Raw genomic sequence first — 56,791 nt, forward strand, 5'->3', positions numbered from 1 at the left:
TACTCCATGAACAAGACTGAACTGATCAACGCGATCGCCGACAAGGCCGATCTGTCGAAGGCTGATGCCGGCCGTGCGGTCGATGCCCTCTTCGAAGTCGTCGGCAAGGCGCTCAAGAAGAAGGACAAGGTTTCGCTCGTCGGTTTCGGCACCTTCCTCGTTCGCGAGCGCGCTGCGCGTTCGGGCCGCAACCCGAAGACGGGCGCCACCATCAAGATCAAGGCGAGCAAGACGCCGTCGTTCAAGGCTGGTAAAGCGCTCAAGGACATGGTAAAGTAGCGGTCTTTCCACGGTTGATTGCTGATGTAGAGCAAACGCCGGTCAGGGTGCTTAGCTCAGTCGGTAGAGCGTCGCCCTTACAAGGCGAATGTCGGCGGTTCGAGCCCGTCAGCACCCACCATGGATTTCAAGTGGAGCGGTAGTTCAGTTGGTTAGAATACCGGCCTGTCACGCCGGGGGTCGCGGGTTCGAGCCCCGTCCGCTCCGCCACGAATCAAGCAGAAGGCGCCCTCCGGGCGCCTTTTGTTTTTGCGCGCGCTTTTCTTGCACGGCGCCACCGCGCGATTGAAGCGCGCACCTGCGCAGACGGCAGGCGCGCGACGTGATCAGGGCGCGATAGGCACCAATTCCTTCAGGGCGCGCCAGCCTCCGTCGATCGACCAGACCTGGCGATAGCCCATCTTCTGGATGTTGTCGGCGGCGAGCGCCGAGCGATAGCCGCCGCCGCAATAGAGGAACAGCGGCGTGTCCTTGTCCGGCACGCGTGCTTCGATGTCGCGTTCGATGATGCCCTTGCCGAGCCATTCGGCGCCGCGCACATGCCCGGCCGCGAACTCGCTTTCCTCGCGGACGTCGAGCAGGCGCGCCTGCGGGTGGCGCGCCATCGTTTGCAGCAGCTCGGCGGCAGGCACTTCGCGAATGCGCGGGCGCACGCTGTCGACGAGCGCGAGAAAGCCCGGAGAATGATCGGCCATGGTCGTGCCTCCTGCGTTGAGCGGTTGACGGCGAAGCCCTAGATTATGACGACGGTCGCGCTCCCGCACCGGAACTGGCACCTTCGCCACCGGGAGCTTGCCGGCTGCATCATTCAACGTTGCGCACGATCGCTGTCATCCAGCCGATGCTTCGCGCGCGCCGCACTTGGGGGAGAGCATGGGATATCCGGTCGTTCTGGTTCATGGCATGTGGTGTACCGGCGCGAGCTGGAAGCGCGTCGCCGACATCCTCACCGCGCGCGGCTACGACTGCCACGCGCCGTCGCTGCCGGCGCACGACGATTCGACGGATCAGCCGCTGCAGGTCCGTCGCAAGAGTCTGCGCGAGTACCTCGATTTCCTGGAGCGCTCGATCGAAGCGCAGCACTATGAACGTGCGCCGATCATCGTCGGCCATTCGATGGGCGGTCTGCTCGCGCAGCAGCTGGCGGCGCGCGTCGATCCGCTGGCACTGGTGCTGCTGACGCCGGCGGCGCCGGCCGGCATCAACGCGCTGACGCCCGCCGTCGTCGCGGCGTTCGCGCCGTGGCTGTGCAGCGGCCTGTTCTGGCGCAATGCCCACAAGCCCGGCTTCGCGCATGCGCAGCGTTATGCGTTCAACGGCGTGCCGGCCGACCGCCATCGCGCCCTTTATGAGAGCCTGGTCCACGAATCCGGCCGCGCTTCGTTCGAGCTAGGCATGTGGCCACTGGATCTTGCGCGCGCGTCGGCTGTCGAAGCGGTCAAGGTGCGCTGCCCGGTCTACGTCGTAAGCTGTGGAAAAGACCGGCTGACGCCGGCCAGCGTGGTTCGCAAGGTCGCCCGGCGCTATTCGCAGGTGACGATGCGCCACTACCCGGAGCGCGGGCACTGGGTGATCGACGACGAGGAGACCGACGAAATGATGCATGCCATTTGCGGCTGGCTGAGGCCTTTCGAACAGCGCAGCGCTCGCGCGGCGCGCTGACGTGCGCACATCGGCGATGGATCGCCTGAAGGCGGCCCGGCAGGCGCTGGCGCTGGTTGCATTGCTGGGCGGGGCGCTGCCGGCGGGCGCGCAGTCCGACAGCCTGGGCAAGGCGCTCGATGCGGCGCAGCAGACGCAGCGCGCCGCGGTCGCTTCGCAACAGCGCGTCGATCAGCTCGACGACCAGACGCGCGCCCTGCTCGAGCGCTATCGCGCGGCGACCTGGCAGTCCCAGCAGCTGAACGTCTACGCGCAGCAGCTCAACGAACTGCTCGCACAACAGGTGACCGAGATCCAGAGCCTGCGCACGCAGCTCGCCGATCTCGATCGCGCCGGCGAAGACCTGATGCCCTTGATGCTGCGCATGACCGACAGCCTTGCGCAGTTCGTGGCGCTGGACCTGCCGTTTCTCGGCGACGAGCGCCGCGAGCGCCTGGCGAATCTGAAGCAGGCGCTCGGCGATCCGCAGGTCAATGCCGGCGAGAAATTCCGTCGCATTCTCGAGGCCTATCAGGTCGAGATCGATTATGGCCGCGCACTCGGCGTCGAGCGTGTCGAGATCGGGCAGGAGACCGTCGACATGCTGCGCGTCGGGCGTGTCGCGTTGTACGCGCTGGCGCCGGACGGCAGTCGCCCGCGCATCTGGAACGCCGCCGCAAAGCAATGGGACGCCTTGCCGCGCGGCGAGGCGGCGGCGATCCGTGAAGGCTTGAAGATGGCGCGCGAGCTGACGGCGGCGAACCTGCTGCAACTGCCGGTGCCGGCGGCGCGGAGCGCGCCATGAAGCATCTCAAAGTGTTGATGGTCGCGGGCGCGCTGCTGGTCGGCGCCACGCCGGTCGCGGCGGCGGAGCCGGCGAACGGTCTCGATGCCTTGCTCAAGCAGGTGCAGGATGCCGCCGGCCAGAACGCGCGTCTGAATCAGGAGCGCGAGCAGCGCTTCCTGCGCGACAAGAACGACCAGGCCGCGCTGGTGCAAAAGGCCGAGGCCGAGCTGGCGGCGGCCAAGGCGCGCGCCGACGCGGTGCGCGCGCGCTTCGCCGCCAACCAGAAGGAAATCGCCGAGCTGAAGGCGCAGCTGCAGGCGCGTGCCGGCGACTACGTGCAGGTGCAGGGCGCCGTCAAGGAAGCGGCCGGGGCATTTCGCGCCGTCGTCGTCGAATCGCCGATCAGCGCGCAGGCGCCGGATCGTCTCGCCACGCTCGATGCTCTTGCCGACCGCGACGGCTATCCGCCGGTCGCCGAGCTTGAACGTTTCTGGTACGGCCTCCAGCAGGAGCTCGTCGAGGGCGGCCGCGTGGCCCGCTTCACGGCGCCGGTCGTCGATCCGGACGGCCAGCGCGCCGAGCGCGAAATCGTGCGCATCGGCAGCTTCAGCGCCTTCGCCGACGGTCACTACCTGGTCTTCGACGCGCAGGCGAATGTCCTTGCCGAGCTGACGCGTCAGCCGGCGCGGCACTGGCGCGCGCTGGCGCGCGACTTCGCCGCAACGGGCGACGGTCTTGCGGCGGCGATGATCGATCCGTCGCACGGCAGTCTGCTCGCTCAGGAAGCGCTGCGGCCGGGACTCGCCGAGCGTATCCATCAGGGCGGTTCGATCGCCTACGTCATCATCGCGATCGGCGTCGCTGGCGCGGTGCTCGCGCTCTACCAGCTCGTCTATCTGCTGCGGGTCGGCGCGCAGGTGCGCGCGCAGCTGCGCGACATCGGCCGGCCGCACACTGACAATCCGCTCGGCCGTGTGCTCGCCGCGTTCCGCGGCGATCCGGCCCAGGGCATCGGCGACGCCGAGGTCCTGGAGCTGCGCCTGTCCGAGGCGATCCTGCGCGAGATTCCCGCCCTCGAACGCTTTCAGCCGCTGCTGCGCCTGATCATCGCCGCCGGCCCGCTGCTGGGGCTCGTCGGCACGGTCACCGGCATGATCATCACCTTCCAGGTGATCCAGGAGCAGGGCGCCGGCGATCCGCGCCTGATGGCCGGCGGCATCTCGCAGGCGATGATCACGACCGTGCTCGGCCTCGGCGTCGCCGTGCCGATGCTGTTCGTCAACGCGATCCTCTCGGCGCGCTCGCGCGTGCTCGTGCAGATCCTCGACGAGCAGAGCGCCGGCCTGCTCGCGCGGCACATCGAGAGCGGAGCGGCCGATGCGACTTGAGTGGCTGCTCGCGCCGTTCGGCTCGGTTTCGGCGCTGATCGAGGCCGGCGGCTGGGTGCTGCCGTGGATCTTCGTCACCGCGCTGCTGATGTGGACGCTGATCGCCGAGCGCTGGTGGTACTTCCGGCGCATCTATCCGGCGCAACGCGAAGCGTTGCGCGCGCAATGGCTGGTGCGAGCCGAGCGACGCTCGTGGAGCGCGCGGCAGATTCGCGCGATGCTGCTGTCGCAGGCACAGCTGGCGATGAGCGCGCCGCTGCCGCTGCTGCGCGTGACGGTGCCGATCGCGCCGCTGCTCGGCCTGCTCGGCACGGTCACCGGCATGCTCGAAGTCTTCGACGGCATGATGATCAGCGGCTCGGCCGACGCGCGAACCATGGCCTACGGCGTCTCGCACGCAATGATCGCGACGCTGGCCGGTCTCGTCGTCAGCGTCAGCGGCATGTATTTCCTGAATCGCTTCCAGACCCGCGTGCAGCGCGAGGCGGAACGCTTCGGTGACGAGCTGGTGCTCTGAGCATGCGCACGCGCCGCCACACGCACCCGCCCGAGGAAACCGGCATCGATCTCGCGCCGATGCTGGACTTCGTGCTCAACCTGCTGATCTTCTTCATCATCACCAATACCTTCGTGTCGGAAGCCGGCATTCACATCGAGCGCCCGGTCGCCAGCACGGCGGTACGCCAGGAGCGCAGCAACGTGCTGGTCGCGATCGCGCCGAACGGCGAGGTCTGGAGCGACGGCCAGCGCGTCGACATCCGCGCGCTGCGCGCGCATCTGCAGAAGCGGCGCCAGGAGAATCCCAACGCGGCGGTGATCGTGCAGGCCGATCGCGACGCGCGCGCCGGCCTCGTCGTCGAAGCCATGGACCAGGCGCGGCTCGCCGGTTTCAAGAACGTGGCGATCGCCGCCACGCCGGCTGCGAAGTAAGGAGCAGCGGCCATGCCGGCCCGCGCCGCGATCGCCGAAGCCCGCTGGTCGCGCCTGATCGTGCCGCCGCTGCTCGGCCTCGTCGCGGCGCTGCTGCTGTTCTGGGCGATGTACCGGCTGATCCAGCCGCCGGCGCATGAGGGCGCGGCACTGCGCGCGAGCGGTCCGATCGAGGTCGTGGCGCCGCCGCCGACGCGCGACGAGCCGCCGGAGACCGCACTGGCCCAGGCGCCGGCGCCGCCACCGGATGCGCCGCCATCGCTCGCGCGTCCGGATCTGCCGTCGCTGCCGGCGGCGGCGATGGCCGCCGCGCCGCTCGACGTCGGGCCGATCTCGGTGCCGGTGACGCTCGGCGCCGGCGGCCTGTCGATCACCGGCACGACCGGCTTCGCGGGTTTCGCCGGCCGCGGCGGCGGTGGCGGCGGCAATGGCGCGGGCGGCGCCGGCTTCGGCAGCGGGCAGGGCTTCAAGGGCAAGCCGCTGGTGCCTTTGTCGACGGCGCGACCGCAGATGCCGGACTGGGCCTGCAAGCAGAAGATCCGCGGCTGGGTCGAGGTGGTGTTCACGGTGATGCCGAACGGCCGCGTCCGCGACGTGCGTCTGGTCGATGCCGATCCCAAGGGCGTGTTCGAGGCGGCGGCGATCGAGAGCATCTCGAACTGGATCTACGAATCGAGCGACCTCGCGCGCGAGGTCAAGCAGCGCGTCGACATGCTGCCCGAAGAATGCGCCTACAACTGGAAGCAGTGAGCATGCGGCGCTTCGTGTCCATCAGCCTCGCGCTGGGGCTGGGCGCGTCGGCGTCTGCCGCGCACGCCGACCAGTACCGCAGCGAGCAGCGCGTCGTCGCGACGCCGACGACGCCGCAGAAGACGGAGGATCCGCAGAAGCTGTTGCAGATCACCACCGATCCGTATGCGAAGGCGCTGCTGCTGCGTGATCTGGCGGCGCAGGCCGCGCAGGGGCGCGACTACGGCAAGGCGGCGAAGTACCTCGAACAGGCACTCGCGCAGAACGCGCTGTCCGGGCCGGCCGCCGTGCAGATGCGCAACGATCTCGCGCAGCTGTATCTGTCGAGCGGCGATATCCGCAAGGTGCTGCCGCAGCTCGAGGCGCAGGTTCGCGCCGGGCAGGCGACGCCGCAGGTGCTGGCCGCGCTCGGCGCCGCCTACGTCGGCGAGAAGCGCTACCAGGATGCCGTGCCGCTGCTGCAGAAGGCGGGTGCCGGCCAGGCCGGTGCCGACATCGGCTGGCGTCGCGCGCTCGCTGCGGCGTACATCGGCGTCGGTCGCGAGCGCGAGGCGCTGCCGATGCTCGAACAGCTGCTGCGCGAGGATCCCGGCCAGCGCGAGGATTGGCTGCGCCTGGCGGCGCTGCAGTTGAAGGCCGGCAACCGGGAGCGCGCCGCGGCGACGATGGATCTCGCCAGCCGGCTCGGCTTCCTGCAGAACGCCGAAGAGCGCCTGCGCCTGGCGACGCTGACCGCGCAGATCGGCGCGCCATTCGAGGCGGGTTCTCTGTTGCAGTCGCTGATCGAGCGAAAGCAGGTTCCCGACAATGACGACACGCGCCGGCTGCTCGCGCAGTTCTGGCTCGCGGCGCGCGAGAGCAGCCTGGCCCTGCCGGCGCTCGAAGCGCTGGTCCGGCGCGCGCCGGACGCGGCGCTGTACCAGCAGCTCGCGCAGCTGCACCTCGATCGCGACGAGTACGCGCAGGCCGCGCAGGCGCTCGAACAGGCGACCCGCCTCGGCAAGGCCGGCGGCAAGACCTGGCTGGCGCTCGGCTTCGCGCGCTACCAGCAGGCCGACGTCGACGCCGCGCTGGCGGCGTTTCGCGAAGCCGAGCGCCTGCCGGACGGACGGGCGGCGGCCGGCGAGTGGATCCGCTATCTCGAAAGCGGCAAGGCGCGCGAGCAGGCGCTGCAGGCCGCCGCCGAGCGCCGCGCGCGCGACGGCGAGCCGGTCGCGCTGAGCGGGCGCCTGAGCGGCGATGCGGTGGCGATCGGCCAGACGCCGGCGCCGGCAGGCGCGGCCTTGCAGAGCGGCCAGGAGACGCCGATCGGCGCCGACGCCGGCGGCAATGCCGACGGCACGATCCCGCCCTGGAGCGGCGGTCTGCAGCGTGCGCAATGGCCAGCCGCGTTCCGCAGCGGCCAGCGTCTGGCCGATCCGTATCCGGACGACAAGCCGCTGTTCACGATCACCGCGGCCAATCTGGCGCAATACCGCGGACGGCTCAGCGCCGGCCATCTGGCGCTGTTCGCGAAGTATCCGGACTACCGCATGCCGGTCTACGCGAGCCGCCGCAGCGTCGCCTATCCGCAGGCGATCGCCGACGCCAGTCGCGCCAATCTCGGCCGCGCCAGGCTGACGGGCTCGGACGAACTGGGCGGCGCGCGGCTCGGCGTGCCGTTTCCGCATCCGGCGTCCGGCGTCGAGATCATGTGGAACCACCGCACGCGCTACCGCGGCGACTCGCTGGTGATGCAGTCGACCCAGGCCGTCGTGCGGCCGGGTGGCGCGCCGACGCTGCTCAAGCAGACCGAGCGCGTGCTGTTCCGCTACGGCAATGTGCGCGCGCCGCTGGACCTCGCGAAGGACAACATCCTGCTCTACTACTTGACCTGGTTCGGCAAGACGCGCAATGACGTCGATTTCGTCGCGCTGGTGCACGAGTCGGCCAATGCGCTCAAGCAGCCGCGCGGCGTCTGGGTGATTCCGCCGGGCGTGCCGAAGATGTTCCGCGTGCCGCCGGTCGGCTACGACCAGCCGTTCCCCGGCTCGGACGGCATGATGTTCCTCGACATGGTCGACATGTACAACGGCGCCTTCGACCGCTACGTCTGGAAACTCGCCGGCAAGCGCGAGCTGTACGTGCCGTACAACAGCTACCGCCTGAGCGACGGCCGTTACCCGTATGCGCGCCTGCTGACGCCGAGGTTCCTGAACCCCGAAGGTGCGCGCTACGAGCTGCACCGCGTCTGGGTCATCGAGGCGACCGAGCGCGGCGGCAAGCGGCACAGCTTCGGTACGCGCGTCTTCTACGTCGACGAGGACAGCTGGAACGTGCTGCTGGTCGAGAACCAGGATCACGACGGCCGCCTGTGGCGCTTCCAGGAAGGGCATCTGCTGCCGGCCTACGACGTGCAGGCGGCGAACTGCGCGCCGGTCGTCACCTACGATCTCAAGGACGGGCGCTACTTCGTCAACCGTCTGCTCGGCGAAGATGCGCCGGCGCAGTTCAACGTGCCGATGCGCGATGCGGAGTTCGTGCCGGACCGCGTGCGCGCCCGCTACGGGCGCTTCTGAACTTTCCTGCGCCGCGCGTGCAACCTTTCCGCGTTTCGCGCGTCCAATCCTTCGAACACCGGTCGGGTGTTCACTCCCAGATTGCCGGGCCACCGCCAGGTCGCCCGGCGTTTTCTGCTTTCCTACAGATAGCCGCGGATCAGCCGGCCGAGCGCCGGCACGGCGATGTCGATCTCCGCTTCGGCGCTGCCGCGCAGCTTGTGGTACGCGCTGCGCAGGGCGCCGTTCTGGCTGGCGGCGATGCGCACGTCGGCGACCGCGAGCAGGGCTGCGCCGGCTTCGGCGGCGTGCTGTTGCAGGAAGGCGCTGAAGTCCGGCTCGCGGCTTTGCTGGAAGCGTTCATACAGCGGCTGCAGCGCGGCGATAAACTGCGGTGCATTGCGACGTAGCGCGCCGCCCAGCAAATCGGGCTTGGCGGCCTTGAGCAGCGCCAGCCCGGCCTTCAGGCCGAAGCCGCGCAGGCCGCCGCGGCTGGCGACGTGGGCTTCGACGAAGCGTTCCAGATCGGCGGCAAAGGCGTCTCGCTGGAACGGCGACCACAGGATATCGTTCAGGCTCTTCACGTCGGGTTTACGGATCGGTTCATGGCATCGCGCGACGACAGCGGCAAAGATAGCATCACGGCTCTGAAGACCGGCTCGATCGAGCGCGGCATCGCGCTGACGCGCCTCGGCGTCGGCGCCGGCGCCAAGCTCGTCGCGCACTCGCTCGCCAACATCTTCCGCGGCGAAATCTCGCGCGACAGCGCCAATCGCGACTTCTACGAACGCCAGGCGCAGATTCTCGCCGACGAACTCGGCAAGCTCAAAGGCAGCGTCATGAAGGCCGGACAGATGCTGTCGCTGTACGGCCAGTACTTCCTGCCCGAGGAAGCGGTGACGGTGCTCGCGCAGCTGCAGGACGATACGCCGCCGGTGGCCTGGAACGTCGTTGCGCCGGTGCTCGAGCGCAGCCTCGGCCGCGCGCGACTGCGTGAGCTGGACATCGACACGCGACCGATGGCGGCGGCCTCACTCGGCCAGGTGCATCGCGCGCGCCGCAAGAAGGATGGCCTCGAGCTGTGCGTGAAGATCCAGTATCCCGGCGTCGCCGATGCGATCGAGAGCGACATTCGCACGCTGTCGCGGCTGCTGCTGATGACCCGGCTGACGCCCAAGGGACTCGATCTGACGCCGGTCTTCAGCGAAGTGCGCGAGATGCTGTTCCGCGAAGTCGACTACGCGGCCGAGGCGCATTTCACGCGCAGCTTCGCGCATCGCCTGCAAGGCGATGCACGCTATGTCGTGCCGCAGGTGATCGATGAATACAGCACCGCCCAGGTGCTGACGACGAGCTTCGAGCCGAACAGCCATGTGCGCGATCCGCGCGTGCAGGCGCTGTCGCAGGCGCGCCGCAACCGGCTCGGCCTTGCGTTCCTCGATCTGTTCTTCAACGAGTTCTTTCGCTGGGGCATGGTGCAGTCGGATCCGCACTTCGGTAACTACCGTTTCCGCGTCGGCGAGACGGCGGAGGAGGACCGCATCGTGCTGCTCGATTTCGGTGCGACGCGGATCTTCGGACGCGGCTTCATCGAAAGTTACAGCGACATCGTCGAGGGCGCGCTGCGCCGCGATCGCGAGCAGACGCTGCGCGGCGCGACGGCGATCGGCCTGATGAACGCCAGCATGCCCAAGCCGGCGCTCGATGCGTTCGCGGCGATGTGCGAGGCGATCGTCGAACCGTTCGAGGCCGCCGACGATCCGCGCACCGACCGCAAGGCGCGCAATGCCGACGGCGCCTATCGCTGGGGCGACAGCGATCTGCCGATGCGTACCGGCAAGATCGCCGCCACCAACGCGCTGTCCGTGCACTTCCGCGTGCCGCCGCGCGAGATCGTGTTCCTGCATCGGCGTCTCGCCGGCGTGTTCATCATGCTGGCAACCTTGCGCTGCGAGCTCGACGCTCGCGAGCTGCTGCTTGCTGCACTGCACGATGCGCATGCGCTGGCAGCGGCAGACGCTTGAGCGTCGTACGTAGGCCGTACTGACACGAAGACGTGTCCGCCCGTTCAATTGTGGGCGGGTTCGCGATTGGATAGCATCGCCGTAGTCGTCTTTTGCAGAACGAAGACCGCCGAGAGCGGTTTCCATCCCCAGAGGAGAGCGATATGAAGAAGCAGTACGCACTCTTGACCGGAGCGCTGTGCCTGAGCCTGCTTGCCGGGCAGGCCGCCGCGAAGGTCAGTCAGCAGGAGGCCGATGCCCTCGGCAAGGACCTGACGCCGATCGGCGCCGAGAAGGCCGGCAACAAGGACGGCAGCATTCCGGCCTGGGAGCCGGAGCCGCAGCGCGGCGCGCTGTCGGGGGAATTCCCGAACAACCCGAAGGTCGAAGCGGAAAAGCCGCTGTTCACGATCACCAAGGCCAACATGGCCCAGTACGCCGACAAACTGTCGGAAGGCCACAAGAAGCTGCTGTCGACGTACGACACGTACAAGATGATCGTGTACCCGTCGCACCGTCTGGTCGACTGGCCGAAGGAGATCAAGGACGCCACCGTCAAGAACGCGACGACCTGCGAAATCCAGGGCACCGACGTTCTCAACAACTGCAAGATGGGCTTCCCGTTCCCGGTGCCGAAGACCGGCGCCGAGCCGATCTGGAACCACAAGCTGAAGTGGCGCGGCGAGGCGGTGACCCGCTACAACAACCAGATGATCGTGCAGAACAATGGCGATTATCAGCTGACCAAGATCATCGAGGACGTGCAGTTCCCGTACGCGTCGATCAAGAACCCGCAGCCGATCATCTCCGGCAACGGTGAATACCTCGAGTACCTGTCGCGCGTGGTCGCGCCGCCGCGCCTGGCCGGCACCTTCATCCTGGTGCACGACAAGACCGGCACCGGCGCCGACGGCCGCGCCGCGTGGCTGTACTCGCCGGGCCTGAAGCGCATCCGTCGCGCGCCGACGGTCTGCTGCGACAACCCGTACGAGGGCACCGACGGTCACCAGTTCTACGACCAGGTCGACATGTTCAACGGCGTGCTCGAACGCTACACGTGGAAGATCGTCGGCAAGAAGGAGTTCTACATCCCGTACGACTCCAACAAGATCGCCGGCAACAAGGTCAAGTACAAGGACCTCGCGCGTCCGAAGCACCTGAACCAGGATCTGCCGCGTTACGAGCTGCATCGCGTCTGGGTCGTCGAAGCGAACCTGCGCGCGGGCACCAGCCACACCTTCAAGACGCGTCGCTTCTACGTCGACGAGGACAGCTGGACCATCGCGATGGTCGACGATTACGACAACCGCGACCAGCTCTACCAGTTCCAGGAAGGCCACATCATCAGTGCGCCGAACCTGCAGGCCGCGACGACGGTGCCGGAAGTGATCTATCACTTCACCGCCGGCCGTTACTTCATCACGGCGGCCTGGAACGAGGACAAGCCGATCGACGCGACCGTCAACTTCAAGCCGGACTACTTCACCGCGGCGTCGGTGCAGAAGATGACGACGAAGTAAGACGTCGACACGACGTCGATGGGGCCGCCGGAGCGATCCGGCGGCCTTTTTCTTGGCAACCGCTGCGCAGGGACGCATGAAGCACGAACAGAAACAGACTTTCGACAAGCCGCCGGAAACGGTGATCCGCATGTTCGGCGACCGCCGCTATTTCGAGCGCAAGTACGAGCTGCTCGGCTTTCGCGACATCGAGGTGCTGGAGCACGAAGCCGCGGGCGAGCGCTTCCGGATCCGCGTCCGCTACACGGCCGGCGCCGACGTCCCGCTGCCGGACTTCGCCCGCAAGTTCGTGTCCGGCGACATCGCGATCGTGCAGGAGGACCGCTGGGATCTGGCCAAGAGGACGGGTCGTCTCGAAGTCGATCTGCGCGGCCTGCCGATCAAGGTCGGCGCCGACATGGTGCTGGCCGGCCACGGCAAGGGCGGGGCGGCCAACACCCTGAGCTGGGACGTCCGCTGCTCGATTCCGCTGCTCGGCGGCAAGCTCGAGAAGCTGCTGCTCGCCGACATCGAAGCCAAGGCCGACGCCGATCTCGCCGCTTCGCGCAGGATTCTCGCCGACTACTGAGCGATTGCCGGCGCGGCGTGCTGAGGGAGTTCCCGCTTGCTGGCGGCGGGGCGGCGGAGGCGATAATCGCGCTTCCGCCACGCTTGCCGGGAAGGTCCGATGAAAATGCATCATGCCGCCGCCGCGGCGCTGCTCCTCGCCTGCGGTCTGGCCCGCGCGGCGGTCCCGGCCTGGGTCGATGAGAGCAACCGCAACGCCGAGGTCCTGCTCAAGGTCATCGCCGAGTTCACGCCGGAGAATGCCGGCGAGATCGGTGTCGACGGTTTCGACGAGCAGATCGTCGATCTGCGACCGAAACTCTACGAGCGCAGCACGGCGGCCACCCGGAAGGCGATCGCCGAGCTTGAGGCGATCAAGGCGAAGACCCGCGACGCCGCGGTTCTGCAGGATCTCGACATCCTGATCGATTCGGCGCGCGATGGCATGGCGTCCGAGACGCTGCGCCACGATCTGATGCTGCCGTACTACAGCGTGTCGAGCATGAGCTTCAGCGGCATCAAGGCGCTGCTCGATCCGCGTGTGCCGAAGGAACGCCAGGCCGCCGCGCTGGTGCGCCTGCGCCGTTACGCCGGTTTCGACGGCGCGACGCCGCTGGTCGAGCTGGCCCGGGCGCGCAGCGAGGAGCGTTTCGCCAGCAAGGGCCTGATCGGCCCGTATCGCGGCGAGGTCGAGCAGGATCTCGCCGATGCGCCGCGCTACGTCGACGGCATCGGCGAGCTGTTCGCGCAGTCGGGCCTGCACGGTTACGAGGCGCCGCTGGCGGCGCTGCGCCAGCAGCTGTCGGATTACAACGAGTGGGTGCAGCAGCAGATCCTGCCGCGCGCCCGCGACGATCACCGCCTGCCGCCGGCGCTCTACGCCGACAATCTCAAGCAGGTCGGCGTCACCGATCTGGCGCCGGACGAACTGATCCGCCGCGCGCAGCTGGCTTTCGTCGAGATCCAGAACGAGATGCGCACGCTGGCGCCGCTGGTCGCCAGGGAAAAGGGTTTTGCGTCGAGCGATTACCGCGACGTCATCCGCGAGCTGAAGAAGGATCAGGTCAGCGGCGAGGCGATCCTGCCCCTGTATCGCGACACGCTCAAGGCGATCGAGGACAGCATCCGCCGCGAGCACGTCGTCAGCCTGCCGCAGCGCGAGGCCAAGATCCGCCTCGCCAGCGAGGCCGAATCGGCGCAGGTGCCGGCGCCGTTCATGAGCCCGCCGCGCCTGATCGGCAACACCGGCGAGTACGGCGAGTTCGTGCTGCCGCTGAACGTGCCGGGCCGGGCCGGCCGCGCCGATCTGAAGACCGACGACTTCACCTACAAGGCGGGCGCCTGGACGCTGACCGCGCACGAGGCGCGGCCGGGCCACGAGCTGCAGTTCGCGGCGATGATCGAGAAGGGCGTGTCGACCGCGCGTGCGGTGTTCGCGTTCAACAGCGTCAACGCCGAGGGCTGGGCGCTGTATGCCGAGGCCGAGATGAAACCGACGTTCCCGCTCGACGGCCAGCTGATCGGCCTGCAGCTGCGCCTGATGCGCGCCGCGCGCGCTTTCCTCGATCCGATGGTCAATCTCGGCCGCATCACGCCGGACGAGGTCAATGCCTTCCTGCAGCGCGAAGTCGTGCTGTCGCCGGGCATGGCGCAGTCGGAGACCGACCGCTACGTGTTCCGCTCGCCGGGCCAGGCGACCGCGTACTTCGTCGGCTATCAGGCGATCATGGGCATACGCGCCAAGGCCGAGCTCGCGCTCGGCGACAAGTTCGACCGCCAGCGCTTCCACGACTTCCTGCTCGGCCAGGGCCTGTTGCCGCCGAAGCTGCTCGACAAGGCGGTCGTCGAGCAGTTCATTCCGGCCGAGCGGGCACGCAGCTGAGTACGCGACGGGTCTGCTGACGCCATGGTGTCAGCAGGCCCGGCCGATACTGCCGCTCCCCTGATTCCACGGAGCAGCTCATGATTCTCGGCATGCGTACCGCGATTTATCCGGCCGCCGACCTCGCCGCGGCCAAGACTTTCTACACGCAGGCGCTCGGCGTCGCGCCGTACTACGACGAGGCCTACTACGTCGGCTATGCGGTCGGCGGTTTCGAACTCGGGCTGATTCCGGACGACCTGCCGTCGACGACCGGCGTGCAGGCGTTCTGGGGCGTCGCCGACATCGACGCCGAACTGGAGCGGCTGATCGCACTCGGCGCGCAGCCGTACGAGCCGGCCAAGGACGTCGGCGGCGGCATCAAGGTCGCCAGCGTGCTCGATCCGTCCGGCAACCGCTTCAGCGTGATCGAGAATCCGGCTTTCGATCCGCGTCAGGTGCGCTGAGCGCGCCGCCGTCACGCGCAGGCACCGCATGCGTCGCGCCGATCGCCTGTTCCGCATCGTCCAGTACCTGCGCGGCCGCCGCCTGACGACGGCCGCGCAGCTGGCGGCCTGGCTGCAGGTCTCCGAGCGCACGATCTATCGCGACGTGCGCGATCTGGTCACCAGCGGCGTGCCGGTCGAAGGCGAGGCCGGCGTCGGCTACCGGCTGGCGCCGCATTTCGATCTGCCGCCGCTGATGTTCACGCGCGAGGAGATCGAATCGCTGGCCGGCGGCCTGCGCATGCTGCAGGCTTGGGGCAGTCCCGAGCTGAAGCGCGGCGCCGGTTCGGCCTGGGCCAAGCTCGCCGCGGCGCTGCCGGACCCGCAGCGCATCGAGCTGGAGCGCACGCGGCTGTTCGCGCCGTCGTTCGCGGTGCGTGACGTCGGCATCCTGATCGACACGCTGCGCCACGCGATCGCCGGCCGTCAGGTGCTGCGACTCGACTACCGCGATGTGCAGGGCCGCGCCAGCGAGCGCCAGGTCTGGCCGCTCGGGCTCTACTTCTGGGGCGAGGTCTGGTCGCTCGGTGCGTGGTGCGCGCTGCGCGGCGATTTCCGCAGCTTCCGCGTCGATCGCATCGTCAGCGCCGCCGCCGACGGCGTGCAGTTTCCGGATCAGGCCGGGCGCCGGCTCGAGGACTACGTGCGCTGTGTCGAGGCGGGCTGAACTAGAGCTCGCGCCGGCGCGTCTTCTTCAGCTGGTACAGCGCGTCGAGCGCGGCGCGCGGCGACAGCTCGTCCGGCTCCAGCGCATCGAGCATCTGCATCGCCGCCGACGGCACCGCCGGTGCGAACAGCGACAGCTGCGGCGCGTCGCCGCGCGTCGGCGCCGGCGCCGGCGCGGCGGGCGGTGCGGATTGCGGCCGGTTCTCGAGCGCCTGCAGATGCGCGCGCGCAGCGCGGATCACCGGCTGCGGCACGCCGGCCAGCGCCGCGACCTGCAGGCCGAAGGAGCGGCTCGCCGGGCCGTCCTTGACGTTGTGCAGGAAGACCAGCCGCTCGCCCTGCGCGTCGGCGTATTCGGCGGCGTCGAGATGCACGTTGGCGATGGCGGGCAGGGTGCCCTCGAGCGCGGTCAGCTCGAAGTAGTGCGTCGCGAACAGCGTGAACGCGCCGACGTCGCTGGCCAGGAATTCGGCGACCGCGCGGGCCAGCGACAGGCCGTCGTAGGTCGAGGTGCCGCGACCGATCTCGTCCATCAGCACCAGCGACTGGCGCGTCGCGTTGTGCAGGATGTTGGCGGTCTCGCTCATTTCGACCATGAAGGTCGACTGGCCGGAGGCGATGTCGTCGCCGGCGCCGATGCGCGTGAAGATGCGGTCGATGGGGCCGAGCGTCGCCTGATCGGCCGGCACGAAGGCGCCAGCATGCGCGAGCAGCACGATCAGCGCCGTCTGGCGCATGTAAGTCGACTTGCCGCCCATGTTGGGGCCGGTGATGACGAGCAGGCGGCGCGCGTCGGACAGATCGAGATCGTTGGGCACGAACGGCGTGCGCAGCGTCTGCTCGACGACCGGATGGCGGCCGGCGCGGATCGCGATGCACGGTTGCTCGACCAGCTGCGGCCGGCACCAGCGCAGCGCGCGCGCACGCTCCGCGAAGCAGGCGAGCACGTCGAGCTCGGCGAGCGCCTGCGCCATCTGCTGCAGTTCCGGCAAGGCGGCGGCGACGTGGTCGAGCAGCGCTTCGTAGAGTTCCTTCTCGCGCGCCAGCGCACGGTCGCGCGCCGACAGCACCTGATCCTCGAACTTCTTCAGCTCGTCGGTGATGTAGCGCTCGTAGTTGGTCAGCGTCTGGCGCCGCGTGTAGTCGGCCGGGATCCGGGCGGCGTGCGTCTTGCCGACCTCGATGTAGTAGCCGTGCACGCGGTTGTAGCCGACCTTGAGCGTGTCGATGCCGGTGCGCGCGCGTTCGCGCGTCTCCAGGTCGACGAGGAAACCGTCGGCGTTCTGCGAAAGATTGCGCAGTGCGTCGAGCGCGGCGTCGAAGCCGGCGCGGAACACGCCGCCTTCGCGCGCCAGCAGCGGCAGCTCGTCGGCGAGCGCCGTCTGCAGATGCGCGCACAGCGCGGCGTGCTCGCCGAGGCGAGCGCCCAGTTCGAGCACCAGCGGCGACTCGACGCCGCCCAGCGCTTCGCGCACCGCGGGCAGCGCGGCAAGGCTGCCGCACAGGCCGGCGAGATCGCGCGGCCGCGCCGAGCGCAGCGCGACGCGCGCGAGGATGCGTTCGACGTCGGTGATGTCCTTGAGCGCGGCGCGCAGGCGTTCGTCGCCGCTGCCGAGCGGGCGCGCATCGCCGAGGCTGGCGACCGCGTCGTAGCGGGCATTGAGCTGCACGTGGCTGCGCAGCGGCCGTGTCAGCCAGCGCTGCAGCGCGCGTGCGCCCATGGCGGTGACGCAGCTGTCGACGACGCGCAGCAGCGTGTACTCGTGCTGGCCGGACAGCGCGCGGTCAATTTCGAGGTTGCGGCGCGTCGCGGCGTCGAGGATCAGCGCGTCGCCCGGCGTCTCGACGCGCAGCCCGCGCAGATGCGGCAGCCGCGACTTCTGCGTTTCCTGCACGTACTGCAGCAGCGCGCCGGCGGCGGCGATCGCCGCGTCCAGCCCTTCGGCGCCGAAGCCGCGCAGGTCCTGCGTGCCGAACTGCTCGGTCAGCAGGCGATAGGCCGAGGCGCTGTCGAAATGCCAGAGCGGACGGCTGCGCGGCTTGAAGGCGTCGTACTGGCCGCCGAAGCCGTCCGGCGCCAGCAGTTCGCTGGCCTGCAGCCGGTACAGCTCGGCGTGCAGCTCGCCGAGCGAGGCGGTCTGCAGCACCGAGAAGCGACCGGACGACAATTCGAGCCAGGCGAGTCCGTACTGCTGGTCGACGGAAGCGACCGCGGCGAGCAGCGTCTGCGCGCGCGCGTCGAGCAGGGCGTCGTCGGTCGCGGTGCCGGGCGTGACGATGCGCGTGACCTCGCGCCGGACCGGGCCCTTCTCGACACCGACTTCGCCGACCTGCTCGGCGATCACCACCGATTCGCCGGCCTTGATCAGGCGCGCGAGGTACTGCTCCAGCGAATGATGCGGCACGCCGGCCATGACCACCGGCCGCCCGGCCGATTCGCCGCGCTGCGTCAGCGTGATGTTGAGCAGCTGGTGCGCCTTGCGCGCGTCGTCGTAGAACAGCTCGTAGAAGTCGCCCATGCGGAACAGCACCAGCGTGTCCGGGTGCTGCGACTTGATGCCGAAATACTGCTGCATCAGCGGCGTGTGCTCGCTGAACGGGGTGGACGTCATCGTCTTGATGAAAGCTGGCAGGGCGCGCCGCGGATTATCGCATGCGCGGCTGCGCGCGCCGGCGCCGGCGGCGTGTGCAGCGGCGCCGCGCGCAGGTGCCACCGCGCCGCGAATATGCGGGCAAGTGCGTGATTGCGGCGCGGTGGCGCCTGCCGCATCTGCCGCACGCACGAAAAGCGCGGCGCCCGAAACGCCGCGCGCCGGTCGCGCGCGCCGGCCGTGACAGAATGCGCCGATGTCCTGGCTTTCCGTTCTCCTTGTCGCCGTGCCGGCGCTGTTGCTGTCGGCCTGGTGGACGCTTGCGCTCTGGCTCCGCCTGCCCGGCGGGCGCACGCTGCGCGGCGCCGGCGCCGCCCTGTGGTCCGGCCTGGTCCTGTGCTTGTTCGTGCTGCTGTGGCGCGGGCAGGTCGCGCTCGCGGCGGCGGCCTTCGCCGCTGCGCAGCTGCTGCTCGCGCTGTGGTGGCACGGCATCCGGCCGTCGAACGTGCGCCGCTGGGCGGACGAGGTCGCCGAGCAGCTGCACGGCGAGATCGACGGCGACACGGTGACCCTCGCCCAGGTGCGCAACTTCGGCTGGCGCAGCCTCGGCGACTACGACGCGCGCTGGGAAACGCGGCGCTACGCCCTGAGCGGCCTGCGTTCGGTCGATGTGCTGCTGTCGCACTGGATGGGGCCGGCGATCGCGCACACCCTGGTTTCGTTCGGCTTCGACGATGGCCGCTATCTCGCGTTCTCGATCGAGATCCGCAAGGAGCGCGGCGAGGCCTATTCGGCGCTCGGCGGCTTCTTCAAGCAGTTCGAGGCGATCCTGGTCGCCGCCGACGAGCGCGACATCGTGCGCCTGCGCAGCAACGTGCGCGGCGAGGACGTCTATCTCTACCGCCTGCACATGCCGGCGCCGGCGATGCGCTCGCTGTTCCTGGCTTATCTCGCCGAGGCCGATGCGCTGCGCCGCCGGCCGCGCTGGTATCACACCGCGACCGGAAACTGCACGACGATCGTCTTCGAGATGGCGCGGCGCATCGTCGGCGGACTGCCGTTCGACTACCGCCTGCTGCTGTCGGGCTATCTGCCCGAGTACCTGCACCAGGTGGGTGGCCTCGCGCCCGGCCACAGCGTCGCCGAACTGCGTCGCGCGGGGTGCATCAACGAGCGCGCCCGAGCGGCCGACCAGGCGGCGGATTTCTCGCAGCGCATCCGCGCCGGCGTGCCGGGCATTGAGGCGCCGTGAAAGCATCTCCGCCGGTAGCGCATGATTGCAATGTTTGTGAACTTTCCCGTTTCTGCCTTTACTCGACAGTACGCGCCGTATGAACCCTTATTACATCTATGCGCTGAAAGATCCGAGAACGTCGCCAGCGCGTCCCTTCTACATCGGAAAGGGCACGGGGAATCGGGCGTGGGAGCATACGATTCGGATCGATAGAACGAAGAAGGGACAGCGCATCGCGGAAATCCAAGATGCCGGATACGCCGTCTTGACGACGGTGTTGGCGGACGATCTGACGGAGGTGCAGGCGCTAAAACTCGAAGCTGAACTCATCGCCGCGTTCGGCACCGAGGCGACCGGTGGGCTCTTGACCAATAGTGTGATTCCCACGGGTGCCGCGACAAAGACGCGGCGCGGGGTGGCGGTCCCCGCCGGTGTGGTGGAAAAGGCGCAAGTCGGGCTCGACCTGCTGAAGGGAGCAGTACTCGAATTGGCTCAGGCCAATCCCGAGGGCATCACCAACTCTGATGCTTCCAAGGTGCTCGGCTTGCAGAGCGACTACGCGGGCGGATCAAAAGACTACTTGTCATGGAGTATCCTCGGTCTGCTGATGAGAGAGGGGCGAATGGTGCGAGCCGAGCAGAAGAAGCACGTTGCCGTCGTCAAGTGATCCGAAAATCGGCGATGACTATGGGTGAACTGCATTGATCCGCCAACCCACGCTCTACATCCCGCACGGCGGTGGGCCGTGCTTTTTCATGGACTGGAATCCGCCGGACACCTGGGACCGCATGGCCGCGTTCCTGCGTGGCCTGGCGGCGACGCTGCCGGAGCGGCCGCGAGCCGTGCTGCTGATCTCCGGGCACTGGCTGGCGCCGGCCTTCACCGCGGGCAGCCATCCGCGGCCGCCGCTGATTTACGACTACTACGGCTTTCCCGAGCACACCTATCAGCTGCAGTACCCGGCGGCCGGCGATCCGGCGCTGGCGCAGCGCGTGCAGGCCTTGCTCGCCGCCGCGTCGCTGCCGGCCGCCGAGGACGCGCAGCGCGGCTATGACCACGGCGTCTTCATCCCGCTCAAGCTGGTGTTCCCGGACGCCGATGTGCCGGTCGTGCCGCTGTCGCTGCTCGACTCGCTCGATCCGGCCGCGCACCTCGCCGCCGGCCGCGCCTTGGCGCCGCTGCGCGACGAGGGCGTGCTGATCGTCGGCAGCGGCATGAGCTTCCACAACATGCGCGCCTACGGCGATCCGCGCTTCGGGCCGGTCTCCGACACTTTCGATCTGTGGCTGACCGCCGCCGTCGAAGCGCCGCCGGCCGAGCGCGAGCTGCGCCTGACGCACTGGGCCGAGGCACCCGCGGCGCGCCTGTCGCATCCGCTGCACGCCGAGGAGCACCTGCTGCCGCTGATGGTCGCCGCCGGAGCGGCCGGCGACGGCACCGGCCGCCGCGTCTTCAGCGATCGCGTGCTGCAGACGACGATCTCGGGCTATCGCTTCGACTGAGACGGCGCTTGCGCCGGCGCGCGAGCTGCGGTGGCTGGCGCCTCAGATCGTCTCGACCTCGCGCAGCGTCTGCGGACTCTGCAGCGCGTAGCGCGCGATTTCGTCCTTGCGCAGGAAGGCGACACCGGGCCGCTGTTTGGCGTAGCGCAGGAACGCGTCCCAGGCGCGCACCATCTGCGGCGTGCCGCTGATGCGGTCGTGGGCGCTGACCGACATCATGCGCCGCCGCGTGCCGGCTTCCTCGTAGAGCTGATCGAATTCCAGCTTGAGCTGGTCGAAGAACTGGCCCGGCGTGTAGTGGCGACCTTCGACGAGCACGATGTCGTTGTTGCGCAACGTGTACGGCACGACCACGAAATCGCCGCCGTTGACGGTCTCGATGAACGGTTCGTCGCGGCTGACGTCGTCGATGTGGTAGAGGTAGCCGAGTTCCTGCAGCAACGACAGTGTGTTCGGTCCGCGGCGCAGCCAGTTGCAGTTGTAGCCGAGCGGCCGCTGGCCGGTCGCCGTCTCGATCAGCGCCGCGCCTTCGAGCAGGAAACGCCGTTCCTCGTCGCGCGACATCGCGTACTGCGAGCTCCAGCGCGGGCCGTGGCCGCTCGCCTCGTGGCCGCGCGCGACGATCTCGCGCGCCAGCTCCGGGTGACGGCGTGCGGCTTCACCGATCATGTGCGAGCTGACCTTGACGCCGTGCCGGTCCCAGAGATCGAGCAGGCGCGGAATGCCTTCTCGGTAGCCATACGCGAACCAGCTGTTGGCGGCCGGATCGGACGGCATGTTGTCCGGCAGCGCGACCGGCGGAAACGGGCTGTCGGTATCGCGCGGCGGCTGGCCGCCGGCTTCGAACTGCATCGAGATCGACACGACCAGACGGATGCCGTCCGGCCAGTAAGGGCCGGACGCGGAACGGGCGGCGGTGGCTTCGACAGCCTGCGCCGCCGGCATGCTGCCGGCCGCGAACAGGCCGGCGCCGAGCGCGGTGCCGGCGTGCAGGAGGCGGCGGCGCGCCGGATCGAGCGGGCCGGCGGATTGCGGGTCGGAATTCATGGCGCGATCACCTGCATCTGGCGCAGCAGCGTCAGGTTGTCTTCGAGATGCCAGTTGTCGGCGATGCGCCCGTCGGCGACGCGGTAGATGTCGGTGGCGATGAAATCGACGGTCTGGCCGTGGCCCTCCGTGGCGCCGAAGCGGCCGCTGAAATGACCGGTGAAGCGCAGGTGCACGACGACGCGATCGCCGGCGACCAGCAGCTGCTCGATCTGGCAGTTCAGGTCGGGGATCGCCGCATGCATCAGCTTCGCGGCGGCGAGCGGGCCGGGCAGGCCCTGGGCGCGGCCGGGCGGCAGCGTGCGGTCGGTGAAGTCGTCGGCCAGCGCGGCGCGGGCCAGGGCTTCGTCGCCGCTGCTCCAGAAGCTGGCGTAGCGGCGTGCGGCGAGGATCTGCGCCTGCACGGTCGCATCGTGCAGCGGACGATCGACGATCACGGTCGCGGGCACGAGCAGCGGATTCGCCGCCTGCGCCGTGCTGCTGAGCGCCAGCGTCAGCGCCGCGCCGAGCCGGCGGATCGGGGAAGAGGGCATTGGGGAAATCTCCGGTCGGGTCGCCGGGCGGCGACGTCGGACGGCATCCTAGATTTCCAGGTTCCATACAAATACGGCGGATATGGAAAGATATTGTTTCAATCTGGGAAACAAAAATGCCCATCGACGATCTCGCCAGCCTGCGCGTGTACGCCGCCGTCGTTTCGGCCGGCAGCCTGTCGGCCGCGGCCCGCGCGCTGGACCTGTCGCTGCCGCAGGTCAGCAAGCGGCTCGCGCAGTTGGAGGCCGCGCTCGGCACGCGCCTGATCCAGCGCACGACGCGGCGCCAGACGCTGACCGCCGACGGCGAGCGCTTCCACGCGCAGGTCGTGCAGATCCTCGCCGCGGTCGAACTTGCTGAGCAGCAGATGGCCGGCAGCCGCCAGCGCGTCGATGGCCTGCTGCGCGTGACCGCACCCGGCGCGTTCGGTCGCCAGCGGGTCGCACCGCTGCTCGCCGAGTTCCAGCGTCGGCATCCGCAGCTGCGCGTGCAGCTCGATCTGAGCGACGCGGTGCGGGATCTGATCGAGGCCGGACTCGATGTCGCGATCCGCTTCGGCCGCCTCGCCGATTCCTCGCTCGTGGCGCGCGAGCTGGCGCCGAATTTCCGTGTGCTGTGCGCGTCGCCCGCCTATCTCGCCGAGCACGGCGTGCCGGCGCATCCGGCCGATCTGCTGCATCACCGCTGCATCCTGATCGGCGAGCAGTCACGCAGCGAATGGCGCTTCGGCGACGGCGAGGCGCAGAGCGTGCGCGTCGAGGCGGCGCTGCTGACCAACGACGGCGGCGCCGCGCACGCCTGGGCGCTCGACGGCGCGGGCATCGCGCTCAAGTCGATCTGGGACGTCGCCGATGATCTGCGCAGCGGGCGCCTGCAGCGCGTGCTGCCGGATCAGCGCATCCCCGCCGCACCGCTGCATGCGATCTACCCGCATGCGCGGTTGCTCGCGCCGCGCGTGCGGCTGTTCGTCGACTTTCTCGGCGAGCGCCTGCGCCAGATCTGGCAGGGCCTCACCGCCTGAGAAAGCGCGCTCCGTATAATGCGGCCCTTTCCCCGACGATGGTCGTTTCCGTGAGTCCCGTCCTCGCGCCGAACTGGCGCCCCGATTCCTGGCAGCAGAAGCCGGCCACGCAGCAGCCGCAGTACCCGGACGCCGAGGCGCTGCAGGAGGCGCTCGCGCAGCTGGCGACGCTGCCGCCGCTGGTCACGTCCTGGGAGGTCAACGGCCTCAAGCAGCAGATCGCGCGCGCGCAGCGCGGCGAGTTCTTCGTGCTGCAGGGTGGCGATTGCGCGGAGTCGTTCGGCGACTGCCGCCCGCAGGTCATCGCCAACCGGCTCAAGGTGCTGCTGCAGATGTCGCTGGTGCTGGTGCACGGCATGCGCAAGCGCGTGCTGCGCATCGGCCGCTTCGCCGGCCAGTACGCCAAGCCGCGCTCGGCCGACACGGAGACGAAGAACGGTGTGACGCTGCCGAGCTATCGCGGCGATCTGGTCAACGCGCCGGCGTTCACCGCCGAGGCGCGCATCCCCGATCCGCAGCGCCTGCTCGAAGGCCACATGCGTTCGGCGATGACGATCAACTTCGTGCGCGGTCTGATCGACGGCGGTTTCGCCGACCTGCATCACCCGGAGTACTGGGACCTGAACTGGGTCCAGCATTCGCCGCTCGCCGCCGAGTACCAGCAGCGGGTCGATGCGCTCGGCGACTCGGTGCGGTTCATGGAAACGCTCGCCGGCCGGCCGATCAGCGATTTCTCGCGCGTCGACTTCTACACCTCGCACGAAGCGCTGCTGCTCTGGTACGAGCAGGCGCAGACGCGCCAGGTGCCGCGTTCGGAAGGCTGGTACAACCTGTCGACGCATTTTCCGTGGATCGGCATGCGCACCGCCGAGATCGGTGGTGCGCACGTCGAATACTGCCGCGGCATCCGCAATCCGATGGGCGTCAAGGTCAGCCCGTCGATGAGCGCCGACTGGGTGCTGGAGCTGTGCCGCGTGCTGAACCCGGACAACGAGCCGGGCCGCCTGACGCTGATCCATCGCATGGGCGCCGACAAGATCGGCGATCACCTGCCGCGGCTGATCGAAGCGGTGCGCGCCGCCGGCCACACCGTGCTGTGGATGTGCGATCCGATGCACGGCAACACGATCTCGACGCCGAACGGCCTGAAGACGCGGCCCTTCGACAAGATCATGTCCGAGCTCGAGCAGTCCTTCGCGATCCACGCCGCCTGCGGTTCGCATCTGGGCGGCGTGCACCTCGAACTGACCGGCGAGGACGTCACCGAATGCACCGGCGGCGCGCGCAATCTCTCGCACCACGATCTCGAACGGGCCTACAAGTCGCAGGTCGATCCGCGCCTCAACTACGAGCAGGCGCTGGAACTGGCGATGAAGATCGCGCGCGTCGCGAGCTGAGCCGGCACCGGCGCGGCGGACGAGAACGGCGACGCCTGGCGTGGGCCGCGTCCGCCGGCGCGGTGCACGTCACCGTCGACACGGGCGCCGGGGCCGGGTCCGGCTTGTCGCATCGGGCCCCGCTCTCTTAAGCTGTCCGCTATCGCTTCGGGGGTTCGGGGGAATCCATGGGCTTTTCATCGCTGCGCCGCGCAACGGCGCTGTGCTTGTGCACGCTGCTGGGCGCTTGCGCGTCCGGGTTCACGACCGTGGCGCCGAGCCCGCCCGCGCAGTACACGCGGCTGGGGCCTGCCGAAGGCAGCGCCTGCGGCAGTCTCGGCATCGTTTCGACCGCCTACTACGTCATCCCGATGGGTGCCAACAGTCGCATCGAGCGTGCCTATGCGGCGGCGCTTGCCAGCGTTCCCGGCGCGACCGGCCTCGTCGACGTGAGCTATCACGAGAACTGGTTCTGGTGGCTGATCGGCACCGCGCGCTGCGTCACCGTGCAAGGGGAGGCGATCCGATGAGCAGGCTGACGAAACTCGTCGTCGTGGTGTGGGTCGCGCTGTGCAGCGGCTGTGCGGGGACCATCGTGCCGCTGGGTTCCCGCGGTCCGACGCCGGTCGGCGCGGCGCACACCCTCGAAGCGGAGGCCTGCGGCTTTCAGCTGCTGCTGCTCATCCCGATCAATATCAACGGCCGCGCCGAACGTGCGTATCGCCAGCTCGAGGCGCAGGCGGCGGGCGATTTCATCACCAATGTCCAGGTGCGCGAGCGCTGGATCTGGGGTTTCATCGGCACCAGCTACTGCACGGCCTTGCGCGCCACGGCGATTCGCGTCGGTGGCCAGGCATCCGGCGCGGCGCTCATGCCGTCCGCCGCTGCGCCGCCGCCGCCGGTGATGCCGGCCGTCGAGCGGGCCGAGCCGGTGGCGCCATCGGCCGCCATCGCGGTGCCCGCCGCATCAGCCGTGCCGGCCGGCGCCGGCTTGTCGGCAGCGGCATCCTTGAAGGCACAGCCGCGCAGCGGCAGCGAGACGCTGGCGGTGGTGCCGGCGGGGACGATCGTGTCGCCGAGCGGCGGGATGCGCAATGACGAAGGCGAATGGATCTACGTGCAGTACGGCACCGAGGCCGGCTGGATGCTGAAGCCGGGTGCCGCGCGCTGAGGCACGCTCACGATTTCGTGCGCGCGCACCTGCTGCGCGATGCAGGTGCCCAGGCCGTGCGGGCGATGGCAAACGCTGGCCTCGGCGCCACGTCGTCGACATCAATCTCACCGCTCGCGAAGCGCAGCTTGCGATAAGCCGGGCCTGCGTGGCGCGCGGACGCCGCCATCGCCGCCGCGACTGCGATCGCGCTGCATGACCCCTGCGGTTGCTTCGGATGGCCCGGCGGCCTGGACCGTCAATGCGCGTGATGGTGGCCGCCGCGCGGCCACAGCGTGGAGATCCAGGCGCGTCCGCCGCGGCGCAGCAACGAGGCTGTGCCGAGCGCGAGCAGGACCATCAGGGCGGCCGAATGCGCGAGGCCGGGCGCCGGCGTGACGCTGAAGCCCGGCCGCAGCAGCGGCGCGACGAAAGCGGCGAGCAGCAGCAGGGCGATCACCCAGGCGACGCTGCGGTCGACCAGTTCGACGGCGAACAGATGCAGCGCGCGGCGGACGTTGCCACGCGCGACGGCCAACGCGGCCAGCAGATACGCGCCGAGCAGCCACGGCGCTGCACGCTGGGCCAGATCACCGACGATCGCGAAGTAGCTGGCCGCCGGCAGCGGCTCGTCCTCCAGCGCCGCCAGTGCCAGCAGGCCGGCGAGCGCGCAGAGATTGCCGAGGCCCTCGTAGCGCGACGGCGGCGCGGCGTGGTGCGGATGGGCTTCGAGATGCGGGCGGCCGAACACGACGTGCAGGATCGAGCCGGCGACCAGGGCCTGGAACCAGGCCCAGCCGGCGTTGCCGAGCGTGTCGCCGAGCGCCGGCCCCCAGACGTAGCCGGCGACCGTGCCGGCGCACATGCCGGCGATCGCCGCGAGCGGCGGCCAGCGGCCGAACACCGGATACAGCAGCCACCAGACCATCAGGCCGACCGGCACGCTATGCACGGCGACCGCGAGCGGCAGCGCGATGCCGGCATGCGCCTCGCCGCCGGACGACAGCGCGATGCCGTCGCCGAGGCTGTGCACGATCAGGCCGATCATCGCCAGCGCCAGGGCCGCGAGATGCGCTTCGCGGCGCGCGCGGCTGATCCAGTGCTCGAGCAGCGTCGGGCCGAGCAGTCCGGCGCCGAGGAAGAGCACGCTCCAGGCGCCGCCGGCGCTGAAGGTGCCGGGCACCACTTCGAGCAGCACGAGGCCGAAGATGCTGACGAACAGGAAGCCGTCGAGAAACGTCAGCAATGCCGGACGCGGGCGCGCCCAGACGTAGAGCAGCGGGCCGCAGGCAAGCGCGGCGAGCGTGGCGAGAAGAAGGGCGAGGTGCATGGCGGTGACGTCGTTCACGGCCATTATTCCACGTCCGTCAAGCGTTCATCCGCGGGCTGCTAAAGTGCGCGTCGCACCGGAGAGCCGAAGACCATGAAAAGAATGCTGCTGCCGGTGGCGATCGTCGTCGCGCTGGCGATCGCCGCAGGCGGGTTCCTGATGAGCCGCAAGACCGACCGTTTCGACTACGAGGCGGTTTTCGAGACCGCGCCGCCGAGCGGCGCAGCCGGCGGCGCGCGGCTCGACCTCAAGACCTTCGCCGGCCGCACCCGCGACGAGGTGCGTGAGGTGCTCGGCGAGCCGCAGCGCTGCGAGCCGGCCGAGTTCTCCGAGCGCTGCCGCTACGGCGGACTCGGCGTCGAGATCACCTATATCGGCGGCAAGGCCGACTGGATCACGGTGCCGATGGGCTACGACGCCTATCCGCTGCTGCCGCAGACGCTGGCCACGCTCGGCCTGCCGGTGCGCGATCCGGACGACATCAGCGAACACGAAAACATCTGGCACGACCTCGCTGGCTATCGCGAAGTGCGGCTCGTCGGCGGCGATCAGGGAGCGATCTATGCGCGCATCAAAGTGGCCACGCGCTAGGCGCGCGCTTGCGGCGTCCGCCGCGCTGGCGATGCTGGCCGGCGCCGCGCCGGCGGCGGCCGAGGCGCTGACGCTGCTGCGCATCACGCCGGACGGCCGCGACGTGCCGGCCGAGAACCAGATCGTGCTGAGCTTCGACCGCGCCGTCGTGCCGCTCGGGCGCATGGAGCGCGACGCCTCCGAAGTGCCGGTCACGGTCACGCCGGACCCCGGCTGCCAGTGGCGCTGGCTCGATACCGAGAATCTCGCCTGCAATCTCGCCAGCGGCGCGCGCCTGCGTGCGGCCACCGAATACACGGTCAGCGTGCAGGCGCCGGCCGACGGCGGCTTCGTCGCGCAGGACGGCAGCCGCCTGGCGGCGCCGCGCGTGCAGCGCTTCGTCACCGAGCTGCCGCGCGTGCAGTACGCCAGCGTCGGTGAATGGCGCGGACCGACCGAGCCGAGCGTGCGCGTGCGCTTCAACCAGCCGGTCACGGCGGCGTCGGTCGAGCGCGTGCTGAGCTTCGACGGCGCCGCGCTGCGCGCGCTGCCCGAGTACTACGATGACGACACGCCGTTCTGGACGCCGGACGGCGAGGCGCGCCAGCTGTGGCGCGTCGAACCGCGCGCGCCGCTCGCCGACGATCACGATGTCGCGCTGCGCATCAGGCCGGGCCTGCGCTCGGCCTTCGGGCCGCAGACCGGCAGCGAGTCGCGCAGCGTCGAATCGCTGCGCACCTTCGGCGCGCCGCGCCTGATCGGTCTGCGCTGCAGCGACGGCAACACGACGCGGCTCGCCGAGCCGGGCCGGCGCTGCGCGCCGCTGGAAGGCGTGTCACTGGTGTTCAGCACGCCGGTCGCCGTGTCCGAGCTGCGCGCCGCGCTGCGGCTGAACCCGGATCCGCGCGCCGCGTTCCGCGATCCCGACTACGACCCGTGGACCAACGCCGGCGACGGCGACGAAAGCGAAAAAGCCGCCGCGCGGCCGGTGAGCGGCGATCACGGCCGCGATTCGACCTACGAACTGCGGCTGCCGTACACGCTCGCCGCCGATACCGACTACACCGTGACGCTGGCGGCGACGCTGAAGGATCGCTTCGGCCGGGCGTTCGGGCGCGAGGCGCGGCTGGGCCTGCGCACCGGCGCGCGCACGCCGCGGCTGGTCTTCGAGCACAGCCCGGCGGTGCTCGAGAGCGGCGTCGATTCCGAGGTGCCGGCGGTCGTCACCAATCTCGACCGCCTCGGGCTGTCCGCGCAGCGCCAGACGGCGACGCAGCACGACGAGGCGCGGCGCGAGGTGCCGGTGAGCGGTCCGCGCAATCTCGCTTTCGCGGTGCCGCTCGGCATTCGCGAACTGCTCGGCGCCGACAGCGGCGCGCTGTTCGGCGAGCTGACGAGCGCGCCGCGGACGTCGTCGCGGCCGCTGCCGTTCTTCGCCGAGGTCACGCCCTGGCAGGTGCATGCCAAGTACGGCAACGAAAACCTGCTGGTCTGGGTGACGGCACTGGCCGACGGCGCGCGCGTCGCCGACGCTGACGTCGCCATCGTCGACGGCTGGAACGGCGCGGTGAAGGCGAGCGGCCGCACCGATCGCGACGGCCTGGCCTTGCTGCCCGGCGGCCGCGAGCTCGATCCCGAGCTGCAGCGCCAGTACGTGTCGACGACCGGCGGCGAGCAGCGCCAGCCACTGATGGTGCGCGTGGTCCGTGGCGACGATATCGCGCTGCTGCCGCTGGCCAGCGAGTTCGAGGTCGACACCTGGCGGGCGTCGCGCGAGCAGGTTTCCGAATGGCGGCGCGCGCGGCACGGCCATCTGCGCGCCTGGGGTGCGACCGCGCAGGGCGTGTACCGCGCCGGCGACACGCTGCAGTACAAGCTCTACGTGCGCGACGACGCCGAGCGCGGCCTGAAGGCGGCGCCGGCCGCCGGCTACACGCTGCGCATCATCGATCCGACCGGCACCACCGTGCAGGAGCGCAGCGGACTGTCGCTGTCGGCGTTCGGGGCGCTGGCCGGCGAGTTCAAGCTGGCGCAAAGCGCCGCTGTCGGCTGGTACCGCTTCGAGCTGCAGCCGTCGTACGCCAAGGATCTGACGCTGGAGCCGATGCGCGTGCTGGTCTCCGACTTCGTGCCGGCGCCGTTCCGCGTCGCCGCCGAATGGCGCGCGAAAAGCGCGACGCCCGGCGCGACGCCGACCGCGGCCTTGCGCGCGACGCTGCACGGCGGCGGGCCGTTCGCCGGCGCGCCGGCGCGGCTCAACGCGCGGCTGCATGCGCGCGGGCTCGAATCGCGTGATCCGCTGGCGCGCCGCTACCGTTTCGATACCTGGCAGGACGGCGGCCGCGATGCCGCGCCGCTGCTCGATGCGCAGGCGGCGCTCGACGCCAAGGGCGAATGGAGTGCGCCCGTGCAAGTCGACGACGGGCCGGTGCTGTACGGCGATCTGGTGCTCGAGGGCACGGTGCAGGACGACCGCGGCCGTTCGATCGTCGGTCAGGCGCGCATTGCCTATTTCGGACGCGATCGCTACATCGGCGTCCAGCATCAGGGCTGGGCGCGCGCCGGCCAGCCGACCACGGTGGAGACGCTGGTCGTCGACCGCGACGGCAAGCCGGTGGCCGGCAGTCCGTACTACGTGAAGATCGAGCGCAAGATCACCAAGGGCGCGCGCGTCAAAGGCGCCGGCAACGCCTACATCACGCGTTACGTGCACGAATGGCAGCGCGTCGCCACCTGCAAGGGCCGCGCGTCGGCGCAGGGCAATGCCTGCACCTTCACGCCGGATGCCGGCGGCGAGCTGCGCGCGGTCGCGATGACGCAGGACACGCAGCAGCGCCTGCACACGTCGACTACCTGGATCTACACGCAGGGCAGCGATGCCGTGCTCTGGGAGGACCGCCCGGACTTCTCGCTCGACGTGCGCCCCGATCAGGCGGCGTACCGGGTCGGCGACACCGCGAAGCTGTTCGTGAAGAACCCGTTCCCGGGCGCGACCGCGCTGGTCACGGTCGAGCGCTACGGCGTCATCACGCGGCGCACCGAGACACTGGCGACGGCGACGCCGGTGATCGAGGTGCCGATCAAGCCGGAGTATCTGCCGGGCGCGTACGTGTCGGTCGTCGTCATGTCGCCGCGTGTCAGCGCGCCGGTCAAGGACGGCGTCGACCTCGGCAAGCCGACGTTCCGCATGGGCTACGCGACGCTTGCCGTCGAGGACCCGTACCGCGAGCTGCAGGTGCAGGTGACGCCGGCGAAATCGGTGCTGCGGCCGCGCGACAGCGTGGCGGTGGAACTGAAGGCGACGCCGCGGCACGCCAGCGGCGAGCCGATCGAGTTCGCGGTCGCCGTGCTCGACGAGGCGGTGTTCGATCTGATCCAGGGCGGCAGCGCCTACTTCGATCCGCTCAAGGGCTTCACCCAGCTCGATCCGCTCGATCTCGCCAACTACAGCCTGCTGACACGCCTGGTCGGACGCCAGAAGTTCGAGAAGAAGGGCGCCAGCCCCGGCGGCGACGGCGGCGCCGACCTGTCGCTGCGCTCGATCGAGAAATTCGTCGCGTACTGGAATCCGGCGCTGCCGGCCGACGCGCAGGGCCGCGCCAGCTTCACCTTCACCGCGCCCGACAATCTGACCGGCTGGCGCGTGCTGGCGATGGCGGTGACGCCGTCGGACCGCATGGGCCTCGGCCAGGGCTCGGTCGCCGTCAACAAGCCGACCGAGCTGCGTCCGGCGCTGCCGAACCAGCTGACGCGCGGCGATCGCGTCGACGCCGAGTTCACGGTGATGAACCGCGAGCAGAAGGCGCGCACGCTGGCGGTCAGCGTCGAGGCCAGCGGCGCGGCGAGCGGCCAGGTTTCGCAGGCGCTGACGCTGCAGCCGTTCGAGCGCCGCAACGTCGCCTTGCCGCTGACGGTCGACGGCAGCGGCGCGGTGCACTTCATCGCGCGCGCCGGCGAGGGCGAGCAGGGCGACGCGCTGCAGCTCGACGTGCCGGTGCACGAGCGGCCGCTGACGGTGACGGCGGCCGATTTCTCGACGCTGACCGCCGACGCGCCGCTGACGATCCCATTGCAAGCCCCGGCCGACGCGCCGCGCGCCGAGCTGCAGCTGAACTTCGCGAGCACGGCGATCGGCAATCTCGACGGCGCCTTCCGCTACATGGCCGAGTATCCGTACCTGTGCTGGGAGCAGCGCCTGAGCAAGGGCGTGATGGCGGCGCACTTCCTCAAGCTGCGCGAGCGCCTCGCGTCGCCGCCCCAGGAACCTCTTGATTGGCCGGGCGCGGCGGCGCAGACGCAGGCGATGCTGGCCGACGCCGCCGCCTTCCAGACGCCGGGCGGCGGCATGGCCTTCTTCGTGCCCGAGAACGAGCGCGCAAGTCCGTATCTGTCGGCGTACACGGCACTCGCTTTCGGCTGGCTGCAGCAGCTCGGCTATGAGCCGCCGCGCGAGGTCTGGGACAAGCTCGACGGCTATCTGCAGCGCCTGCTGCGCGAGGATGTCCATGCCAGTGGCTACGACAGCGCCGAGCTGCGCGCGCAGGTACGGGCGACCGCGCTCGCCGCGCTCGCGCAGCGCGGCAAGCTGGGCGCCGACGAATTACGCCGCTACGAGCCGCAGCTGCCGCGCATGGGCCTGTTCGGCGAGGCGCTGTACGCGCAGGCGGCGGCGCACACGCGCGGCGCCGACGCGCCGCTGCAGGCGGCGATCGCGCGCATCCTCGCGCGCGGCCAGCAGTCGGCGGGCACGCTGGCGCTCGACGACCGCAGCGACACGACGGTCTACGCCTGGCTGCTCGGCTCGCCCTTGCGCTCGAACTGCGCGGCGCTGTCGGCGCTGCTCGCGCGCGGCGCGGCGAACGAGCGCGAGGCCGAGCTGCCGATGAAGCTGACGCGCACGATCACGCAGGCGCGCGGCACGCGCGTGTACTGGGAGGACACGCAGGAAAACGTCTGGTGCACGCGTGCGCTGATCGAGTACGCCGACCGCTACGAGGCCACGCCGCTGCAGATGACGGCGAGCGCGACGCTCGGCGATCCGCAAGCGAGCGGCCTGGCGCTCGGCAGCGTGCAGCTCGCCGCCGGCCGTTCGGCGAGCCTCGTCAAGCCGCTCGACGTGAAAGCCGCGACGACGGCGTCGCTGAAGATCAGCGGCGAAGGTCAGGGACGCGCCTACGTGACGACGATGCTGCGCTACGCGACGCCGGTGCCGACGGCGCCGCTGTCGGCCGGCCTCGCGGTGACGCGACGCTACAGCGTGCAGCGCAGCGGGCAATGGCAGGCGCTCGAAGGCGAGGTGCTGAACGTGAAGCGCGGCGAACTCGTCAAGGCCGAACTCGTCGTCGACGTGCCGGCCTGGGCGACGTACCTCGTCGTCGACGATCCGGTGCCGGCCGGTTTCGAGCCGCTGAATCCGGATCTGGCGACGGCCTCGGGCATCGGCGCCGAGGCTATGGCCGAGGCGAGCCCCGCCTATCCGTATCCGTTCTACCACCGCGAGCTGCGCTTCGACGCCGTGCGCTTCTATGCCGACGAGGTGACGGAAGGCCGCTACCAGCTGGCGTGGATCGGCCAGGCCGTGGCGACCGGCGAGTTCGCGGCGACCGAGACCCACGTCGAGCGCATGTACGACCCGGACGTGTTCGGCAACGGCGTGGCGACGCGGTTCCGGATCGAGGCGCCGTGACGCGGGTGCGGCCGGCGTGAGCGCGATGGCGTGGCTGCGTGGCCTGCGCGGCGCTCGGCGGCTGGCCGCGCTGGGCGCCCTGCTGCTCGGCGCGCTGGCGCTGGCGACGGCGTTCGCGCAACGCGCATTGCCCGACACGCTGCGCCTCGACGCCGAGGCCGCGCGGCAGGTCGAGCTGCTCGATCGCGATGGCCGGCCGCTGCGTCTGGCCTACGACGGCGGCTGGAACCTGCACGAGCGCGTGCCGCTCGCCGCGGTGCCGGCGACGCTGCGCGTGGCGATCGTCGCGGCCGAGGACCGCCGTTTCTGGACGCACGTCGGCATCGACTGGCGCGCGCGCGCCTCGGCGCTGTGGGTCAATCTGCGCAACGGCCGCGCCGTGCGTGGCGCCAGCACGATCAGCGAGCAGGTCGTGCGCATCCTCCATCCGCGGCCGCGCACCGTCTGGTCGCGCTGGGTCGAGGGCTTCGAGGCGCTGCGTTTGGAGGCGCGCTTCAGCAAGGCCGAGATTCTCGAGTTCTATCTGAATCAGGTGCCGTACGGCGCCAACCGGCGCGGCGTCGCGCCGGCCGCCGCGTACTACTTCGACCGCAGCCTCGACACGCTGGCGCCCGACGAGATGCTGGCGCTCGCCGTGCTGGTGCGCGCGCCGACGCGGCTGGCGGGCGATCCGCCGGCGCTGCGCCAGCGTATGCGCCGCCTGGCGCAGGCGCTGGCCGAGCAGGGCCGCTGGCACGCGCCGCTGCCGGAAACGGCGCCGGCGCTGGCGCGCGCGCGGCCGTCGCTGCAGGCCGCGCACTTCGCCGCCTGGGCCGGGCGCGCCGCGGTGCGCCAGCGGCCCGGCGCCGCGCGCGTGCGCTCGACGCTCGATGCCGACCTGCAGCAGTCGGCCGAGGCTTTCCTGCGCGAGCGCCTGCGCGATCTGGCGCGCGAGGGCGCCGCGCAGGGCGCGGTGCTGGTCGTCGATCTCGACGGCAATCGCGTACGCGCCTACGCGACGGCCGATCGTCTGCATCCGGACGTCGTCGGCATCGATCCGGTGCAGACGCCGCGCCAGCCCGGCTCGACGCTCAAACCCCTGCTGTACGCGATGGCGATCGAGCGCGGCTGGCGCGCCGATACGACGATCGACGACGCCGAGCTGCGTGAACGCATCAACGGCGGCCTGCACGAGTACCGCAACTACAGCCGCGTGCATTACGGCCGCGTCACGGTCGCCGAAGCGCTCGGCAATTCGCTCAACATCCCGGCGGTCAAGGCTCTGCAGTTCGTCGGCCAGGCGCCGTTCCTGGCGCGGCTGCGCGCGCTCGGCGTCGACAGCCTCGACCAGCATCCGAACGTCTACGGCGACGGCCTTGCGCTCGGCAACGGCGCGCTGACGCTGTACGAGCTCGTGCAGGCGTACACGGCACTGGCCCGCGACGGTCTCTGGCAGCCGCTGACGGTGCTCGACGACGCCGGTCCGCGCGCGCCGCCGCGCGCGCTCTACACGCGCGACGCGGCGCACGCGATCAGCGCCATCCTTTCCGACGCCGCGGCGCGGCTGCTGGAGTTCGGCGAGGGCGGGGTGCTGCGCTTTCCGGTCGCCACTGCGGTCAAGACCGGCACGTCGAGCGACTATCGCGACGCCTGGACCGTGGCCTACGACGGGCGCTGGCTGGTCGGCGTATGGCTCGGCAATCTCTCGGGCCAGCCGACCGAGGGCGTCACCGGCGCGCGCGGCCCGGCGCTGCTGACGCGCTCGCTGCTCGCGCGCCTGCCGACCGACGTTGCGCTGCGCGCGCAGCTGGCCGCGCCGGAGCGGCCGGAACCCGGGCCGGCGCCGGCCGCGGCGCCGGCGGCGCCCGCCGAACCCGTGCTGGCGCAGCCCTTCGATGGCCTGCTGCTGGCGCGCGATCCGCGCATCCCGGCCGCGCTGCAGGCTTTCCGCTTCGAGCTGGCCTGGCGCGAGCCGCCGCAGCGGGTGCGCTGGGAGGTCGACGGCGCGGTCGTCGCCGAGACTCGTGAACCGTATTTCGACTGGCCGCTGGCGGCCGGCGCGCATGCGGTCCGCGCCCTCGTGCTCGATGCCGGCGGCGCCGAGCGGGCGACCGGCACGGCCCGTCTGACGGTGCGCTGACAGCGCCGCGCGCGGCCCCGCAAGCGCGGCTCAAGTCGTTGATCGCAAAGCGCGTTGCGAGGATTTCCGGGGTGTGCGGCTTGATTCTTGCGACATCGGCCGCATCACAGTCTTCCGAGCCGGCATAATGCCGGCAGACAACCAGGAGATCTCGTGGACAACCAGACCGAACGCACCGCACCTGTCTTGCCGTTGCGCGATGTGGTCGTGTTCCCGCACATGGCGATCCCGCTGTTCGTTGGCCGCGAGAAATCGATCAAGGCCCTGTCGGCGGCCATGCAGGACGACAAGCGCATTCTGCTGGTCGCCCAGCGCACGGCCGATACCGACGAACCGGGCGCCGACGACCTTTACCGCGTCGGCACGCTGGCCAGCATCCTGCAGATGCTGAAGCTGCCGGACGGCACCGTGAAGGTGCTGGTCGAAGGCGTGCACCGCGCGCGCATCAGCAATTTCGATCTCAGCGGCGCCTTCGTCACCGCCGAGTGCCAGCAGCTGCCCGACGACAAGCTGGCGACGACCGACGACAAGGAGGTCGACGCGGCGACGCGCTCGCTGCTCGCGCAGTTCGAGGCCTACGCCAAGCTCAACAAGAAGATTCCCGCCGAGCTGCTGCCGTCGCTGGCCAGCATGGACTCGCCCGGACGTCTCGCCGACACCATCGCCGCGCACCTCAATCTCAAGCTCGAAGACAAGCAGGAAGTGCTGGAGATCGACGACGCCAAGGCGCGCCTCGAGCACGTCATGCGCCAGCTCGAGAGCGAGATCGACGTGCTGCAGATCGAGAAGAAGATCCGCACGCGCGTCAAGCAGCAGATGGAGAAGAACCAGCGCGAGTACTACCTGAATGAGCAGATGAAGGCCATTCAGAAGGAGCTCGGCGAGAACGAGGAAGGCCCGAGCGAGCAGGAAGAGCTCGCCAACAAGATCGAGAAGTCCGGCATGCACAAGGAGGCGAAGGCCAAGGCCGTCGCCGAACTGAACAAGCTGAAGATGATGCCGCCGATGTCGGCGGAAGCCACCGTCGTGCGCAACTACCTCGACGTGCTGACCTCGGTGCCGTGGAAGAAGCGCACCAAGACGCACATCGACCTCGATCTGGCGCAGCAGAAGCTGGACGAGGACCACTACGGCCTCGACAAGATCAAGGAGCGCATCGTCGAGTATCTGGCCGTGCAGGCGCGCACCAAGAAGCTGAAGGGGCCGATCCTGTGCCTCGTCGGCCCTCCGGGCGTCGGCAAGACCTCGCTCGGCCGTTCGATCGCCGAGGCGGTCAACCGCAAGTTCGTGCGCATGTCGCTGGGCGGCGTGCGTGACGAGGCGGAGATCCGCGGCCATCGCCGCACCTACATCGGTTCGATGCCGGGCAAGATCATCCAGAACATGCAGAAGGTCGGCGTGAAGAACCCGATGTTCCTGCTCGACGAAATCGACAAGATGGCCATGGATTTCCGTGGCGATCCGTCGTCGGCGCTGCTCGAGGTGCTCGATCCGGAGCAGAACAGCACGTTCCAGGATCACTACCTGGAGGTCGAGTACGACCTCTCGGACGTGATGTTCATCGCCACCGCGAACACCCTGAACATTCCGGGCCCGCTGCTCGACCGCATGGAAGTGATCCGCCTGCCGGGTTACACCGAGGACGAGAAGGTCGCCATCGCCAAGCAGTATCTGCTGCCGAAGCAGATGAAGAACAACGGCCTGAAGGACGGCGAGCTGAAGGTCGGCGACGACGCGCTGCGCGAGACGGTGCGCCTCTACACGCGCGAGGCCGGCGTGCGCAGCCTGGAGCGCCTGATCAGCAAGATCTGCCGCAAGGTCGTCAAGCAGCTGGTGTCGAAGGAAGTCGCGACGGCGGTCGAGGTGACCAAGGACAATCTCGGCCAGTACCTGGGCGTGCCGCAGTTCCGCTACGGCCGCGCCGAGGAGAAGAACCAGGTCGGCCAGGTCACCGGTCTGGCGTGGACCGAGGTCGGCGGCGAGCTGCTGACGATCGAGGCGGCGCTGTCGCCAGGCAAGGGCAAGCTGACGCAGACCGGTTCGCTCGGCAACGTCATGCAGGAGTCGATCCAGGCGGCGCTGACCGTGGTGCGCTCGCGCTCGAAGAAGCTCGGCATCGATCCGAAGTTCTACGAGACCAGCGACATCCACGTGCACGTGCCGGAAGGCGCGACGCCGAAGGACGGTCCGTCGGCCGGTATCGCGATGTGCACGGCGCTGGTCTCGGCGCTGACCGACATTCCGGTGCGCGCCGACGTGGCGATGACCGGCGAGATCACGCTGCGCGGCGAGGTGCTGCCGATCGGCGGACTCAAGGAGAAGCTGCTGGCAGCGCAGCGCGGCGGCATCAAGACGGTCTGCATTCCGCAGGAGAACGTCAAGGATCTCGCCGACATTCCGGAGACGGTCAAGTCGACGCTCAACATCGAGCCGGTGCGCTGGATCGATGAGGTGCTGAAGATCGCCCTGGAGCGCGAGCCGGAACCGCGCGCCGAAGCGCAGCCGCCGGCTCCGGCCGACGCCGCTGCCGCCGAAGCGGCCCGCGCGCACTGAGTGGGGTCATCGACCCCGGTCCTCCGTCAGCGGAGGGCCGGGGTTTTTCTTTGCGCGCGGCGCGCGCGCGATGTCGAACGACGGCGACGCGCTACGAGCAGATTCGCCAGTTCTTCGGCTCGTCCCAGACGCGGATCTCGCGAAAGCCGGCGACCGCCGCGCCGCTGGCCTTGTCGGTCGCCTCGGCGATCTCGATCTGGACGTTGCCGCGCTCGTGGTCGAGTACCGAGCCGCGATAGGCGATCGCGCCGTCGGCAGAATCGCGGCAGACCTGCAGGCCGCGCTCGCGGCGGATGCGGGCGATCTCGGCGTTGCGATCGGGCGCCGGCGCGGCGACCGCGGCCGGCGCATCGGCGGCGGGCGCGGGCGGCGCCTCCTGCGCGAAGGCGGGGGCGGCGGCGCTCAGCCAGACGGCGAGTACGAACTTCGAGGGCAGGGCGGCAGGGCGCATCGGTGCTCCGGGCGGGAATCCTGCCGAATGCTCAAGCAAGAAAAGCGCCGCGCCTAGCCGCGAAAACCGTCCTTCCAGCGCCGCAGGGCCGCGAAGACCGCGCCGTCGTTGGCGAGCGCCTCGCCGGCGTGTAGCTCGGCGGCGCTGCGCACCGCCGGCACCGCGGCGCGCAGGAACGGGTTGTAGCGTTTCTCGTCGCCGATCGTGCTCGGCAGCGTGGGGCGGCCGGCGGCGCGCTGCGCGCGTGCTTCGGCGAGCCGCGTCTGCAGCGCCGGATTGTGCGGCTCGACGGCCATCGCGAACGCCAGATTGGCCAGCGTGTACTCGTGCGTGCAGTGCACGGCGGTGGCGTCCGGCAGCGCCGCGAGGCGCTGCAGCGACTGCTGCATCTGCGCCGGGGTGCCCTCGAACAGACGCCCGCAACCGGCCGAGAACAGGGTGTCGCCGCAGAACAGGCGCTGCGCGGCGGCATCGTGATAGGCGATGTGGCCGAGCGTGTGGCCGGGCACGGCGAGCACCTGGTACCGGCAGCCGCCGGCCTCGACGGTGTCGCCGTCGTCGAGCAGCACGCTGAGCTGCGGAATGCGCGCCGCCTCGGCGCGCGGGCCGTAGACCGGCACATGCCAGCGCGCCCGCAGTTCGGCGAGACCGCCGACGTGGTCGGCATGGTGGTGCGTGACCAGGATCGCCTCCAGGCGCAGGCCGCCGTCGTCGAGGAAGCGCTGCACGACGGCTGCGTCACCGGGATCGACGACGACGGCGCCGCCGTCGCGCACCAGCGTCCAGAGATAGTTGTCGGCGAAGGCCGGCAGGGCGTGGATGGAAGTCACGGCGGGCGTATGATGAAAGGGTCGTTTTCGGAGGGTAGTGCGATGTCGGCACCACGTCATCTGCGCGGTTCGCGCCTGTTCGACCGCCACACGCTGGAGCACTGGTCGGAATCGGCGCGCGGCCAGCGCGTGCTGCAGCGCGAGGCGCGCGAGCTGCGCCGTCTGCTGCCGGATATCTTCGGCCGTCACGTCCTGCAGATCGGCAGCTGGGCCGGCGGCCCGCGCCTGCTCGACGGTGCCGAAACGCTGCATCGCGCAGTGCTCGGCACGGTGATGGACGGCACCGCGGCGGCGATCGTCGATCCCGAGCACCTGCCGCTGCCGGAGCGTTCGATCGACGCGGTGATCCTGCCGCACACCCTCGAATACTGCGAATCGCCGCACAAGGTGCTGCGCGAGGCCGCGCGCGTGCTGAACGATCGCGGCCGCCTGTTCGTGCTGGCCTTCAGTCCGTGGGGGTTGCCGGCCTGGCGCAGCCGCCTGGGTCTGCGCGCGCGCGCGTTTCCGCCGGGCGCCCGCTTCTACGGTGCCGGCCGCATCGGCGACTGGCTGCAGCTGCTCGACTTCGAGATCGCCGAGGTGCGGCGCTTCGGCGCCGGCTTTCCGTGGCTGTCGCCGCGCTCGAGCACGCATCCGTGGACGCCGGGCGATCTGCTGGCGCCGTTCGCCGAGTGCTATCTGATCGTCGCCCGCAAGCGCGTGCTGCCGATCAACTTCATCGGCAAGCCGGCGCGCGCGCAGATCAAGTCGCTGGTCGGTGTCGCCGCGCCCGCCGCGCAGCGCAACGGCCTGGAGAACGAGGCCAAGCCGACGCCCTGAGCGATCGTTCGCCACCCGGCTGTTCTAAAATCGGCGTATGAACGAAGACGCCGCGCCGAAGCGCATCACGATCCATACCGACGGCGCCTGCAAGGGCAACCCCGGACCCGGCGGCTGGGGCGCCGTCCTGCAGTACGGCGGCCATCGCCGCACGCTCAAGGGCGGCGAGCTCGACACCACCAACAACCGCATGGAGCTGCGCGCCGCGATCGAGGCGCTGAACGCGCTCAAGCAGCCCTGCGAGGTGATGCTGTTTACGGATTCGGTCTACGTCATGCAGGGCCTGACGCAGTGGATGCCGAACTGGAAGGCGCGCGGCTGGCGTACCGCCGACAAGAAGCCGGTCAAGAACCAGGATCTGTGGCAGTCGCTCGATGCCGCCGTGCAGCGCCACCGCGTCGAGTGGCGCTGGGTCAAGGGCCACAACGGCGATCCCGACAACGAAGAGGCCGACCGGCTCGCCAACGAAGGCGTGCAGCTGGCGCTGGCCGACGCCGCCGCGCCGCGAGGCATCGCATGACGCGGCAGATCGTTCTCGATACCGAAACGACCGGTCTCGAAGTCGACCTCGGCCATCGCATCATCGAGATCGGCTGCATCGAGCTGCGCAACCGGCGGCCGACGCAGAACAACCTGCACCGCTACTTCAATCCGGAGCGCGAGATCGATGCCGGCGCGATCAAGGTGCACGGCATCACCAACGAGCGGGTCGCCCAGGAGCCGACGTTCGCGGCGCTGGCGGCGCAGATCTGGGAATACCTCGAAGGCGCCGAGCTGATCATCCACAACGCCTCGTTCGACGTCGGCTTTCTCAATGCCGAGTTCGCGAGCGCCGGCATCACGCGCAAGCTCGACGAAGTCTGCGCGATTACCGACACGGTGAGCATGGCGCGGCGCCTGCACCCGGGCCAGAAGGTCAATCTCGACGCGCTGTGCAAGCGTTACAACGTCGACAACTCGAACCGCGAGTTCCACGGCGCGCTGCTCGACGCGCGCCTGCTCGCCGACGTCTATCTGGCGATGACCGGCGGTCAGAGCATGCTGGTGCTCGACGACGAGGCCGGCGGCCAGGCGCGCCGCTCGCGCTTCGCCGAACTGCTCGGCGCCAGCGACGCGCCGCTGCCGGTGCAGCTGGCGAGCGCCGAGGAGCAGGCCGCCCATCAGGCGCGCCTCAAGAAGATCGCCGGCAAGGGCAAATGCCTGTGGCGCGGCGACCTGCCGGCCGAACAGACGGCCTGAGCGCGCGTCTGCCTGCGCACGGCGTGCCGGTCTTGCGCCGCATCGCGCGGCGGCGCACCTTGCGCTGATGGATCGAACCTCCGCTTCTTCCGGGCTTCGGCGTCCCGGCGTCGCGGCCGCACTGGCGGCGGCGGTGCTGTTCGGCGCCGGGGCTCCGGCCGCCAAGCTGCTGCTCGGCAGCATCAGTCCGTGGTTGCTCGCCAGCCTGCTGTACCTCGGCGCCGGGGTCGGGCTGTCGCTCTTCCGGCTATTGTCCGGCGCCGCCCGCGTGCGGCTGGCGCCGCGCGAATGGCCCTGGCTGATCGGCGCGATCGCCTTCGGCGGCGGTGCGGCGCCCGTACTGCTGATGTGGGGGCTGACGCGCCTGCCGGCTGCCGACACCTCGCTGCTGCTCAACGCCGAAGCGGTGCTGACGGCGCTGCTCGCCTGGTTCGCGTTTGGCGAGGGGTTCGATCGGCGCATCGCCGCCGGCATGCTGGCCATCGTCGCCGGCGCCGTCGTGCTCGGCTGGCAGGGACCTGCGCATCTGGACCGCGTCGGGCCGGCGCTCGCCGTGCTCGCGGCCTGCCTGTGCTGGGCGATCGACAACAACTTCACGCGCAAGGTGGCACTCGCCGACGCGAGCTGGCTGGCCTGCGTCAAGGGGTGGGCGGCGGGCGCCGTCAATCTGGCGATTGCGCGGGCGTTCGGTGCGGCCTGGCCGTCCGCGACCGGCGTCGTCGCGGCGCTCGCGGTCGGCTGGCTGGCCTACGGGACGAGCCTGGCGCTGTTCATCGTCGGGCTCCGGCATCTCGGCACCGCGCGGACCAGCGCCTACTTCTCAGCGGCGCCGTTCTTCGGCGCGCTGCTGTCGATCGTGCTGTTGCGCGAACCGCTGGGTGTCCCGCTGCTGGTGGCGTCGGCGCTGATGGCGGCCGGCGTCTGGCTGCACCTGACCGAACGGCACGAACACGAACATCGCCACGAGCCGATCGAGCACGAGCACGAGCATGTGCACGACGGTGACGAGCATCATCAGCATCCGCACGATTCGCCGGTGGCGCCGGGCACGCGTCACCGGCATTGGCACCGGCACGCGCCGCTGCAGCATGCACACGCCCATCTGCCCGACGTGCATCATCGCCACGGGCATTGATCCTGCGGATGGTTCGGCGCGTCTCGTGCCGGCCGGGGCCGCGCTTCGCTGGCACCGGCCCCGGGAAAGATCAGCTGCGCCGCGCCAGCGCGGTGACAACGCCGAAATAGGGCGGCCGTGGTTCGTGCGAGCTGATCCGGCAGCTTTCGACCGTGTAGCCGCAGCCGCCGAGCAACCGGCGCAGCTTGTCCGGGCTGATGCCGAGATTGACGTGATCGTAGGCCCGCATCGTTTCCTCGTGCGTGTGCTCGGCCAGCGCCGCGACGATCAGCCGGCCGCCCGGCTTGAGCAGGCGCGCCGTTTCCTGCAGCACGGCCTTGGGCTCGCGCGTGTAGGCGAGGGCGTGCATCAGGAACACGTGGTCGTAGCGCGCCGACGGCAGGCCGGAGGCGTGCATGTCGGCCTCGACGAAGCGCACGTTGGCGATCTTGCAGAGGCGCTTGCGCGCAGCGGCGATGACGGTCGGGCTGACGTCGACGCAGGTGACGCTGTCGGCGCGTTCGGCGACGAGCTCGGCGAGCACGCCGTCGCCGCAGGCCAGATCGACGACGTCGCCGAGCGACAGCAGGCCGATCAGCGCGCGCGCCGTCGCTTCCCAGGTGCGGCCCGGCGAGTAGTGCAGCTCCATGCGGCCGGCGACCGATTCGGCCCAGGTCTGGCCCTGCTTGCGGCGGGCGATCACCTGTTCGGCGCGTTCGCTGTCGACGCGCGCCTGGGCATCGTCGAGCGTGCCGCGCAGCAGGTTCCAGAACGTCGATGCTTCGCCGTCGTGGCTGAGCGCCGAGTAGTACGCCGCGTTGCCGGCGCGCTTGTCCTGCACCAGGCCGGCGCGCTTGAGGCGCGCCAGATGCGTCGACACGCGGCTCTGCGCCAGGTCGGTGACTTCCGTCAGTTCGGCAACCGAGAGCTCGTGACGTTCGAGCAGCAGCAGCAGGCGCAGGCGGCTGACGTCCGACAGCAGGCTGCACAGGGCCGTGCTTTGCTCCAGAGTGAGGCTCATCGGTTATTCGGTCATGCGGATGGACGGATGGGCAATTGTCGCCTGTGCGGGCAGCGGTGTCAGTACGCGCCGCGCCGCCGTTTGCGGCCCGAAGCGCCAACGAAAAAGCCCTCCATGCGGAGGGCTTTTCGCGGCCAGCCGAGCTTCAGTTCGGCGACGGCGACGGCGACGGCTGCGTGGCGGCGGGAGCTTCGCTGCCCGGAGTCGCCGGCTCGCTGCCATGCTCGGCCGCTTCCTTCTTGCCTTGCGAGGTGGCGAGGAAAGCGCGCGAGAGCGGCGACGGCGTGATGTTCTGCACCGCCGCGACGACCGGCTCGGCGGCCTCGGCGACTTTCTTCTCGGCCGTGGCGATCGCCTTCTTGGCCTGGGTCTCGACCTTCTTGGCCGCGGCCTGTGCTTTCTTGACGTCCTTCTTGATGACGGTCTCGACCTTCTTCAGGTCCTTCTTGGCGGTCTTCTGTGCCTGGGCCGCGGCGGCCTGGACCTGCTTGACGACCTTCTTGGCCTTGGCCTTGGCGCCGGCTTCGGCCTTCTTGACCTTGGCGGTGTTCTTCTTGACCGCGGCCTTGACCTGGCTGACGGCCTTCTTCGCCTTGGTCTTCAGCGCGGCCAGCTTGCTCTTGGCGGTCGACTTGACCGGAGCCTTCTTGGCGACAACCTTCTTCGCAACTTTCTTGACGGCCTTCGTCGCCTTGGCAGCCTTCTTGGCGACGCCCTTCCTGGCGGCGGCCGTCTTGGCCGCGACCTTCTTCACGGCGCCTTCTTGGCAGCCTTGGCCGGGCCCTTCTTCGTGGACTTCTTCATAAGCGTGGCAAGCTCCATACGGTTTGCGGCCGAGTCGGCCAGGGATACAGATGCAGCGAGAACGCAGCAGCACGGCGGGCGGCCAGACCGGCCCGCGGTTCGGTAATGCGGAATACGCGCCGGCGGCGAGTGGCATCCATGCCGGCGCGGGACGAGCAGGGCGGCCCGGAGCGCAGTACGGAGCTGCCGGCGGCAGTCCGTCGTCTCATCGCGCTGTGTGCAAACTGGCGTTCCGGGTGCGCCACGAACTCCCCTTGACTTTTCCCCCGAAAAGGTGTGCCCGAGTGTAGGCAAGGCCTAAAACATTGTCAAAAAATAAACACATGCGATGCCGTCGCGAGCGGCATGAAGACGGCTCGTGACGCCGCCCGGTAGCGGCGTCGAAAGGCGCATCGGGTTTCACGATGCCGGCCGCGCCGCTATGATGGCCGCCCATTCAATTCTGCTGGCGCGGTATTCTAGATTTCCATAACTGCGCCGACCCTTTTTCCATCGTTGAGCGAGGTGTTTGTAATGTCCAACGCGCCCATTTATCAGGGGCAGTCCATCCAAGTCGAAAAACTGGACGGCGGTTTCGCCGAACTGCGCTTCGACCGCCAGGGTGACGCCATCAACAAGTTCGACGCGCGCACCGTCAAGGAACTCGGCGAAGCCGGCGAAGCGCTGAAGAAGGACGGCTCGATCAAGGGTCTGATCGTCACCAGCGGCAAGGATTCGTTCATCGTCGGCGCCGACATCACCGAGTTCGGCGCCAACTTCCAGAAGTCCGAAGAAGAGATCGCCGGCTGGGCCTACGAGGCCAACAAGGTGTTCAGCGCGATCGAAGACCTGCCGTATCCGACCGTCACCGCGATCAACGGCCTGGCGCTCGGCGGCGGCTTCGAGATGGCGCTGTCGACCGACTACCGCGTGATGTCGACGAGCGCCCAGCTCGGCTTCCCGGAAGTCAAGCTCGGCATCTTCCCGGGCTTCGGCGGTACGGTTCGTTTCCCGCGTCTGGTCGGCGCCGACAACGCGATCGAATGGATCGCCGCCGGCGAGCAGCAGAAGCCGGAAGCGGCGCTGAAGGTGCACGCGGTCGACGCCGTGGTCGCGCCGGACAAGGTGAAGGCGGCGGCGCTGAAGCTGCTGCAGCAGGCGGTCGACGGCAAGTACGACTGGAAGGCGCGCCGCGCGCAGAAGACCGGCAAGCTGCAGCTGAACCCGATCGAAGCGATGATGGTGTTCAGCACCTCCAAGGCCTTCATCGCCGGCAAGGCCGGCAAGAACTATCCGGCGCCGCTCGCCGCCGTCACGGCGATCGAGAAGGCCGCCGGCAAGACGCGTGACGAGGCGCTGAAGATCGAGGGTCAGGGCTTCGCCAAGGTCGCCAAGACCACGCAGGCGGACGCGCTGATCGGCCTGTTCCTCAACGATCAGCTGATCAAGAAAAAGGGCAAGGGCTACGTCAAGGCCGGCAAGAAGGTGCAGCACGCGGCCGTGCTCGGCGCCGGCATCATGGGCGGCGGCATCTCCTACCAGTCCGCCGTCAAGGGCGTGCCGGTCATCATGAAGGACATCGCCGACAAGGCGCTGGACCTCGGCATGGAAGAGGCCAACAAACTGCTGGCCAAGCAGGTGGAGCGCGGCAAGCTCACGGCCGAGAAGGCCGGCCACATCCTGTCGACGATCCGGCCGACGCTGAACTACGGCGACTTCAAGACCGTCGACATCGTCGTCGAGGCCGTGGTCGAGAATCCGAAGATCAAGAAGTCGGTGCTCGCCGAAGTCGAGAGCCAGGTCAGGGAAGGCACGATCATCGCGTCGAACACCTCGTCGATCTCGATCGACGAACTGGCGACGGCGCTGAAGCATCCCGAGAACTTCCTCGGCATGCACTTCTTCAACCCGGTGCACCGCATGCCGCTGGTCGAGGTGATCTACGGCGAGAAGACCTCGAAGGAAGCGATCGCCACGGTCGCCGCCTACGCCGCCGCCATGGGCAAGACGCCGATCGTCGTCAAGAACTGCCCGGGCTTCCTGGTCAACCGCATCCTGTTTCCGTACTTCTACGGCTTCCTCGGCGCGCTGCGCGACGGCGCCGACTTCGTGAAGATCGACAAGGTCATGGAAGGCTTCGGCTGGCCGATGGGCCCGGCCTATCTGCAGGACGTGGTCGGCATCGACACCTCGCACCACGTCGGCGACGTGCTCGCGGAAGGCTATCCGGACCGCATGAAGAACACGACCGGCGAGAAGACCGCGCTCGACGTGATGTACGAGAACAAGCGCTTCGGCCAGAAGAACGGCGTCGGCTTCTACAAGTACGAGACCGATCCGAAGGGCAAGCCGAAGAAGGTCGCCGATCCGACGACGTACGAGCTGCTCAAGCCGGTCCAGAAGGGCCAGGTCGACATGAGCGAGGAAGAGATCGTCGACCGGCACATGCTGCCGATGATCATCGAGACCGTGCGCTGCCTCGACGACGGCATCGTCGAGACGCCGACCGAGGCCGACATGGGCCTGATCATGGGCATCGGCTTCCCGCCGTTCCGTGGCGGCGCGCTCAAGTACGCCGACACGATCGGCATGCAGACCATCCTCGACAAGTGCGCCAAGTACGCGCAGCTCGGCAAGCTCTACGAGCCGACCGAGTCGATGAAGAAGATGGCCGCCGAAGGCAAGACCTACTTCCCCAAGTAAGCCCTTCGCGCACGAATTCGATTCTGGAGATTTGCAATGACTGATGTCGTGATTGTTGATGCGATCCGCACGCCGATGGGCCGTTCCCGCGGCGGCGTGTTCCGCAATGTGCGCGCCGAAGCACTGTCCGCGCACCTGATGAAGGAAATGCTCAAGCGCAACCCGGCGGTCAAGCCGGACGAGATCGAGGACGTGATCTGGGGCTGCGTGATCCAGACGCTGGAGCAGGGCTTCAACATCGCCCGCAACGCCTCGCTGCTCGCCGGTCTGCCGCAGTCGGTGTCCGGCCAGACCGTCAACCGCCTGTGCGGTTCGTCGATGACGGCGATCCACGCCGCGGTCGGCGCGATCAAGGCCGGCGTCGGCGACGTCTACCTCTGCGGCGGCGTCGAGCACATGGGCCACGTGCCGATGACGCACGGCTTCGACGGCGCGCCGGAACTGTCGCTCAATACCGCCAAGGCGTCGGCGATGATGGGCCTGACCGCGGAAATGCTGACGCAGACCCACCAGATCAACCGCCAGCAGCAGGACGAGTTCGCGCTCGCCTCGCACCAGAAGGCCTACGCCGCCTGGAAGAACGGCGAGTTCAAGAACGAGATGGTGCCGGTCGAAGGCCACGATGCCGACGGCGCGCCGCTGCTCGTCGACTTCGACGAAGTGGTCCGCCCGGACGCCAACCTCGCCGATCTCGGCAAGCTCAAGCCGGCCTTCAACCCGAAGGGCAGCGTGACCGCCGGCAACAGCTCGGCGCTTTCCGACGGCGCGTCCTGCGTGCTGGTGATGTCGGCCGACAAGGCCAAGGCGCTCGGCCTCAAGCCGCTCGCCAAGATCGTCGCGATGGCCTCGTCGGGCTGCAACCCGTCGATCATGGGCATCGGCCCGGTGCCGGCCTCGCAGAAGGCGCTGAAGCGCGCCGGCCTCGACATCAGCAACATCGACTACTTCGAGCTGAACGAAGCCTTTGCCGCGCAGTCGCTGTCGGTCATGAAGGACCTGAAGATGCTCGACCGCATGGACCGCGTGAACCTCAAGGGCGGTGCGATCGCCCTCGGTCACCCGCTCGGCTGTTCGGGCGCGCGCATCACCGGCGCGCTCGCGCACGTGCTGAACGAGAAGGGCGGCGAGTTCGGCCTGGCGACCATGTGCATCGGCATGGGCCAGGGCATCGCCACGATCCTGCAGCGCGTGAACTGAGCACGCGTTCGCGGTTCGAGCGGTATACGAAGGGTCGGGCGCAAGCCCGGCCCTTTTTTCATGCCCGCGCCTTGCCGGCCGGCCGGCGCGCGCCGCGCCGTGGCCATGGTGCCTCGTCCGGCGTTTCGAAGAAGGCGCTGGGCGTGATGCCGAACTGGCGCTTGAACATGGTTGCGAACGCGCTCGGGCTGCCGTAGCCGAGCGACAAGGCGACGTCGAGCACGCGCGCGCCGCCGGCGAGACGTTCGAGCGCCTGCAGCAGGCGCGCCTGCTGGCGCCACTGCGCGTAGCCCATGCCGGTCGCGCGCACGAAGCGGCGGTGTAGGGTACGCGGGTCGATGCCGAGGGCCCGGCTCCACTGCGCGGCGGTGCGCGGATCATCCGGGGTCCGCGCCAGCGTGGCGCAGATCGGCCGCAGCCGCGCGTCGTCGGGCTCGGGCAGGTGCAGCGGCAAGGTCGGCAGCGTGCGCAGTTCGTCGAGGAGCAGCTTCATCAAGCGGCCGTCGCGGCTGTCGTCGGCGTACGGCGGCGCGATGTCGAGCGCGGCGATGATCAGTTCGCGCAGCAGCGGCGAGATGCCGATCACCGCGCATTCGGTCGGCAGCCCGGGCGCTGCATCGGTGCGGATGAAGGCTGTGCGCATGTGCACGGCGCCGACCATGCGAACGACGTGCTCGGTGCCGGCCGGAATCCAGATGCCGCGCGTCGGCGGCACGATCCACTGGCCGTGCCGGCTGCCGACGACCATGACGCCACGCACCGCGTGCAGCAGCTGCGCCTGCGGATGCTGATGAGTCGGCGTCGCATGGCCCGATGCGTAATCGATCGCCATCGCCACGACTGGCGCGGCGCCGCGATCGTAACGGCGATAGTCCGGTTTGCCGTCGGTGTGCTGTCCGAAACTCGAAGTCATGCGCCCTATTCTCGCAGGACAGGCATGGACTTGCCGCTTACGATGCGCGCCGCTGTCGCCGGCATCGGGCCGGCGTCACGTTCATTGCACAGGTGAGCCATGCAAGGCAGTACTGCGAGTCCGATGCCGGCGAGCGCGCAAGCCGGGCGCACGGGTTTCGGCGTTCTCGGCGCGATCAGCTTCGCGCATTTCCTCAACGACATGATCCAGTCGCTGATTCTCGCGATCTATCCGCTGTTCAAGAACGCGTTCGCGCTGAGCTTCGCGCAGATCGGCCTCATCACGCTGACCTATCAGCTCACCGCGTCGCTGCTGCAGCCGGCGATCGGCCTGTATACCGACCGGCGCCCGCAGCCGTACTCGCTGGCGCTCGGCATGGGCTTCACGCTCGCCGGCCTGCTGCTGATGGCGGTCGCGCCGAGTTTCGGCGTGCTGCTGCTGGCCTCGGCGCTGGTCGGCACCGGCTCGTCGATCTTCCATCCGGAATCGTCGCGCATCGCGCGCATGGCCTCGGGCGGACGGCACGGACTCGCGCAGTCGCTGTTCCAGGTCGGCGGCAACGCCGGCAGCGCGGTCGGTCCGCTGCTCGCGGCGCTGATCGTGATTCCGCACGGCCAGCGCAGCCTGGCGTGGTTTTCGGTGGTGGCGCTGCTGGCGATCGGCGTGCTCTGGCAGATCGGCGGCTGGTATCGGCGCCAGCACCGGGCGAGCAAGGCCCGCGCGTCCGTGCCGGTTTCGCCGCTGCCGCGCAGCCGGGTGATGCGGGCGATGGCGGTGCTGATGCTGCTGGTGTTCTCGAAGTATTTCTACCTCGCCAGCATCATGAGCTACTTCACCTTCTATCTGATCGAGCGTTTCGGGCTGACGGTCGCCGCGGCGCAGGTGCATCTATTCGCATTTCTGTTCGCGGTCGCCGCCGGCACCGTGCTGGGCGGGCCGATCGGCGATCGCATCGGCCGCAAGCGCGTCATCTGGTTTTCGATTCTCGGCGTCGCGCCGTTCACGCTGGCGATGCCGCATGTCGGCCTTGCCTGGACCGGCGTGCTCAGCGTCGTCATCGGCTTCGTGCTGGCGTCGGCGTTCTCGGCGATCCTGGTCTACGCGCAGGAACTCGTGCCGGGCAAGGTCGGCGCGGTGTCGGGCCTGTTCTTCGGCTTCGCGTTCGGCATGGGCGGCATCGGCGCCGCCGTGCTCGGCCGGCTCGCCGACGCGCACGGCATCGTCTACGTCTACCAGCTCTGCGCGTGGCTGCCGCTGCTGGGCCTGCTGACCGTGCTGCTGCCCGATCTGCGCGCCGCGCCGGCCGCCGGCCGCGGCTGAGCGCGCGTTCGTCCACGAAAAAGGGGCCGGTCGTGCGACCGGCCCCTGTACGTGAAGGGAGCGTGTCTTTCGGGAACCTCCGAAAAAGCGCCTGCATCGTCCTGGTGAGGCGCCGCTGGCGACGAAGCAATCCAGTGGCGCACGACGCAGGCGGCGTCTCGGCTCTGGATCGCTACCTCCGCCGCGCGGGGCCGCGCGACGACGGCGTGATGCAGACCTTCCTCAGCTGCCGTTCTTGATGCGCGCGACCAGCGCGGCGGTGAAGGTCTTGGTGTCGGCCTTGCCGCCGAGGTCGCCGGTGCGAACCTGGTCGACGTTGAGGGTGTCGTCGATCGCCTTGCGCAGGCGCGTGGCCTCATCGTGCAGCTTGACGTGGTCGAGCATCATCGCCGCGGCGAGCATCAGCGCGACCGGGTTGGCGATGCCCTTGCCGGCGATGTCCGGCGCCGAGCCGTGCACCGCCTCGAAGATCGCCGCGTCGGTGCCGATGTTGGCGCCCGGCGCCATGCCGAGGCCGCCGACCAGGCCGGCGGCGAGATCGGAGAGGATGTCGCCGAACAGATTGGTCGTCACCAGCGTGTCGAACTGCCAGGGATTGAGCACCAGCTTCATCGCGCAGGCATCGACGATCACTTCCTGCATCTCGATCTTGCCGGCGTACTTGGCCTTGTAGAGCTTGCGCGCCTCGTCGAGGAAGATGCCGGTCAGCGCCTTCATGATGTTGGCTTTGTGCACCACGGCGATCTTCTTGCGGCCGAGCGCGATGGCGTGTTCGAAGGCGTATTCGAGCAGGCGGTGCGAGCCCTGCCGGGTGTTGACGCCGGTGGCGATCGCGATCGCTTCCGGATCGCCGTCCATCGGGATGTAGTGTTCGTAGCCGGTGTACAGGCCTTCGAGATTCTCGCGGAAGATCAGCAGGTCGATGTTGTCGTAGCGGCCGCCCGGAATCAGCGTGCGCGTCGGCCGCACGTTGGCGTAGAGCTTGAAGGCCTCGCGCAGGCGCACGTTGCTGGAACGGTAGCCGCCGCCGGACGGCGTCTCGAGCGGACCCTTGAGCGCCAGGTGGGTGCGGCGGATGCTGTCGAGCGCGGCGGGCGGCAGCGGATCGCCGGCGCTCTTGATGCCGGCGAGGCCGGCCTGCTGCACGTCCCAGTCGAACGAGACCTTCAGCGCTTCGAGTGCGGCCAGCGTGGCGTCGACGATCTCGGGGCCGATGCCATCGCCGGGAATCAGGGTTGCGGGAATGCTCGTGCTCATGTCTTTTATTTCTGGAATCTGTTGTTTCATGGGGAGGCGCGGCGGGCCCGAGGCGGGCGTCGCCCGCTCGACACAGTAGCCGCCTTTGCCGGCCTTGGGTATTGGGACAATCCACAGGTCTGGCGACGGGCCAGTGGCGAGGCGCTTTGCGTGTCGCGCCGCTGGACAGGCGTGGCGACGCAAGGCACGCTGCCGCGCAAATTTACTTGGGGGAAGTCATGAGCGAGCAGGAAATCGCGCGGTCCGAGCAGGTCCGCGAGAACGCGGTGCATCTGGTGCGCCTCGGCAAGCAGGCGCTGCTGCTGTCGCGCGTCGACGGCGTCGTGCACGCGGTCGAGAACCGCTGTCCGCATCTGGGTCTGCCGCTGGCGCGCGGCGAAGTCGCCGACGGGGCAATCCGCTGCCCGTTCCATGGCTCGCGCTTCAGCCTCTGCGACGGCCGCAATCTCGACTGGGTGAACGCGCTCGGTCCGGTGACGCTGCCGGAGTGGAGCCGCCGGCTCGTGGCGCTCGGCAAGCAGCCGACCGGCCTGCAGACCTTCGCGGTGCGCGAGCGCGACGGCGCGGTCTACCTGGAACTCTGAAGGCGCGCCGTCTTCAGCCGAGCGTGCGGCGGAAGAATTCGAGCTGATCCCGCGACGACTGCGCGAAGCCGGCGCCGACGTAGATGTCGAAGTGCCCGAAGTCGTACAGCTTGAGCTCGGCGCGCGGGCCGAGCTTGTCCGCCAGCGCGATCGCGGCGTCCGCCGGTGCGACCGTGTCGCGCCGGCAGGCGCCGATCAGCACCGGACAGCGCACGCGCGCGGCGGCGGCGATCGGCCGGTACAGCGGCAGCTGCAACGCCAGGCGCGCGCTCATCTGGTTGCGCCAGCCGGGCGGCGCGATCGCGCGATAGCCGCTTTCGGCGTCGGCGCTCGACATCGCCGCGAAGCCGCCGGGCGGCGCGATCAGCGGCACGTAGACGGGCGCGCGGCCCAGCCAGGCGCCGAGCTGATCGCGCAGGCCGGCGGCACTGAGCCGCAGCAGCGTGCCGACGCCGGCGTAGCGCAGCAGGTTCAGCACCGCGGCGCGGCCGTCCATCATCGGCCCCTGCGCTGAAACGGCGGCGATGCGGCCGTCGCGCGCCGCGGCGACGATGACGTGGCCGCCGGAGAACGACGAGCCCCACAGCGCGATCTTGCCGGCATCGACGCCCGGCAGGCGCCGCGCGCAGGCGATCGCCGCCGCCCAGTCGTCGAGCTGGCGGGGCACCGACAGCAGCTGGCGCGGCTCGCCGTCGCTCGCGCCGAAGTGGCGGTAGTCGAACAGCAGCACGCCGTAGCCGGCGGCGCGGAATGCCTCGGCGTACGGTTCCAGTCCGGCGTCGCGCGTGCCGCCGAGCCCGTGCGCCATGACGATGCAGGGCCGCGCGCCGCTCGCCTCGGGCGCGTAGAACCAGGCACGGCAGGTCGTGCCGGCACTGTCGAACTCGACGTCGCGGCGGTGGGGTGGCGGGTGCGAGGCCATCGGAACTCCCTAGCGGGCGGCGCCGCGCAAGGTGCGCGGGCCGATGCGGATCATACTGACGGCCTCTGCGGCCGGCGCCGGAGCGCCGCCGATGCCGCGCCGGAACAGCTCGGTGACGTAGCGGGCGATCGCTTCGGGCTCGCGCTGCGGCTGCTCGGCCATCAGCCGGCACAGCTCGTAGCCGGCGCCGAACGAGATCGCCGTCAGCACCTCGGCGTCGGTCTGCGGAAAGACGCCGCGGCTGATCGCGTCGCGCAGATCGTCCTTCAGCGAGCGCAGCATCAGACCGAAGATGTTGTCGTGGTAGAGCGCGCGCAGCACCGGCTCGTTGCGGAACATCATCACGAAGAACGAGGGATCGGCCTGCACTTCCTGCAGGGCGCCGAGATAGGCGCCGTGGAAGAAGTCCTCGATGCTCGTCGCCTGTTGCCGCGCCGCGTGGATGCGCGTTTGCAGATGGGCGAGGCGCGCGTCGGTCAGCGCGCGGAACACCGATTCCTTGTCCGGAAAATAGTTGTAGAACGTGCCGGCGGCGAGCCCGGTGGCGCGGATCACGTCGCGGATCGTTACCGTCTCGTAGCCGCCGTCGATGAAGCAGCGCCGCGCCGCGTCGAGGATCGCGGCGCGGTTGCTCGCCTTGTTGCGGGCGCGCTTGCCATCCGTGGCGGATGCAGCGGCGCGGGACGGCGGTCGGCGGGTCGGGCTCATGCGCCGATTATCGACGATGCCGCGCAGCCGGCACGACTCAGGCCGCCTTCATGCGGTTCATCGCCGAGGCCTGTTCCTTGAGGCGGAAGATCGAGGCGTTCTGCGGGCGCGGATGCGGACCGTCGCCGGCCTTCCTCAACTCGGCGAACAGGTCGCGGCGAAAGTCGGCGTAATCGACTTCCGTGGAGTGTCGCGGCGTCTCGACGAAACGGAAGTGCGGATGGCGGCGCTCGTGCTCGATCGCCGCCTTCATGTCGGCCGGGCGCCGGTAGCGGCCGAGCAGTTCCAGGCAGGCCAGGCGCGCCTGATAGTCGGCGAGCGGCCAGATGCAGCCGAGCGGCTGGAACAGGCCGATGAAGTAGAGGTTCGGCACCTGCTCGTGAAACATGCGCCGCCACAGCGGTACGTAGGTCGCGTCCTCCCAGTCGATGAAGGCTTTGTCGAAGAACGGGAAGGTGATCCGGTAGCCGGTCGCGGCGACGATGGTGTCGAACTCGTCGCTGCTGCCGTCGCTGAAATGGACGCGCCGCCCGTCGAGGCGGGCGACGCCCGGGCGCGGCTTGATCTCGCCGTGGCCGATGAAATAGATCAGCTCCGAATTCAGCGTCGGATGGCCTTGCAGGATCTTGTACTCGGGCTTCTGCAGGCCGAAGCGTTCGTTCCTGCCGCCGATCATGTTGACCGAGGTCTGCATCGCCCATTGCCGCAGCCAGTTCGGCAACCATGCGGCTTTTTCGTAGACCACGTCGCCGGGCAGGCCGAACATGAACTTCGGCAGGAACCAGTGGCCGCGCCGCATCGAGATCGACACGTGCGGCGAGACGCGCGCGCATTCGACGGCGACGTCGGCCGCCGAGTTGCCGCCGCCGATGACCAGCACGCGCTGGCCGCGGAAGGCTTCGCCGCGCTTGAAGCGGTGCGAATGCATGAACTCGCCGTCGAAATGTCCCGGATACGAGGGCAGGCGCGGATTCCAGTGATGGCCGTTGGCGACCATCAGCACGTCGAAGGTTTCCCGCTGCTCGCCATCAGGACCTTTGCTGCGAATCTGCCAGAGACCCTGCGCGTCACGCTCGGCGTGCAGCACCTCGGTGTGGAAGCGGATCTTCGGCAGCACGCCGAAATGGCGCGCGTAGTCCTGGAAGTAGGCCTTCAGGTGCGTGTGGTGCGGATAGTCCGGCACGCCGTCGGGGAACGGGTAGTCCTCGTACTCGGAGTAGTACTTCGAGCTGATGATGTGCGTCGTCTCGTAGACGCTCGAATGGCCTTCCTGCTCGCGGAACACCCAGTTGCCGCCGACCTGATCGGACTTCTCGAAGACGACGAGGCCGTCGCCGAGTCCGAGCTGCAGGCATTCCTTGGCCGCCGCGATACCCGATGGACCGGCGCCGATCACGGCGATGCGCTTGGCTGCGCTCATGGGTCTCTCCTCCGTTATCGATCTGTACCGCTGCCGGCAGCATGAACAACGGTGACGCAGGCGTCAATTTCGCCCTCCAACAAGAACGCCGGCCATCGAGGCCGGCGTTCGGAGCCGCGGACGGCGCGCTACCAGATTGCGATCCGGTGCTCGCCGCTGCGCACCATCGCGTCGCCCGGCTTGCAGTCGAAGGCGGCGGCGAAAGCCGGCATGTTCGACGGCGCGCCGATCGCGCGGAAGCGGTCCGGCGCATGCGGATCGGAGGCGATCACCAGCTTTTCCATCTGCGGCGTGAAGCGGCTGCGCCAGGCGGTCGCGTAGCCGAAGAAGAAGCGCTGGTCGCGGGTCAGGCCGTCGATCTTCGGATCGGCCTGGCCGGCGTCGGCCATCTGCAGGGCGTCGTAGGCGATGTTGATGCCGCCGAGATCAGCGATGTTCTCGCCGAGCGAGATGCGACCGTTGACCTTGGTGCCGTCGGCCGTGGCATAGCTGTCGAACTGCGTGATCAGCTTCCGGCTCAGCGCCTCGAAACGCTTCTGGTCGGCGTCCGTCCACCAGTTCTCGAAGTTGCCGCTCGGGCCGAAGCGCGCGCCCTGGTCGTCGTAGCCGTGCGTCATTTCGTGGCCGATTACCGAGCCGATCGCGCCGTAGACGAGCGCATCGTCGGCCTTGGGGTCGAAGAACGGCGGCTGCAGGATCGCGGCCGGGAACACGATCTCGTTCTGCAGCGGGTTGTAGTAGGCGTTGACGGTCTGCGGCGTCATCGTCCATTCGCTGCGGTCGACCGGCTGGCCGATCTTGCCGAGCTGCCAGCGGTAGTTGAAGGCCTCGGCGGCGAGCGCGTTGCCGAGGTAGTCGTCCGGCTTCGTCGCCAGGCCGCTCCAGTCGCGCCACTTGTCCGGGTAGCCGATCTTGGGCATGAAGGTCTGCCACTTGGCGAGGGCCTTCTGCTTGGTGGCATCGCTCATCCAGCTGAGCTTCTCGATGCGCGCCTTCAGCGCCGTGCCGAGATTGGCGACCAGCTGCTGCATGCGCGTCTTCGACTCGGGCGGGAAGGCGAGCTTGACGTAGAGCTGGCCCATCGCCTCGCCGGCGCCGGCGTTGATCGCGCCGAGCACGCGCTTCCAGCGCGCGCGCTGTTCCTTCTGGCCGCCGAGCGTCTTGTTGTGGAATTCGAAGTGCTCGGTGACGAACGCGCTGCTCAGATACGGCGAGGCGCCGTCGACGAGGTGGTAGCGCAGATAGCTCTGCCACTGCGCGGCCGGCACGTCGGCCAGCATCTGGCTGACCTCGGCGTGGAACTCGGGCATCGACAGCGAGAACATCGCCGGCAGTGCGACGCCCTGCGCGGCGAAGAACGCCGTCCACGGGAAGTTCGGCGTG

At 69.3% G+C, this 56,791-nt stretch carries 49 protein-coding genes and 2 tRNA genes (1 of these 51 running past the window's edge); 35 read left to right on the forward strand and 16 right to left on the reverse strand.

The window, feature by feature from the left end:
- The first annotated feature begins 6 nt into the window (after positions 1-6).
- The 3 genes from H149_RS0112345 to H149_RS0112355 all read left to right on the forward strand — a co-directional run bounded on the left by H149_RS0112345 (position 7) and on the right by H149_RS0112355 (position 489).
- Positions 7-279, forward strand: coding sequence for an HU family DNA-binding protein (locus tag H149_RS0112345; protein ID WP_020650070.1), 273 nt, complete (start codon positions 7-9; stop codon positions 277-279).
- A gap of 45 nt (positions 280-324) precedes the next feature.
- Positions 325-400: transfer RNA gene (locus H149_RS0112350), tRNA-Val, on the forward strand.
- Between the two features lie 12 nt (positions 401-412).
- A tRNA-Asp gene (locus tag H149_RS0112355) sits at positions 413-489 on the forward strand.
- A gap of 116 nt (positions 490-605) precedes the next feature.
- Here H149_RS0112355 and H149_RS0112360 read toward each other — a convergent pair.
- On the reverse strand, positions 606-974 hold the full coding sequence (locus H149_RS0112360; RefSeq protein ID WP_020650071.1) for a rhodanese-like domain-containing protein: 369 nt from the start codon (positions 972-974) through the stop codon (positions 606-608).
- A gap of 178 nt (positions 975-1,152) precedes the next feature.
- On the opposite strand from H149_RS0112360, the gene H149_RS22230 reads away from it, so the two are divergent.
- From H149_RS22230 to H149_RS22235, 7 genes are read left to right on the forward strand one after another with little or no spacing between them, the layout of a single operon-like run.
- Positions 1,153-1,941: an alpha/beta fold hydrolase gene (locus H149_RS22230; RefSeq protein ID WP_083930956.1), complete on the forward strand. Its 789-nt coding sequence runs from the start codon at positions 1,153-1,155 to the stop codon at positions 1,939-1,941.
- Positions 1,942-1,957: 16 nt separating this feature from the next.
- The gene (locus H149_RS0112370) at positions 1,958-2,725 is read left to right on the forward strand and encodes a DUF3450 domain-containing protein (protein ID WP_020650073.1); all 768 of its coding nucleotides are present in this window, start codon (positions 1,958-1,960) and stop codon (positions 2,723-2,725) included.
- Positions 2,722-4,095, forward strand: a complete 1,374-nt coding sequence (locus tag H149_RS0112375; protein WP_020650074.1) for a MotA/TolQ/ExbB proton channel family protein — start codon at positions 2,722-2,724, stop codon at positions 4,093-4,095. Before H149_RS0112370 ends, H149_RS0112375 begins: the two co-directional genes overlap by 4 nt.
- Positions 4,085-4,612: a MotA/TolQ/ExbB proton channel family protein gene (locus tag H149_RS0112380; RefSeq protein WP_020650075.1), complete on the forward strand. Its 528-nt coding sequence runs from the start codon at positions 4,085-4,087 to the stop codon at positions 4,610-4,612. Before H149_RS0112375 ends, H149_RS0112380 begins: the two co-directional genes overlap by 11 nt.
- Before the next feature lie 2 nt (positions 4,613-4,614).
- Complete coding sequence (locus H149_RS0112385; RefSeq protein WP_020650076.1) at positions 4,615-5,025, forward strand: ExbD/TolR family protein; 411 nt, start codon at positions 4,615-4,617, stop codon at positions 5,023-5,025.
- 12 nt (positions 5,026-5,037) lie between these two features.
- Complete coding sequence (locus H149_RS0112390; RefSeq protein ID WP_020650077.1) at positions 5,038-5,775, forward strand: energy transducer TonB; 738 nt, start codon at positions 5,038-5,040, stop codon at positions 5,773-5,775.
- A 14-nt stretch (positions 5,776-5,789) separates the two neighbouring features.
- The gene (locus H149_RS22235) at positions 5,790-8,333 is read left to right on the forward strand and encodes a DUF1329 domain-containing protein (RefSeq protein WP_245540514.1); all 2,544 of its coding nucleotides are present in this window, start codon (positions 5,790-5,792) and stop codon (positions 8,331-8,333) included.
- A gap of 122 nt (positions 8,334-8,455) precedes the next feature.
- Here the strand turns inward: H149_RS22235 and H149_RS0112400 are convergent, their stop codons facing one another.
- Positions 8,456-8,896 carry a DUF6918 family protein gene (locus tag H149_RS0112400; RefSeq protein WP_020650079.1) on the reverse strand — a complete coding sequence of 147 codons (441 nt, stop codon included), beginning with the start codon at positions 8,894-8,896 and terminating at the stop codon, positions 8,456-8,458.
- Positions 8,897-8,917: 21 nt separating this feature from the next.
- Between H149_RS0112400 and H149_RS0112405 the strand changes: the two genes are divergently transcribed.
- From H149_RS0112405 to H149_RS0112430, 6 genes are all read left to right on the forward strand, one after another.
- Entirely contained in the window at positions 8,918-10,336 is a 1,419-nt protein-coding gene (locus H149_RS0112405) for an ABC1 kinase family protein (RefSeq protein WP_020650080.1), read from the forward strand.
- Between the two features lie 143 nt (positions 10,337-10,479).
- Positions 10,480-11,835: a DUF1329 domain-containing protein gene (locus tag H149_RS0112410; RefSeq protein ID WP_020650081.1), complete on the forward strand. Its 1,356-nt coding sequence runs from the start codon at positions 10,480-10,482 to the stop codon at positions 11,833-11,835.
- A gap of 76 nt (positions 11,836-11,911) precedes the next feature.
- Entirely contained in the window at positions 11,912-12,403 is a 492-nt protein-coding gene (locus H149_RS0112415) for a DUF2505 domain-containing protein (RefSeq protein ID WP_020650082.1), read from the forward strand.
- Positions 12,404-12,502: 99 nt separating this feature from the next.
- Positions 12,503-14,263 (forward strand): DUF885 domain-containing protein, encoded by a 1,761-nt coding sequence (locus H149_RS0112420; RefSeq protein WP_020650083.1) that lies wholly within the window; start codon positions 12,503-12,505, stop codon positions 14,261-14,263.
- 92 nt (positions 14,264-14,355) lie between these two features.
- Positions 14,356-14,709 carry a VOC family protein gene (locus tag H149_RS0112425; protein WP_211213595.1) on the forward strand — a complete coding sequence of 118 codons (354 nt, stop codon included), beginning with the start codon at positions 14,356-14,358 and terminating at the stop codon, positions 14,707-14,709.
- Positions 14,710-14,737: 28 nt separating this feature from the next.
- Positions 14,738-15,415: a helix-turn-helix transcriptional regulator gene (locus tag H149_RS0112430; protein WP_020650085.1), complete on the forward strand. Its 678-nt coding sequence runs from the start codon at positions 14,738-14,740 to the stop codon at positions 15,413-15,415.
- 1 nt (position 15,416) lies between these two features.
- Here the strand turns inward: H149_RS0112430 and mutS are convergent, their stop codons facing one another.
- Positions 15,417-18,026 carry a DNA mismatch repair protein MutS gene (mutS, locus tag H149_RS0112435; RefSeq protein WP_039748918.1) on the reverse strand — a complete coding sequence of 870 codons (2,610 nt, stop codon included), beginning with the start codon at positions 18,024-18,026 and terminating at the stop codon, positions 15,417-15,419.
- A 235-nt stretch (positions 18,027-18,261) separates the two neighbouring features.
- Here mutS and H149_RS0112440 point away from each other — a divergent pair, with 235 nt between their 5' ends.
- The 3 genes from H149_RS0112440 (at position 18,262) to H149_RS0112450 (ending at position 20,741) form a co-directional block, all read left to right on the forward strand.
- The gene (locus tag H149_RS0112440) at positions 18,262-19,257 is read left to right on the forward strand and encodes an Lnb N-terminal periplasmic domain-containing protein (protein ID WP_026353129.1); all 996 of its coding nucleotides are present in this window, start codon (positions 18,262-18,264) and stop codon (positions 19,255-19,257) included.
- A gap of 79 nt (positions 19,258-19,336) precedes the next feature.
- Entirely contained in the window at positions 19,337-19,906 is a 570-nt protein-coding gene (locus H149_RS0112445) for a GIY-YIG nuclease family protein (RefSeq protein ID WP_020650088.1), read from the forward strand.
- Positions 19,907-19,994: 88 nt separating this feature from the next.
- Positions 19,995-20,741, forward strand: coding sequence for a DODA-type extradiol aromatic ring-opening family dioxygenase (locus tag H149_RS0112450; RefSeq protein ID WP_020650089.1), 747 nt, complete (start codon positions 19,995-19,997; stop codon positions 20,739-20,741).
- Between the two features lie 42 nt (positions 20,742-20,783).
- Here H149_RS0112450 and H149_RS0112455 read toward each other — a convergent pair whose 3' ends face one another.
- Both H149_RS0112455 and H149_RS0112460 read right to left on the reverse strand, forming a co-directional pair.
- Positions 20,784-21,788 carry a polysaccharide deacetylase family protein gene (locus tag H149_RS0112455; protein ID WP_020650090.1) on the reverse strand — a complete coding sequence of 335 codons (1,005 nt, stop codon included), beginning with the start codon at positions 21,786-21,788 and terminating at the stop codon, positions 20,784-20,786.
- Positions 21,785-22,321 (reverse strand): ester cyclase, encoded by a 537-nt coding sequence (locus H149_RS0112460; RefSeq protein ID WP_020650091.1) that lies wholly within the window; start codon positions 22,319-22,321, stop codon positions 21,785-21,787. The genes H149_RS0112455 and H149_RS0112460 overlap by 4 nt, the downstream gene beginning before the upstream one ends.
- Positions 22,322-22,437: 116 nt before the next feature.
- Here H149_RS0112460 and H149_RS0112465 point away from each other — a divergent pair, with 116 nt between their 5' ends.
- The 4 genes from H149_RS0112465 (at position 22,438) to H149_RS22240 (ending at position 25,890) form a co-directional block, all read left to right on the forward strand.
- Positions 22,438-23,343 carry a LysR family transcriptional regulator gene (locus H149_RS0112465; RefSeq protein ID WP_020650092.1) on the forward strand — a complete coding sequence of 302 codons (906 nt, stop codon included), beginning with the start codon at positions 22,438-22,440 and terminating at the stop codon, positions 23,341-23,343.
- A 38-nt stretch (positions 23,344-23,381) separates the two neighbouring features.
- Positions 23,382-24,740 carry a class II 3-deoxy-7-phosphoheptulonate synthase gene (locus H149_RS0112470; protein ID WP_020650093.1) on the forward strand — a complete coding sequence of 453 codons (1,359 nt, stop codon included), beginning with the start codon at positions 23,382-23,384 and terminating at the stop codon, positions 24,738-24,740.
- A gap of 167 nt (positions 24,741-24,907) precedes the next feature.
- Positions 24,908-25,249, forward strand: a complete 342-nt coding sequence (locus tag H149_RS20830; RefSeq protein ID WP_020650094.1) for a hypothetical protein — start codon at positions 24,908-24,910, stop codon at positions 25,247-25,249.
- A complete protein-coding gene (locus tag H149_RS22240) occupies positions 25,246-25,890 on the forward strand; it encodes a hypothetical protein (protein ID WP_020650095.1) in 645 nt (214 codons plus the stop codon). Before H149_RS20830 ends, H149_RS22240 begins: the two co-directional genes overlap by 4 nt.
- 238 nt (positions 25,891-26,128) lie before the next feature.
- On the opposite strand, the gene H149_RS0112485 is transcribed toward H149_RS22240, so the two are convergent.
- Positions 26,129-27,217 carry a ZIP family metal transporter gene (locus tag H149_RS0112485; protein WP_154654787.1) on the reverse strand — a complete coding sequence of 363 codons (1,089 nt, stop codon included), beginning with the start codon at positions 27,215-27,217 and terminating at the stop codon, positions 26,129-26,131.
- A gap of 75 nt (positions 27,218-27,292) precedes the next feature.
- On the opposite strand from H149_RS0112485, the gene H149_RS0112490 reads away from it, so the two are divergent.
- The 4 genes from H149_RS0112490 to lon all read left to right on the forward strand — a co-directional run bounded on the left by H149_RS0112490 (position 27,293) and on the right by lon (position 38,127).
- Positions 27,293-27,790: a hypothetical protein gene (locus H149_RS0112490; protein ID WP_154654788.1), complete on the forward strand. Its 498-nt coding sequence runs from the start codon at positions 27,293-27,295 to the stop codon at positions 27,788-27,790.
- Between the two features lie 31 nt (positions 27,791-27,821).
- Positions 27,822-33,455, forward strand: coding sequence for an alpha-2-macroglobulin family protein (locus H149_RS20840; protein WP_020650098.1), 5,634 nt, complete (start codon positions 27,822-27,824; stop codon positions 33,453-33,455).
- Between the two features lie 25 nt (positions 33,456-33,480).
- Entirely contained in the window at positions 33,481-35,574 is a 2,094-nt protein-coding gene (locus tag H149_RS20845; RefSeq protein ID WP_039748927.1) for a transglycosylase domain-containing protein, read from the forward strand.
- Positions 35,575-35,793: 219 nt separating this feature from the next.
- Positions 35,794-38,127: an endopeptidase La gene (gene lon / locus H149_RS20850; protein WP_020650100.1), complete on the forward strand. Its 2,334-nt coding sequence runs from the start codon at positions 35,794-35,796 to the stop codon at positions 38,125-38,127.
- Positions 38,128-38,218: 91 nt separating this feature from the next.
- Here the strand turns inward: lon and H149_RS0112510 are convergent, their stop codons facing one another.
- Together H149_RS0112510 and gloB are read right to left on the reverse strand one after the other, a co-directional pair.
- The gene (locus H149_RS0112510) at positions 38,219-38,578 is read right to left on the reverse strand and encodes a hypothetical protein (protein WP_020650101.1); all 360 of its coding nucleotides are present in this window, start codon (positions 38,576-38,578) and stop codon (positions 38,219-38,221) included.
- A gap of 53 nt (positions 38,579-38,631) precedes the next feature.
- Positions 38,632-39,408 (reverse strand): hydroxyacylglutathione hydrolase, encoded by a 777-nt coding sequence (gene gloB, locus H149_RS0112515; RefSeq protein WP_020650102.1) that lies wholly within the window; start codon positions 39,406-39,408, stop codon positions 38,632-38,634.
- Between the two features lie 42 nt (positions 39,409-39,450).
- Here gloB and H149_RS20855 point away from each other — a divergent pair, with 42 nt between their 5' ends.
- From H149_RS20855 to H149_RS0112535, 4 genes are all read left to right on the forward strand, one after another.
- Positions 39,451-40,227 (forward strand): methyltransferase domain-containing protein, encoded by a 777-nt coding sequence (locus H149_RS20855; protein ID WP_020650103.1) that lies wholly within the window; start codon positions 39,451-39,453, stop codon positions 40,225-40,227.
- Positions 40,228-40,264: 37 nt separating this feature from the next.
- Positions 40,265-40,747, forward strand: a complete 483-nt coding sequence (rnhA, locus tag H149_RS0112525) for a ribonuclease HI (protein WP_020650104.1) — start codon at positions 40,265-40,267, stop codon at positions 40,745-40,747.
- The gene (gene dnaQ, locus H149_RS0112530; RefSeq protein ID WP_020650105.1) at positions 40,744-41,466 is read left to right on the forward strand and encodes a DNA polymerase III subunit epsilon; all 723 of its coding nucleotides are present in this window, start codon (positions 40,744-40,746) and stop codon (positions 41,464-41,466) included. Before rnhA ends, dnaQ begins: the two co-directional genes overlap by 4 nt.
- A 67-nt stretch (positions 41,467-41,533) precedes the next feature.
- A complete protein-coding gene (locus tag H149_RS0112535) occupies positions 41,534-42,601 on the forward strand; it encodes a DMT family transporter (protein WP_039748894.1) in 1,068 nt (355 codons plus the stop codon).
- Between the two features lie 70 nt (positions 42,602-42,671).
- Here the strand turns inward: H149_RS0112535 and H149_RS0112540 are convergent, their stop codons facing one another.
- Positions 42,672-43,601, reverse strand: coding sequence for a metalloregulator ArsR/SmtB family transcription factor (locus H149_RS0112540; protein WP_020650107.1), 930 nt, complete (start codon positions 43,599-43,601; stop codon positions 42,672-42,674).
- A gap of 145 nt (positions 43,602-43,746) precedes the next feature.
- Positions 43,747-44,355, reverse strand: a complete 609-nt coding sequence (locus H149_RS23240; protein ID WP_020650108.1) for a hypothetical protein — start codon at positions 44,353-44,355, stop codon at positions 43,747-43,749.
- Positions 44,356-44,918: 563 nt separating this feature from the next.
- Between H149_RS23240 and fadB the strand changes: the two genes are divergently transcribed.
- A complete protein-coding gene (gene fadB / locus H149_RS0112550) occupies positions 44,919-47,087 on the forward strand; it encodes a fatty acid oxidation complex subunit alpha FadB (RefSeq protein ID WP_020650109.1) in 2,169 nt (722 codons plus the stop codon).
- A gap of 36 nt (positions 47,088-47,123) precedes the next feature.
- Positions 47,124-48,284, forward strand: a complete 1,161-nt coding sequence (gene fadA, locus H149_RS0112555) for an acetyl-CoA C-acyltransferase FadA (RefSeq protein ID WP_020650110.1) — start codon at positions 47,124-47,126, stop codon at positions 48,282-48,284.
- Between the two features lie 58 nt (positions 48,285-48,342).
- Here fadA and H149_RS0112560 read toward each other — a convergent pair whose 3' ends face one another.
- Positions 48,343-49,197 (reverse strand): AraC family transcriptional regulator, encoded by an 855-nt coding sequence (locus tag H149_RS0112560; RefSeq protein WP_020650111.1) that lies wholly within the window; start codon positions 49,195-49,197, stop codon positions 48,343-48,345.
- 99 nt (positions 49,198-49,296) lie between these two features.
- Between H149_RS0112560 and H149_RS0112565 the strand changes: the two genes are divergently transcribed.
- Positions 49,297-50,517 (forward strand): MFS transporter, encoded by a 1,221-nt coding sequence (locus tag H149_RS0112565; protein WP_026353131.1) that lies wholly within the window; start codon positions 49,297-49,299, stop codon positions 50,515-50,517.
- A gap of 222 nt (positions 50,518-50,739) precedes the next feature.
- Here H149_RS0112565 and H149_RS0112570 read toward each other — a convergent pair whose 3' ends face one another.
- Entirely contained in the window at positions 50,740-51,774 is a 1,035-nt protein-coding gene (locus H149_RS0112570) for an isocitrate/isopropylmalate dehydrogenase family protein (protein ID WP_020650113.1), read from the reverse strand.
- Positions 51,775-51,992: 218 nt separating this feature from the next.
- Between H149_RS0112570 and H149_RS20865 the strand changes: the two genes are divergently transcribed.
- Complete coding sequence (locus H149_RS20865) at positions 51,993-52,358, forward strand: Rieske (2Fe-2S) protein (protein WP_020650114.1); 366 nt, start codon at positions 51,993-51,995, stop codon at positions 52,356-52,358.
- Between the two features lie 13 nt (positions 52,359-52,371).
- Here the strand turns inward: H149_RS20865 and H149_RS0112580 are convergent, their stop codons facing one another.
- The 4 genes from H149_RS0112580 to H149_RS0112595 all read right to left on the reverse strand — a co-directional run.
- Positions 52,372-53,280 (reverse strand): alpha/beta hydrolase, encoded by a 909-nt coding sequence (locus H149_RS0112580; protein WP_020650115.1) that lies wholly within the window; start codon positions 53,278-53,280, stop codon positions 52,372-52,374.
- A gap of 9 nt (positions 53,281-53,289) precedes the next feature.
- Positions 53,290-53,988 (reverse strand): TetR/AcrR family transcriptional regulator, encoded by a 699-nt coding sequence (locus tag H149_RS20870; RefSeq protein ID WP_020650116.1) that lies wholly within the window; start codon positions 53,986-53,988, stop codon positions 53,290-53,292.
- Positions 53,989-54,025: 37 nt separating this feature from the next.
- Positions 54,026-55,408: a flavin-containing monooxygenase gene (locus H149_RS0112590; RefSeq protein WP_020650117.1), complete on the reverse strand. Its 1,383-nt coding sequence runs from the start codon at positions 55,406-55,408 to the stop codon at positions 54,026-54,028.
- A gap of 128 nt (positions 55,409-55,536) precedes the next feature.
- Positions 55,537-56,791 carry the 3' portion of a M13 family metallopeptidase gene (locus tag H149_RS0112595; protein WP_020650118.1) on the reverse strand. 833 nt of this gene lie beyond the right edge of the window, so the window shows 1,255 of its 2,088 coding nt (coding positions 834-2,088); its start codon lies off the right edge, out of view; its stop codon occupies positions 55,537-55,539.

This window comes from Solimonas variicoloris DSM 15731, assembly GCF_000382285.1.
Taxonomy (GTDB): Bacteria; Pseudomonadota; Gammaproteobacteria; order Nevskiales; family Nevskiaceae; genus Solimonas; species Solimonas variicoloris.

Bases quoted from the DNA above. Each gene is read 5' to 3' on its own strand.
- H149_RS0112345 (WP_020650070.1), top strand. From the start codon at position 7: ATGAACAAGACTGAACTGATCAACGCGATCGCCGACAAGGCCGATCTG.
- H149_RS0112360 (WP_020650071.1), bottom strand. From the start codon at position 974: ATGGCCGATCATTCTCCGGGCTTTCTCGCGCTCGTCGACAGCGTGCGC.
- H149_RS22230 (WP_083930956.1), top strand. From the start codon at position 1,153: ATGGGATATCCGGTCGTTCTGGTTCATGGCATGTGGTGTACCGGCGCG.
- H149_RS0112370 (WP_020650073.1), top strand. From the start codon at position 1,958: ATGGATCGCCTGAAGGCGGCCCGGCAGGCGCTGGCGCTGGTTGCATTG.
- H149_RS0112375 (WP_020650074.1), top strand. From the start codon at position 2,722: ATGAAGCATCTCAAAGTGTTGATGGTCGCGGGCGCGCTGCTGGTCGGC.
- H149_RS0112380 (WP_020650075.1), top strand. From the start codon at position 4,085: ATGCGACTTGAGTGGCTGCTCGCGCCGTTCGGCTCGGTTTCGGCGCTG.
- H149_RS0112385 (WP_020650076.1), top strand. From the start codon at position 4,615: ATGCGCACGCGCCGCCACACGCACCCGCCCGAGGAAACCGGCATCGAT.
- H149_RS0112390 (WP_020650077.1), top strand. From the start codon at position 5,038: ATGCCGGCCCGCGCCGCGATCGCCGAAGCCCGCTGGTCGCGCCTGATC.
- H149_RS0112405 (WP_020650080.1), top strand. From the start codon at position 8,918: ATGGCATCGCGCGACGACAGCGGCAAAGATAGCATCACGGCTCTGAAG.
- H149_RS0112410 (WP_020650081.1), top strand. From the start codon at position 10,480: ATGAAGAAGCAGTACGCACTCTTGACCGGAGCGCTGTGCCTGAGCCTG.
- H149_RS0112415 (WP_020650082.1), top strand. From the start codon at position 11,912: ATGAAGCACGAACAGAAACAGACTTTCGACAAGCCGCCGGAAACGGTG.
- H149_RS0112420 (WP_020650083.1), top strand. From the start codon at position 12,503: ATGAAAATGCATCATGCCGCCGCCGCGGCGCTGCTCCTCGCCTGCGGT.
- H149_RS0112425 (WP_211213595.1), top strand. From the start codon at position 14,356: ATGCGTACCGCGATTTATCCGGCCGCCGACCTCGCCGCGGCCAAGACT.
- H149_RS0112430 (WP_020650085.1), top strand. From the start codon at position 14,738: ATGCGTCGCGCCGATCGCCTGTTCCGCATCGTCCAGTACCTGCGCGGC.
- mutS (WP_039748918.1), bottom strand. From the start codon at position 18,026: ATGACGTCCACCCCGTTCAGCGAGCACACGCCGCTGATGCAGCAGTAT.
- H149_RS0112440 (WP_026353129.1), top strand. From the start codon at position 18,262: ATGTCCTGGCTTTCCGTTCTCCTTGTCGCCGTGCCGGCGCTGTTGCTG.
- H149_RS0112445 (WP_020650088.1), top strand. From the start codon at position 19,337: ATGAACCCTTATTACATCTATGCGCTGAAAGATCCGAGAACGTCGCCA.
- H149_RS0112450 (WP_020650089.1), top strand. From the start codon at position 19,995: ATGGACTGGAATCCGCCGGACACCTGGGACCGCATGGCCGCGTTCCTG.
- H149_RS0112455 (WP_020650090.1), bottom strand. From the start codon at position 21,788: ATGAATTCCGACCCGCAATCCGCCGGCCCGCTCGATCCGGCGCGCCGC.
- H149_RS0112460 (WP_020650091.1), bottom strand. From the start codon at position 22,321: ATGCCCTCTTCCCCGATCCGCCGGCTCGGCGCGGCGCTGACGCTGGCG.
- H149_RS0112465 (WP_020650092.1), top strand. From the start codon at position 22,438: ATGCCCATCGACGATCTCGCCAGCCTGCGCGTGTACGCCGCCGTCGTT.
- H149_RS0112470 (WP_020650093.1), top strand. From the start codon at position 23,382: ATGGTCGTTTCCGTGAGTCCCGTCCTCGCGCCGAACTGGCGCCCCGAT.
- H149_RS20830 (WP_020650094.1), top strand. From the start codon at position 24,908: ATGGGCTTTTCATCGCTGCGCCGCGCAACGGCGCTGTGCTTGTGCACG.
- H149_RS22240 (WP_020650095.1), top strand. From the start codon at position 25,246: ATGAGCAGGCTGACGAAACTCGTCGTCGTGGTGTGGGTCGCGCTGTGC.
- H149_RS0112490 (WP_154654788.1), top strand. From the start codon at position 27,293: ATGAAAAGAATGCTGCTGCCGGTGGCGATCGTCGTCGCGCTGGCGATC.
- H149_RS20840 (WP_020650098.1), top strand. From the start codon at position 27,822: ATGCTGGCCGGCGCCGCGCCGGCGGCGGCCGAGGCGCTGACGCTGCTG.
- H149_RS20845 (WP_039748927.1), top strand. From the start codon at position 33,481: ATGGCGTGGCTGCGTGGCCTGCGCGGCGCTCGGCGGCTGGCCGCGCTG.
- lon (WP_020650100.1), top strand. From the start codon at position 35,794: ATGGCGATCCCGCTGTTCGTTGGCCGCGAGAAATCGATCAAGGCCCTG.
- H149_RS0112510 (WP_020650101.1), bottom strand. From the start codon at position 38,578: ATGCGCCCTGCCGCCCTGCCCTCGAAGTTCGTACTCGCCGTCTGGCTG.
- H149_RS20855 (WP_020650103.1), top strand. From the start codon at position 39,451: ATGTCGGCACCACGTCATCTGCGCGGTTCGCGCCTGTTCGACCGCCAC.
- rnhA (WP_020650104.1), top strand. From the start codon at position 40,265: ATGAACGAAGACGCCGCGCCGAAGCGCATCACGATCCATACCGACGGC.
- dnaQ (WP_020650105.1), top strand. From the start codon at position 40,744: ATGACGCGGCAGATCGTTCTCGATACCGAAACGACCGGTCTCGAAGTC.
- H149_RS0112535 (WP_039748894.1), top strand. From the start codon at position 41,534: ATGGATCGAACCTCCGCTTCTTCCGGGCTTCGGCGTCCCGGCGTCGCG.
- H149_RS0112540 (WP_020650107.1), bottom strand. From the start codon at position 43,601: ATGAGCCTCACTCTGGAGCAAAGCACGGCCCTGTGCAGCCTGCTGTCG.
- fadB (WP_020650109.1), top strand. From the start codon at position 44,919: ATGTCCAACGCGCCCATTTATCAGGGGCAGTCCATCCAAGTCGAAAAA.
- fadA (WP_020650110.1), top strand. From the start codon at position 47,124: ATGACTGATGTCGTGATTGTTGATGCGATCCGCACGCCGATGGGCCGT.
- H149_RS0112560 (WP_020650111.1), bottom strand. From the start codon at position 49,197: ATGACTTCGAGTTTCGGACAGCACACCGACGGCAAACCGGACTATCGC.
- H149_RS0112565 (WP_026353131.1), top strand. From the start codon at position 49,297: ATGCAAGGCAGTACTGCGAGTCCGATGCCGGCGAGCGCGCAAGCCGGG.
- H149_RS0112570 (WP_020650113.1), bottom strand. From the start codon at position 51,774: ATGAGCACGAGCATTCCCGCAACCCTGATTCCCGGCGATGGCATCGGC.
- H149_RS20865 (WP_020650114.1), top strand. From the start codon at position 51,993: ATGAGCGAGCAGGAAATCGCGCGGTCCGAGCAGGTCCGCGAGAACGCG.
- H149_RS0112580 (WP_020650115.1), bottom strand. From the start codon at position 53,280: ATGGCCTCGCACCCGCCACCCCACCGCCGCGACGTCGAGTTCGACAGT.
- H149_RS20870 (WP_020650116.1), bottom strand. From the start codon at position 53,988: ATGAGCCCGACCCGCCGACCGCCGTCCCGCGCCGCTGCATCCGCCACG.
- H149_RS0112590 (WP_020650117.1), bottom strand. From the start codon at position 55,408: ATGAGCGCAGCCAAGCGCATCGCCGTGATCGGCGCCGGTCCATCGGGT.